Consider the following 57,671-nt stretch of genomic DNA (forward strand, 5'->3'; position numbering starts at 1 on the left):
TCAAAGGTACGCTTGATTTCATCAGGTACTTCGTCCCAAGAACGTTCAGTTTGCTCTGATGGTTTTACATAGTAAGTAATATCATCAAAGTTCAATTCTGATAAATCCCCACCCCACATAGGCATAGGGCGTTTATAGAAGTGTTTAAGTGCCTTAAGACGGAATTCGAGCATCCATTCAGGCTCTTCTTTCATCTTAGAGATTTCTCTGACAATCTCTTCTGTTAATCCTCTATCGGAACGGAAGATTGAGATGTCTTTATCGTGGAAACCATATTTGTAATCGCCAATATCCAATGCTTCTTTGACCATATATGATCACTCCTCAATTATTATTTATCGGATTCTTTAAACCCTTTTTCGAGTGCTTTCCAAGTGAGTGTTGCACATTTGATACGTGCAGGGAATTGATTGACACCTTGCAGTGCCTCAACGTCACCCATATCATCAGTGATGTTATAGTCCTCACCAAGCATCATATTAGAAAATTCATTTGCCATCTCGAGTGCGCGTTCAACAGATTCGTTCATGATCGCTTCTGTCATCATCGAGGCACTTGCCATAGAAATCGAACAGCCTTGCCCTTGGAACTTAACATCTTTTACGATTCCAGACTCAACATTTAATGTTAGCTGAATTTCGTCACCACAAGTCGGGTTATTCATTTCAACTGTCATTGAGCCATTTTCAACAACCCCTTTATTTCTTGGGTTCTTGTAATGGTCCATGATGACTGAACGATACAGTTGATTTAAGTTGTTAAAATTCATAAGAGAAAAACTCCTTCGTTTTTTCCAAGCTCTCGATAAACTGATCTATCTCTTCGATGGTGTTGTAAATGTAAAAGCTCGCTCTTGCTGTTGAGTGTGCTTGACACCATTTCATCAATGGCTGAGCACAGTGGTGACCTGCCCTAACTGCAATGCCCTCTGAGTCCAGTGCAGTAGCAAGGTCATGTGGGTGAACCCCTTTTAGATTAAAGGTAATCAGTCCCGCACGCTGACTTTTGGCCGGACCGTAAATCTCAATGCCTTCAATTTCAGACATCTTGTCATAGGCATATTCTACAAGCTCTTTCTCATAAGCATGGATGTTGTCGAGGCCTAAGTTGTTGAGATAGTCGATAGCAGCATTTAAACCAACTGCTTCGGCAATCATAGGTGTACCTGCTTCAAATTTCACAGGTAAGTCAGTCCATGTAGATTCTGTTTTATAAACATAATCTATCATATCTCCACCGTATTCAATTGGCTCCATTTTATCAAGTAAATCAGCTTTTCCATACAGAATGCCGATTCCTGTAGGACCTAGCATTTTGTGTCCGCTAAAGGCATAGAAATCTACATCTAGGTCCTGTACATCTACTGTCATATGCGGTACCGCTTGGGCTCCATCAACTGCAATGTAAGCACCGTGTTCATGGGCGATTTCAGCCATAGCTTTTATATCGTTAATTGTACCAAGTACGTTAGATACATGAGTGATTGCTACAATTTTTGTGTTTTCTGTTATAACACTTCTTAGACTGTCTAGAGTAATCGTCCCGTCAGCTTCAAGAGGAACGAAAACGAGTTTCGCATTTTTACGCTTAGCGAGTTCTTGCCATGGCACTAAATTGGCATGGTGTTCCATTTCAGTGACGATGATTTCATCACCTGCTTCAATCACTAGTTCACCAAAGCTTCTAGCAACTAGATTAATTGCGGCAGTTGTCCCGCGTGTATAAACAATCTCTTCAAAGCGTTTTGCATTGATGAAGCTACGTACTTTCATACGTGCTTTTTCATAAGCATCAGTCGCTTTAGTTCCGAGCGTGTGAACTCCACGGTGAACATTTGAATTATATGTTCTGTAGTAGTCATTCATTGCATCGATAACTTGTACTGGAGATTGGCTCGTTGCAGACGTGTCTAAATATATAAGGTCTTTTCCGTTTACCTGACATTCAAGTATCGGGAAATCCTGACGGATTTTATTTATATCCAAGTCAGTGTCCTCCCTTCTTAAGATAAGACTTTAAGTTCAATGACCTCTTTAAGTTGTTTCTTAACTTTTTCAATTGGTAGGGCTGAAACAACTGCATCTAGGAAACCGTGAATAACAAGGCGTTCTGCTTCCTTCTTATCAATTCCACGACTCATTAGATAGAAGAGCTGTAATTCGTCAACACGACCGACAGATGCTGCGTGTCCAGCAGTTACATCATCTTCGTCAATTAAAAGGATAGGGTTTGCGTCACCGCGTGCATCTCCACTTAACATAAGTACACGAGATTCTTGTTGTGCATCTGCTTTAGTTGCACCGTGTTTAATATATCCAATACCATTAAAGATACTGCTTCCCTTATCTTTCATTACACCGTGTTTTAAAATGTGACCATTAGATTCTTTACCATAATGAATAATTTGTGTTGTAAAGTTAGACGTTTGTTCACCACGTCCGACGTGAACAATTTTCAATTCTGACTCGGAACGTTCACCCATTAAGTATGTTGTATTATCATAGATGATATTTGAATCGTTCATTAGACCTAGTGCCCAATCAATGTTCGCATCATCAAATGCCACACCGCGACGGTTTACATAACCAGTCATTTCTTTAGGTAAGAAATCTACAGATCCGTAAGTGATCTTTGCGTTGTTGTTGGCAATAACTTCAGAGATAATATTAATTTTCTCTGTTGAAGACTCTAGGTTTGAGAAATAGTTTTCTACAAAAGTAACTTCTGAACCTTCATCTGCAACAACTAAAACGTGATTAAACAATGAAGCCGTCTCGTCATCGTGTAGGACAACAGATTGAATTGGTTCTTCAATGATGACATCTTTTGGTACATAGATGAACACACCGCCATTTAGCATAGCTGCATGGTAGGCAGCAAGTTTGTTTTCATCAACTTTTACACCTTCGGTCATGAAATATTTTTCAAGAAGTTCAGGGTGATTTTCACTTGCTTCAATTATATTTTCTACAATAACACCTTTATTTTTTAAGCCTTCATCTAACTGTAGGTAGGCAGGTGTATTGTTGTGTTGTACGTATATATTTTGTACATTTTCTAGATCGATTAAGTTTTTAACACCTTCTGGTAACTCTTCTAAAGTGTTGTATGTGCTACTTTCAACAACTGGAGAAGTGATGTTAAAGAAATCCCATTTATCTACTTTAGTCTTGTCAGGTTTAATCATGTCAAGACTATCAAATTTTTCTACAGCTTCTTTTCTTTTACTGATCAAAAACTCAGATTCACTTCTTGCTGTAGCATCAGCAATTATGTCTTCTTTGTTCAGTTCGAATGCGTTTAATTCAGTAGTCATAGTGATCCTCCTGTCTTATTTATCTTCAGCGGCGTTAGTTTCATCAATGCCAAGTTCTTCTTTAATCCAATCGTAACCATCAGTTTCAAGACGTTCAGCTAGTTCTTTACCGCCAGATTTTACCACTTTACCTTTCATCATTACGTGGACAACATCAGGAGTGATGTAGTTCAACAGGCGTTGGTAGTGAGTGATGATTAGTGAACCGAAATCTTGACCACGAAGTTTGTTAATACCGTCAGAAACTACACGTAGCGCGTCAATATCAAGACCTGAGTCGATTTCATCTAAGATACCGAATTTAGGTTCAAGCATCATTAACTGAAGGATTTCATTACGTTTTTTCTCACCGCCGGAGAAACCTTCGTTAAGATAACGTGTTGCCATGTCTGGATCCATTTCTAAATATTCCATGTTCTTATCTAATTTCTTAATGAATTCCATCAAGTTAATTTCGTCGCCCTCTTCACGGCTTGCATTGATTGCAGAACGTAGGAAATCAGAGTTTGTTACACCTGAGATTTCTGATGGATACTGCATTCCTAGGAATAAACCAGCTTTAGCACGCTCGTCTACATCTAATTCTAAAATGTTCTCTCCATCAACAAGTACTTCACCTTCAGTTACATCATAGCTTGGGTGACCCATAATTGCTTGAGCAAGTGTAGATTTACCTGTACCGTTAGGTCCCATTACAGCATGAATTTCACCTTGTTTAATAGTAAGGTTTACGCCCTTTAATATTTCTTTACCGTCGATTTCAACGTGTAGATTTTTTATTTCTAAAACAGATACCATGTCTAATCCTCCAATTGAAATTTAGTTTGTCTGATACTAGTATAGTTTATAATAATTCTAATCTATAGTCAAAGTACCAGTCTACTGTTACCATCTATATATTATATATCAGAATCCACGCGGTTTAAAGGTTTTGGCTCTAATTATGACCACTTTAATCAGATTTAAAGAAAACCTCACTAAATGACTTTAATATCATTTAGTGAGGTTTAATCAAATACTTATTTAAAGATATCGATTGTGAATGGTGGCTTGTATGACTCACCATTAATTGCTTTTACAATGCCGATAATCGCAAATACGTAGAATGCAATCGTGACTATTGGTCCGAGTACAAAACCGATTAAAATTGCAGTTGTTAACCAAGCGACAAACATGTAGATTGTGTAAGATAGACCAAAGTTCGCTACATCTCTAAGTGCGACAGCAGTTGTTGGTTCATCATCTTTTTTCAGTGCCCAAATTAGAAGTGGTCCAACAACAGCAGTGAATAGTGAAATAACATAAGACACCAAGACGAGCGTGCTGTCAAAACCAGTTTTTGGAGTATTATAGTCTTCATTCATTTTAATTGCCCCTTTTATTATAAGATAGGTGCTAATGTAATTTTACCATCTATAGGGTGTGTATACAATCGATAGGGTTAATGATTACTAAAAATTTCCTTATTTAATTGGTAAGTTATAAGTCGTTTCTGTTGGCATGCCATTCTCAAATTTTAAATAGTATCCTCCTGAACCCAATTCTGAATCCTTCGAGTAAACTAAATCAAATGTTGCTTCTTCGTCAACTGCTAATTCTTGGTTTAAATCTTCTTCAGAGAAATCAAAAATAAATTGGTCTCCACCACCTTCTCTGTCGGATTCAATAATATCAGGAAATACATATTCACCAATAACAATAGGCTCCTCAGAGATATTTTGAACTGTTAAATTGACCACCCCTAAGAAGACTGATTCTGGTGCGTTGATAATGACATCTCCAACAGGTTGACCATCGTATTCTTTGACCAGGTCTAGTGAATTGACGGTAACCTCATACTTAGCATCAAACTCATAACTCTCTACTTGTGTAGTGTCACCTATTTCATAAATTTCATCTGATTTACCTTCTTCAGAATTAGAACTTTCATCCTCTGTTTCTTCACTCACTTCACTTGTGTCAGTGGCTTCAGTGTCTTCTTCATTCCCACATGCTGTCAGTGCAAATAGTGTAAATACAAAAAATAATGATAACTTTTTCATCTTAGATGCTCCTTTAAGTTATGTTAATTAATACCTTAAAACAATTGTTATCTATGTTACCTTAAAATATTACTATTTACATTATTAATTTAAATATTTACAAAAAAACCAAGCAGCTTTTGCTGCCTGGCAAAGGGGTTTACTTTATAAAATCAATTGCACCAACTAAAATTGATTAGTTGAGACAATGATTTCACTCAATTGAATTATTACGAAATCCGTTCTATTTATATAACAGTTATTTACCCACCCCCTTTTCCTTGAAACATCTTTGTCACAAAAAAATGGAATAATTTTTCTGATGCTTTCTTATGACTGTTATAATATAGCTTAATCATTAAATTGCGAGGGACTACATTGGAAACAGAACAAGTTCATAAGCGTAAGTCTATTAACTTACAAACATTATTTATAAATATTAAATACCTACTTAAAGGGAAAGTACTTATCGCAAATGTCCTACCTGTATTCACAGCGTTTTGGCTTGCTTTACACTTTACCCACCAGTCATTTTACGATCATCTTGGCACTTTTTTCATGACCATGGTTTCCAGCACCTTAGTCATATCTGGTGCTCTCATGTTTAACAACTGGTTCGAGCATGACCTAGATACACAAATGGACCGTACAAAAAAGCGCCCTACCGTTACAGGTGACTTTTCTTTAAGAAATGTCTTAATTGCTGCAATCATTACAACAATCATCGGATTGATCATAATTTTTTTGGTGAATATTGAAGCAGGAATCTACTCATTTCTTGGCTGGTTTTTCTACGTCGTTCTCTACACCTTTTGGTCAAAACGACGCTATACCATCAATACGATAATCGGTAGTATTTCAGGCGCTTTTACACCATTAATTGGCTGGGCCGTTATTACACCAGCGAATCATTTAGTACCCCTAATGTTGTTTTACATTTTACTTATTTGGCAGGTACCTCATACAATTTCAATCGCTATTAAAAGACTCGATGATTACACTAGAGCATGCATACCAATGCTCCCAGTTGTCATTGGCACCAAGGCATCAATTCGCCAGAACTTATATTATGTGCTCGCTTTGTTGCCCGTACCAATTATGCTCTTTGAATCACTCGGTATCATCTTTTCAATTGTGTCAGCTTTATTGACCTTAGGATGGGTTGTGCTATCTGTTCGAGGTTATACTACACACAATAAACACCGATGGGCAGAAATGAATTTAAGATACTCCCTTATCTACTTGATTGTTTCATTTATGTTGATGATCGTGTTAACGATATGATGAAAAATGTATATACTATTAACATAGTTCATTAAAAACCTCACTCGACTTGAAAGTCGAGTGAGGTTTTTCTTACTTATTCTGATGGAATAATATTACCACTGTACTCTTCATCAATATATTGCTTGATTTCATCTGATTGTAGGACTTCGATTAATCTTTGTAGTTCTGGACGTTCTTCATCTCCAGATCTAACAGCAACTAGGTTGGCATAAGGTGATTCTCCGTCTTCAACTGCGATTGAATCTTCAACTGGATTCAATCCAGCATCAATTGCGAAGTTTGCATTAATAATAACAGCAGGTGCTTCATTATTTTCATACATATTAACTAAAAGCTCAGGTGCTGTATTGTTATCAAAGTTAAAGTCGTGAGGATTTTCAGTAATATCATCAAATGTTGCGTCTTGAATTTCAACGCCTTCTTCGATTTCTACTAAGCCAGCGTTAACGAAGAATGAAAGGAAACGTCCTTCTTCTGCAGGATTATTAGATACTAAGATAGTAGAGCCGTCTGGGATGTCTTCAAGTGAATCATAGTCATTTGAGAATACTGCCATAGGTTCGATATGGACATTACCGATGCTAGTTAGGTCATAGCCATGTGATTCAATTTCACCGTCTAAGTATGGTGTATGTTGAAAGAAGTTTGCATCGACTTCTTCATCTGCTAACAAACGGTTTGGTGTTGTATAATCATTGACGATTTCTACATTCACTGTGATATCCTCTTCTTCAAGAATTTCTGCTGCTTTTTCTAAAATTTCAGCGTGTGGTGCTGGCGATGCTGCAACAGTAATTTCAGCACCTTCTCCATCACTTGATTCACCTTCTGAAGCAGAATCAGATTCAGAATCATTTCCACAAGCCGCTAAAACTAAAATAACTGAAAACAATGTAACTAAACTCAAAAATTTCTTCATGCAAAATCCTCTTTTCTATATAGTTTTATATTATATAATCAGCGTTTATCCACTCTTTTAGAGAAAAAGTCTCCTAAAATTTGAATGACGAAAACGATGATTAGAATTACCACAGTTGCAACAAGTGTGACGTCCGGTTGGTTTCTTGTAAAGCCAACCATATAAGCTAAGTTACCTAACCCACCAGCACCGATAACCCCTGCAATCGCAGTTGAACCAACAAGCATAATGGATGTTACCGTTATACCTGAAATTAGAGCCGGTAATGATTCTGGTATCAACACCTTCCAAATAATTGTCCAAGTGTTCGCACCCATTGATTCAGCCGCTTCTATTACACCCTTATCAATTTCTTTAAGTCCAATTTCAACTAGACGTGCATAGAAAGGTGCGGCACCGATAATCAGTGCGGGTAAGGCACCATTGGAGCCCATTACTGTACCCATGATTGCTTTTGTAAATGGCATAAGTAAAATAATTAAAATGATAAATGGAATCGCTCTAAAGAGATTGACGATGAAGGATGTCGTTCCATAAAGCGGTTTTGAGGGAACATTTTCACTCTTATTAGATAAGAACAAGATAATACCGAAAATGAGTCCAATTATAAAGGCTGCAATTGTTGCAATCACAGTCATGTATATCGTTTCATAAGTCGCTTCTATTACCGCATCCCATTTCACATTTTCAAAGCTAAACATATTTTTAAATTCTTCTATTACACTGTTCATCCTGCTTCAACCTCCAATGTGACATCGTGCTTTTTAAACTCATTTGAGATTGATTCCAGGGTTTCATTATCGATATCTAATGCAATATATAAATGTCCAAATGATTCTTGATTCGTCTGTTTAATATTACCTGATAGAATATTTACATCTAGATCGTAATTTCTTATGACCTCAGATACAATTGGAGATTTTGCTCTTGTACCTACAAAGTTTAATTTTACAATTGTTGAAGTAGGGAATGATGCTTTAAGTTCTTCAATTGCAAGTTGGTGGTCATCATCTGAAATATCATCCTTAACAAAGCGTTTTGTTACACTCGATTGTGGATTTTGGAACAATTCAATTACTGAACCGACTTCAACAACCTTACCATTCTCCATCACTGCTGCGCGGTCACATATCTTTCTGATTACGTGCATTTCATGAGTGATTAAGACAATGGTTAGATTCATCTCTTTTGTAATATCAACAAGTAAATCTAATACTTCATCAGTCGTTTCTGGATCTAAAGCACTTGTTGCTTCATCACATAGTAACACTTCAGGCTTGTTCGATAAGGCTCTAGCAATACCGACACGTTGTTTTTGTCCGCCTGATAGCTCACTTGGGTAATTATGTGCTCTACCTTCTAGTCCAACAAGTTTAATTAATTCATCAACGCGTGCCTGGCGTTCTTTTTTTGGTACACCTGCAATTTCCATTGGAAAACTAATATTTTCTGCGACTGTTCTTGACCACAGTAAGTTGAAATGTTGGAAAATCATAGACACTTTCTGGCGTTTATTTCGAAGATCACCTTTGGACATTTTACTGATGTCATCTCCACTGACAATCACGTCACCTTCAGTTACATCTTCTAGTCCATTTAACAATCTGATTAAGGTGGATTTCCCTGCACCTGAGTAGCCGATTATCCCAAATATTTCACCGTGATTAATCGATAAGTCAACTTGGTCAACTGCTGTTATATTTTGTTTCTTAGTTTTAAATATCTTAGAAACACTTTTTATATTAATCATGATACATTACCCTTTCTCATCGATCGAAAATTAAAAGACCTACTCATAATATTATGAGTAGGCCTTTTAATTTCATTATGCCTCTCATCTTTAGGATTTGTTCCTGTGATTTAGCACCTTGTCATTAAGACGGTTGCCGTGGCTTCTTAGGGCACTTCCCTCCACCACTCTTGATAAGAGTTCTATTCGATTGAGATTTATAATATCAGACTATTCTCTACTAGTCAACCAGGAATTCATCTAATACTTCATTTAAATATGGTACTGAGTGAAAAGCATAGAGTGCATTCACAAGTTGACCATTTTTAAATAACAGCAAGGCTGGTGCTGAACGTATGTGATACTTATCTATTAAGTCTTTATGGTAGTTCAAGTTAATTCTCTCGTATGAGATATCCTTCATCTCAGTGACGACTTTCAACATGGATTCTGAAATTTCACATGTCTTACACATCGTGGCATAACCAAAGATAATATAACTGTCCTTATCCTGTGTATTCTTTAATAAATCTGCTGTTGAAATTATTTCCTTCACGATAAAACTTACCTTTCATTATTAACGCATTATCTACGTAAAAACCGTGTCTTAAGAGGAGGTTAGCTAGATAGTCATGCGGGCAACGACCGACTTCTCCAAATTTTGGATCAATATAAATATGCGTGCTTTCACTTAAATGTTTTTTAAACCATTGACGAATTTTTCTTCCTTCTTTATCCGCATCGGATAATATAAAAATTTGCGAATCACCTAGCTGTTCGATAATTTCATCTAATTTGGAAATACCCATTGTTCCGAAAGTGCAAATAATTTGAGCCGGTTCTACTAACACTTCTTCTAAGCGACGTTTATCAGTCTTGCCTTCAACAATGAGTACCTTATCAGAAAGATTCATTCGTATCACCCTTAGTTTAATTTTATACAAATTCACCAGAAGTAATAAATATTTGTTTTTAAAAAACTCCGGACAAATGTCCAGAGTTTAAAATTAACCCTCGATAACTGCTTGATAACTAGCAGCATCAAGAAGATTATCAAGTTCGCTTTCATCTGAAAGTTCAACTTTCAGCATCCAAGCGCCTTCATATGGATTTTCATTTACAAGTTCAGGACTATCTTCAAGCTCTTCGTTAATCGCAACGATTGAACCTGAAACTGGAGCGATTAATTCTGAAACAGTCTTAACTGATTCAACGCTACCGAATGATTCACCTGTTGATACGTCGTCGCCTTCCTCTGGAAGCTCAACAAACACAATATCACCAAGTTCAGATTGTGCAAAATCAGTAATACCGATAGTTACAGTATTCCCTTCAACCTTTACCCATTCATGGTCCTCACTGTATTTTAGATCTTGTGGTAATGACACGCTAAAACCTCCCTTTTAACTTATCATATATATTGTTACATATTCATCATACTACAGGCAAGAAGATTAATTCAATAAAGCTTGCTCATAATTTTCTTCTTTAAAACCTAAAAGAACTTGGTTATCTAATACAACCATTGGTCGCTTGATTAACATACCGTCACTTGCAAGCAATTCAAACTTTTCGTCATCTGAAAGTTCAGGCAAGCGTTCTTTTAAATCAAGTTCTTTAAATTTGCCCCCTCTTTTATTAAAGAAATCATCTACGTTATATGAAGAACGGTCTACAATACCTTTTAGCGTATCGATTGACGGTACGTTTTCGACCATATCTATGGCAGTGAATTCTAAGTTGTTATCCTCTAAAAATTTCTTCCCCTTACGGCAAGTTGTACATTTTGAATACTCATAAAAAGTTATCATTATATCCTCCTAAAATAGAAAGTCATCTTAGGTTAATTCTACCTTAGAAATAATATTTTATACACTTAAAACACAAAATAAACCCAAAACCTTTGGGGGAGGTTTTGGGCCAGGGTTTAGGATTTAAGAAGTGTATATTATCTTCTAACCTTACTCTAACATCTAAATATTATTAGAACGTAAACTCTGTGTAAAAATTATCATAAACTCGTTAACGCTTTCCTTAGTTCACTTATATGAATTTGTCCGGGCGCCGCATCTCGGCTGATGTAACCATAAGTAAATAATGGGGCATAGTCGCCTGTTAACACGCGTGTACGCTTACCTAGCTCACCCATAGATATTCCGATGACTTTATGCCCATATTGAGCTTTAGCTGTTTTTTGAACGTCTACAACTGTATCTACATCCTCACCGTTTGTAGGGTAGAGGGCAAACTTAAACACATCCCCTTCAACTTGATTCATCTGACTAAGTAAATCCATGAGTGCATCGTAATCAAGAGTTTCTTTAAAGTTATGATAGCTCAGTAGCGTTTTAATTTGATGTGTCTTTGCAGTCTCAATAATTTCCTGCAGTATTTTTTTACCCACTGACATTTCAATATCTATATAATCAATATCCATAGACTTACAAACCTCTAGTAAAAGCGCTTGATATTCAACCGTAGTTTTTGAGCCCTTGCCTCCTTCTCCAGAAGTTCGGTACGTGTAGATGATTTCTTTATCGAAAGCTTTAAACTTATCTATGATTCGTCTTACAATTGATGCGTGATCCTGTCGATTTAAAGCATCAAACACATCCCCTCGTATTTCCACTATATCAAAATCACTTAAGTGACTTTCTGCAGCTTCAATCTCTTCATTTATTGCATCAGAGTTATAACCTGAAAAAGTGACGACAATCTTAGTAGTATTCATTATTTTGCCCCTTGAATTTTATTCTATAAAAAGTTTTTAAATATCATGTTGTATTGTACTATAATTAGTATTGGTATGCAGTGATGATTTTAATACTTATATGAATACGATCAGGAGGATTTATTTAATTGAAGAAAACAATATTATACACGAGCTTAAGTGCTAGCCTTCTCTTAGCTGGCTGCAGTAGCGAAGTAGACTCAGAAACTATACAAATCGAAGAAGAATCCTCAATCGTAGATGATACAGAAGAAGATGTCGAAGAAAATACCGATAGTGCGCAACAAGAAAACGATGCTGATACAGACCTTTTAGCAATTGGTGAATCTGCAACGATTGATGACATCACACTCACCATTGATGATGCATATCTGACCGATGAGAGAAATGAAACTAACCTCATAGATGTGAGTGGTGTGCTTATTTTAGAAGTTACATATGAAAACAACTCAGAAGAAACCTTTCCGACAGGTCGAGATATCGTCGTTGAGTCTGAAGGAGAATTGATGCGAAGCTATGAGCTTGAAGACATACTATTAGAAGATTTGCCGCCAGGTGAAAGCATCAGCGGTCGTATGGCATACGGATTGGTCAACGAACCCGAAACACTTAATGCGACATTTCAGCCATTATTAAATGAGTCAGAAGAAGAAGCTGTCTTTGAAATCGACATTTCCGATGAGCATTAGGAAAGGTTTTATTGTTTCGGTGATATGTGAGCCTGTCTCGGACAACTTATCATCATTTTGACCTATTTCGGTGATAAGTAATCATATTTCGAGCAACTTATCACTGCCTCATAAATCAAAAATGCACTCTGTACAAGTACAGAGTGCATGCTTTTTGTATTCTATTCTACAACCTCAACTGATAAATCTACATCGATATTACCACGTGTTGCTTTAGAGTAAGGGCAGAAATCATGTGCTTGTTCTAAATATTTCTCAGCGTCTTCTTGAGACATATTTTTAACTTTTGCATTGATTGCAACGCTAAGTTTAACACCTTCACCGTCTTCTTCTAAACGTACTGTTAAATCGACTTCTGGCTCAGCGTCACGAACGCCACCTTTTTTAATCATTAAATCAAATGCACCGTTGAAGCATGATGCATAACCTGCAGCAAATAATTGTTCAGGGTTTACACCTTCTCCACCTTGATCTGGTGGGATAACCGGAGAATCTATTGCCTTGTCTGATGTTGTTACGTGACCTTTACGTCCACCTGTATTAACTGCACTAACTTCATATTTCACAGCCATTATATAGCCTCCTAAAAATATATTTACTTACAAAAATGAAGCCGTATTAACAACAGCTCCATTAATATATCCACTTATTTTTTGAACTTGTCTGATAGTTTGTCAATTGTATCGTTAGCTTTGTCACTAGCGTCTTCAACATATTCTTTCGCTTTACCAGCAAGCTTATCGTCTTTACCTTCTTTTTCTAATTCTTTGTCTCCAGTAGCGTTACCAACAGTTTCTTTAACGTTACCTTTAGCTTGTTCTAATTTGCTGTCTTTTTCCTCTGCCATGAAAAACACTCCTTAAATAATTAATTAGTATTATTCGTACAGTACTAAGTATTCCCGAATCATAATTTATTAAACATAATAATTAAAAAATTTTAATCCAAGATGCTGCCAATAAATATAATAAGTCATAATCATTAGTCCTACATATATCGGCATGAGTATCATACTTAATTTGAACAAATCTTTGCTAGTAAGATTATCATTTGCTCCCTCATAAAATATGAGGAGTGCTTTTGAACTAACAGGTAAAGTGACACAGAAATTTATACCAATTAAACTGATAAACACCATAGCAACGGGGTTAATATTAAATGTTTCTGCAATGATGAGTAAGACCGGTATCAGTACAGCTGCTCTCGTCGTATGGCTTGGTATTAACAGGTGAGATATTACACTAATCAATACCACAAATAAAAGGGCTATAAATACATTTATACTATCAAACTGATTGAAGCCTGCTAATAGCACCTCTTGAAAGTAAGTCGTCACTCCATATTCGACCAAAAGACTACCTAGGGTTGTCGCACCTGCAACGAAAAATATTAGGCTCCATGAAACTGAACTAAGTCCTTTTTTCCAGGTGATCAAGTTTAATTGAGGTAGCATCATAATTAAGCTCATTAAGATGGTAACATAAGCTATATCAAAACCATGTAGTGGCTCAGATAACCATAAAATTATAGTGACCACAACTAAACAAAAAGTAAGTTTCTCTTTTGTTTTAAACGGCATTTTCTCAACATCTTTTGTTTTTATCGTGTAATTAAAGTCTTTAAAATATAACCACTTAATAATGACATAAGTAATATATGAAATAATTAGTCCAAACGGTAAGGCATATACAAGAAATTCAATATAAGTAATTGACTCACCAGTCTGGCCTTGTAGGATACTGATGCCAACTAAATGGCTACCCGCACCAAGTAAAGTCGTATTTGCTGCCATAATAATCAGCACTGGAATCGCTAAACTGAAAAATTTCTTATGCTGATTAAAACGGTCCGTTAAGATTTCATAGAGTGGTAGCATCACTGATGCTCTCGCAGATGTTGACGGTACAATGACAGATAAAATCATTATCACAATAAAAGTAAAGAAAGTGACCCTTCCCTTTGTCGTGCAATTATTGATTACCCATTGGCTCAGTCGATCAATCAAGCCACTTTCAGACAGTACCCCCGCGATGATAAATGCGCCAATCATCAGCCATACCACATCATGAGTAAAAGCGTTAAACATAGTGTTCTCAGGTAAGCCCAGTAAAACACCAAGTACTAAGACGAGCCAGGCTGCGAGTCCTGATGGTAGTTTAGTAAATATAAATAAACCAAGGGCTAAAACAAATATAATGAGGCTGAGTTTTCCTAGGTAATCAAGCTCCGGTATGGCACTTACTAAGAGTGTAAAAGCGATAAATATTCCGATACCAATTTTAGACTTTAAGTTCATTGTTTTCACGCTCACTTTGAGCTAATTCCATACCGATGAAAATGCTGCGCATTGTATTGTCCACTGCTTTAGTCAGCCATTTAGAAGCATCTTCCATTGATTTTTCTAAAGTCGCTGGTTCTGGAATAATGCTCGTATATGTGTCGATACCACTATCATAATTTAAACTTGCTTTCTTGCCGATTGTTCCTGCAAAAGCGATCACTGGCTTATCAAACTGCTTGGCAATACGAGCAACTTCAGACGGGATCTTATCATTGGGGGTTTGGAAATCAATGCAACCTTCTGCAGTAATGACTAGGTCAGCTTCTTTAATTGCATCGGAAATTTCTATATAATTTTGGATAATTTCAAATCTCGGATGTAGGACCGCCCCTAAGAATCCAACAAGTCCTGCCCCTAAGCCGCCAGAAGCACCACCACCATTTATATTAGAAAGGTCATCCCCTATCACTGTCTTAATCAAACTAGCTAAATGATTGAAGTTCTTAGACAAGCGTTCAACTTCCTTTTTAGTCGCACCTTTTTGTGGGCCAAATACTTTTGCAACACCTTTTTCACCACAGAGCACGTTCTTCCAATTCACCGCAACATCAATATCCACTCTAGCAATACGTGGGTCAATAGATGACAGATCTATACTGTCTATTTTATGGATGTCTCCACCACCCTTAATTATTAACACTTCATTATCTTTCGATAAAAACCGCACACCAACTGCTTGTGCCATTCCGACGCCACCATCAGACGTCCCAGAATCACCACAACCAATCAAGATTCTTTCAGCTCCATTATCTAAAGCCTTGATGATCGTCTCACCCACCCCATACGTTGTCGTCCAAAGTGGGTTGCGTTGTTCATATGGCACATGTCTCAAGCCAGCAATTGCAGCCATTTCGATGACGGCTGTCGTCACACCATTATCTTTAAAGATGCCAAAATGTGAATTAATTTGTTCTCCTACAGGACCTGTCACTTTGGTTTTTATACATTTCCCTTTCTTTAATTTGATAATGGTCTCAACAAATCCTTCCCCACCATCGACCATTGGGATGACTGTAATATCATGGTCATTCCCTGACTTTTTAATCCCCTTCTTAATCGCTTTGCCGACTTCCTCTGAACTTAAGCTCTCCTTAAAACCTGAAGGTATAACAACCATTTTCATAATAATCTCCCCTTACGTTTTTGTTAGTCTCCAAACTACGCCTGGATACTTACGGTTTAATAAAGGGTTAATTAAAATATAATTAAATTACTCAAGTTAAAAAACCTGTGCTTGAATTTAATAATCCAAACACAGGTCTTAAAAGAGTTTAGCCTATCGTAGTAACTTTACCATTCGCCAAAGTTTTAATTGACCAAAGGTAGAATCTTCAACGATCCTAAAACCTAACTTTTCATATAATTTTTTAGCATTCGTATTATCCTTATCTACAGTAAGAGAGATTTTATCGAAACCGTTAAACCGTGCTTCGGTCTCAGCTTTTTTAATCAGCGCTGAAGCAATACCAATACCCTGATAGTCAGGCATAGTTGCCAGTAAACTGATGTGATACTCTCCTGATTTTGATTCTTTAAATGCCATCAGTGAGATTAGATCTTTAAAGTTATTAAAAACCAAGCCGAACACCTTAGACTTCTTCATCTTTACTAATTGCTTAACAGTTTCTAGAGTTGTCATCGTCATATCTTGATGAGACATACAAGTCACTAGACCGGCATGATGACCGTCTACAGTCGCTACAAAAGACTTATCATGACTAAAGCGATTCCCTTTATTCTCAAAGAGCAATTGCAACTCTTTAACCACCTTATCTTTAGAATCTGAACCTAACATTATATGACTCATTTTAGCCATTGCTAGGTAGTTCAGAATCCCACCGTTGGCATGATTACACGTCCCCTTTTCTATATTGAAATTACTCATTTTTTACACCTCATTATTCATTGTTACCTTTTAGAATAAGAAACAATACAACAAAAATATCATAAGTTTATGTAAATTAAGAATGATTACTCTGTATTAAGGGAATATATTTATGTAAAGGAGATATTATGATTAATAATTTATTTGGTAAATGGGACATTATTGCAACGACTTTAAGTATGTGGACAGATGGTAAAAGAGAACACCCTTCAATCACTTATACAAAGTTAAGTGATTCACCATTAACCGTCAACAATCAGGTTAAATTTCTAAAATATGGTAAAGAAAAAAAGTATTAAAGGCATAGAGAAATATAAGGATGGCCAGTTTATATGGAGAGGAAAAGGCCTACTTAAACTTTTCAAAAGCACTTGGCATTTCGTCTATTTAGATGCTGATGTTCTCATCATTAAGTTTGGTTCAACTCTAATGACAGACGCTGGTTTAGATATTTTGATTCAAGACAAAAACCGAATTCAAGAACTTAAGGAAAAGATACTTCACTCCTATACTGACTATAAGCAGACTAAAGAAGAACTAGAACAATTAGAATGGTTGGTATAGGAAAATACTTGGTCACGTATTGGTCACAGAAATTAAACAAACCCCGTAGCCACAAGGCTTACGGGGTTTAAAATATGGAGACGGCGGGAGTCGAACCCGCGTCCAGAGACTTCGCAACATCTCTTTCTACGTGTGTAGTTCATTTTTAAATTTCGCATGGGTGATGGTAATGAACCCACCTCAGCCCATGCTAGTCCGATTAATCTCTTCCATTAGTCTTCTGACTGCAGACTAAATGGCGTATCCTATTATAGTTGAATCATCGTCACGGGCCATAGGAAAGCTCATGGGATGATGCAGGCTGACTAGGCAGCTACTGCGAAATTGTTTTGTTTGCCAGTTATTATAAACTGAGTATCGTTGATGACGAAGCCGAAACCTCCGACACGCTTAAGATGCCCAAACAGCCCCTGTCGAATCCGGAACGTCCCCGGATTATAATCGGCTATCTTTTTACCGAGCGTCATCTATTATAACACGTTAAAAATATACTTACAAATTATTGATTGTACGCTTTGATAGCACGATCAATATCTCTCTTCATTTGTTTCTTCTTAAGATCTTCACGCTTATCATATTTTTTCTTACCACTCGCAATACCTAAAAGCATTTTACATACACCATTTTTAATGTATAACTTTAAGGGGATAAGTGCATTTCCTGGCTGTTCGATATGTCCTCTTAGTTTATTGATTTCTTTACGATGTAAGAGCAGTTTACGATGCCTGAGTGGATCATGGTTAAAACGATTCCCTTCTTCATAAGGGGCAATATGCATGTTATAAACATACATTTCCCCTCTATGAATACGAGCAAAGGAATCTTTTAAGTTCGCTGACCCTCGGCGAATGGATTTAATCTCCGTACCTTGTAATACCATACCAACTTCAATCGTATCTTCGATTGAGTAGTCATGACTGGCTTTTCTATTTTGTGCCAGTGGTTTAGTCTTATGCTTATCTTTACTCATCAGCCTCTACTTCTTTCCTTTACCTTTTTTAGGGGCACCTTTATAGAATGGCTTCTTGCCTGAAGCATTTCTTTTGCCTCCACCTTTCTTAAAGGTCCCTTTCTTTTCTCTAGATCTTGATTTCTCTTTCTTATTACCCTTGATTTCAACCGGACGGCTTCTCTTTTCTCTCGGCTTTCTATCCGGCATACCAACGACCTTAAAGTCAATTAAGCGTTCATCCAGATTCACACCTAACACTTCAATTTCAACCTTGTCACCTATACGGAACATGGTACCTGTCCGTTCACCAATCATCGCCATTGCTCTCTCGTTGAAGTTATAATGGTCATCTGTCATGTGAGACACATGGACGAGTCCTTCGATTGTATTCGGTAACTCAACAAACATACCGAAGTTCATCACACCAGCAATGACACCCTCGAATGTCTCGCCGACGTGTTTCATCATATATTCTGCTTTCTTCAGATCATCCGTGTCGCGTTCAGCATCTTGGGCGCGTCGTTCTCGTTCTGAAGTATGCTTAGCAATATCTGGCAAGATACTCTTATTATGACGAATGGTTTTAGCGTCTGTCTTCTTATTAATTAAATATTGACGGATCAGACGGTGCACAATTAAGTCTGGGTAACGGCGAATCGGTGAAGTAAAGTGAGTGTAAAACTCAGTCGATAAGCCGAAGTGTCCAAGAGATTCTTCTGAGTACTTCGCCTGTTGCATAGAATGTAACATAAGGGTACTAATGACCATTTCCTCAGGACGTCCTTTAACTTCTTCAATAATCTCTTGAAGCGCATGCGGATGAATTTGATTGCCTTTACCTTTAACCATCACTCCAAAACCTGTTAAGAAATCAAAGAACTTATTAAGTTTCTCTTCTTTTGGTTCTTCGTGAATACGGTATAGGAAGGGTACATCCATCCAGTGGAAGTGTTCAGCCACTGCTTCGTTTGCTGCGAGCATGAACTCTTCAATCATCTTCTCACCAGTACCACGGTTTCTTAGAACGATATCTTCAGGTGTGCCGTCGTCTCCAACAACTACAGCCGCTTCATCAAAGTCAAAATCAATTGCCCCACGTTGGTCTCTCTTACGGCGGAGCGCTTGTGCCAGCTCTTCAGCTTGTAGAAGGTATGGGTAGACTTCCTTAAACTCTTCAATAATTGCCGGGTCTTTTTCTTCTAACATTAAGTTTACATTACGATAGGTCATGCGGTAATTCGAATTGATGACACTTTCAAAAATTTCATGGTTCACTGCCTTACCGCCCGGTGTGAATTCGATGCGACAGCTCAAGGTTAGGCGGTCGACATTCGGGTTTAGTGAGCAAATACCGTTGGATAGGCGGTGTGGAATCATCGGAATGACTCGGTCGACCAAGTACACACTTGTCCCTCTATCGTACGCTTCTTTGTCAATCGGTGAATTCTCTGTTACATAATGACTAACATCTGCGATACTGACTGTTAATTCCAAATTACCATTTTCAAGTTTTTTAACACTGACAGCGTCATCTAGGTCTTTCGCATCTGCGCCGTCAATTGTAATAGTAAATTCATCTCTTAAATCAACACGATCTTTTGTTTCGTCTTGATCGATAACTTCAGGTACAGACTCCGCTTGTCTTAAGACCTCATCTGGGAAGTCAATGTCGATGCCATGTTGGAAAATAATTGATAAGATATCGACACCCGGGTCATTTTTATGACCGAGAATCTGTATGACATGTCCTTCAGGATTATCACCATCTCCCTCAGGGAATTTTGTGATTTCTACAAGTACCTTATGGCCATCAATCGCACCTAAATTATGATCTTTAGGTATAAAAATGTCGGTTTTAAAAGTTTTGGAATCAGGTACGACAAAACCGAAGTGCTTGCTCGCATTATATTCTCCGACGAGCTTGGTCACACCACGCTCGATAATTGAAATTACTTTTCCTTCAGCATTGTCACCCCGAGAATTTTCTTCCACTTCAATCAACACAGTATCACCATCAAGGGCACCGTTAACCGCAGTAGGCGGAATGAAGATATCTTCGACATCCTCTTCTTCAGGTCTTAAGAAGCCAAAACCTCTCTTATGCATCGATAAAGTCCCTTTAATTCTGTTGGAGTCGGGAACTTTCATATACTTATCTTTTTTTGTGCGATACAGTTTACCGGATTCTTCAAGAGAGACCAAAGCTTTCACCATATCTTTAAAATCATCCGACTCATCTGCCTCTAAAGTCATTTTAAAATCATCAGTTGTCATCGGTTTATATTCGTCACTGTTGACGAGTGATAATATTTCTTCTTTATAGTCTCTCATCGTAATCCTCCGTATCATTTATAGGTGAGCAAGTTTTCTCCCACCGTAAATTTATATATATCTTCAAATAATTCTTCCTTTGATTTGTCTATTGTTAATACGTGTCCACCATCCGGATACCATTTTATTTCCTTATCATCTGTTGAGATACTATCAAAAATAACATTGGCGCTCTCAGAATTAATCACTTCATCCTTTTCACCTTGAGCGACAAATGTAGGAATCATGACATCCTCTAAGTTCCCTTTTACCATCTGAATAAACGTTCTGATGTCTTCAAAAGTAGATGTCATCTCTAACTGTTCTAATTCTGACTCAATTTCCTCAGGCGATTTATTTTCAAACATTTTTAAATATTTTTCAGCATAGGCTTTAAATTGACTATACAAGGTCTCAGATTCCTTTAAATACATCGGGCTACAAATTGTCGATATCCCAACTAAGTCACGGTCACTAGAAAGATTCAGCGCCATTACACCACCGATTGATACACCTGCTGCAAAAATATCTTCATAACCTTCTGATTTTAGAAAATCATAAGCATCCACTACTTGTTTATACCAAACATACGGTGATGATTCGGTAATCTTCTTAGGATGTTCGGCATGGCCTTCGTAGTTTATTGAGTAGGATGTCATACCCTTTTTCTGAAGGTATCTGCCAAGCTGTCTAACATCAGATGTATTACCCGTAAAACCATGTAAAAGTAACACTGCTGATTTGCCACTATCTTCTTTAAAATAGAATGTTTCTGGTAATTTGAAATTCATGAGGTCACCTCTATATTCATCTTACTTACATTGTACGCTAAATTGAGTGGATTCTAAAGATTCATGCAGAAATAAAAAATCCCGTATCCGGCTAAAGTCGGATACGGGTGTCGTATTTATCCAATGTAAGTCAACAATAACATGATCATAAAGAACAAAATAGCTAAGATTACAGTAGCTCTGTGTAAAATGAGATCCATACCACGAGCTTTTTGTTTACCAAAAACTTGTTCAGCTCCACCACTAACTGCTCCAGAAAGTCCGGCACTCTTACCCGATTGTAGGAGAACAGTTGCGATTAAAGATATACATACTACGATTAAAAGAACGATGAGTAGAGTCTGCATGAAGTACCCCTCCGATTTATATTAACAGTATAAATAATACCAAAATTACACTCTATCCGCAATGTAAATTGATGTTTTGTAATCTACTTGTCACATTAAAAATTGTCGTGATTCTGGTGCAATTTTTAAATTTTTGTCATTTGGAGATAATTTACCTGCATTATATATTTGTGGTATGAGAAAACAACCTATTAAACTTCATCAGATGCAGGTTTTACGTCGTCGCTTTGAGCTAAGTGAAAATGAAGAGAAAGAATTTGAAAATTTACAAGCTGGCTTTTTAGGAGAATTATCTTTCGATAAACTTCTCGACGCTCACTTGAGTGGCTTAAATGTTTATCATGTGAAAGATTATCGTTTCAAGGTGGATGGTTCAGAAGTGCAGATTGATAACCTACTTATTTCTGGAGACCAGGCTTATACCTTTGAAGTAAAGAATTATAATTTCGACTTAGTTTACTGCAACAAAGCTTGGCACTTTGTAAATGGGGAGGAATTTAAAGATTTAAGTATGCAAGTGAACAGGCAACGGCTTTTATTACAACAACTACTTAAGAAAGGCAGTTTCTACAGCGCTTCAAATAATGTGATGTCTCATTTGGTATTCGTAAATCCTAAGCAAACGATTTATAATATGCCAAACTTAGAAAATTTAATCGTCCCATCCAATGTAGATAAGCGCCTATCTAAAATCTGTAAGTCCAATTATTATGATCAGTCAGCGCTCTATAAATTTTTAGAGAGTCAGCGTTTAGTTAAATCAATTTACAATATTCCAGTAGATATTAAATTTGAAACATTACGTCCCGGAACCTACTGTTATCAATGTAATTCCACTTCCACTCTCGATAAAATCCACAGAAATTTGTATAAATGCAAAAATTGCAAAATTGACTATAATATACTACAAATTTTGCAAAACCTACAAACTGAAATAACAGCCTTAAATGACAGTTGGAAGATTACGCCAGCAATACTATTTAAGTTAAGTGGAGGGATGGTGAGTAGGGCTGTGATAAATAAATATATAAGAGAAGGTAAGATCAAATTATGATTTGAGATGGTGATAAGTACCGTGATTCTTCATGACTTATCACCATTTCCACTGCTTTTGGTGATAAGTACCGCGATTTTTCATGACTTATCACCATTTCCACTGCTTTTGGTGATAAGTACCGCGATTTTTCATGATTTATCACCATTTCCACTGCTTTTGGTGATAAGTACCGTGATTCTTCATGACTTATCACCATTTCCACTGCTTTCGGTGATAAGTGCCGTGATTTTTCATGACTTATCACCGTTACTACTGCTTTTGGTGATAAGTACCGTGATTCTTCATGACTTATCACCATTTCCACTGCTTTTGGTGATAAGTGCCGTGATTTTTCATGACTTATCACTGGTTCCACTGCTTTTGGTGATAAGCGCCGCGTTTCTATCAGACTTATCACCGGTTCTACTGTTTTTGGTGATAAGTACCGCGTTTTTAACAGACTTATCACCACCCACTAGACTTCTCATAACCCCACATCACAAAAACCTCCCCTCGACAAAAGCGAGGGGAGGTCATAAATTTCATAGACTTAGATATTTAAGTTATAGAAAGAGTCTAGGCCTTTGTAGGTTGCTGTTTCAAAGAGTTCATCTTCGATACGTAATAGTTGGTTGTATTTCGCAACGCGGTCAGTACGGGATGGTGCACCTGTCTTAATTTGACCCGCATTTGTAGCAACAGCGATATCTGCAATCGTTGTGTCTTCTGTCTCGCCTGAGCGGTGTGAGATCACTGCAGTGTAGCCTGCGCGTTGGGCAGTTTCTATTGCTTCAAATGTCTCTGTCAAAGTACCAATTTGGTTGACTTTAACTAAGATTGAGTTTGCAACACCTTGCTCGATTCCTTCTACAAGTTTTTCAGTGTTTGTAACAAATAGGTCATCACCAACTAATTGAACTGTATCACCAATCTTATCAGTCAATAACTTAGTGCCTGCCCAGTCGTTTTCATCTAAGCCATCTTCGATTGAGATGATTGGATATTTGTCGACCATGGCACTGTACCATTCTACGAGCTCTTCTGAAGAATATGTTTTCCCTTCACCTTTGAGTTCATAGGCACCCGTTTCTTTATTGAAGAATTCACTTGAAGCGGCATCCATTGCTAAAACAATATCAACACCTAATTCGTAGCCTGCAGCTTTAACTGCTTCTCCGATCACTTCGAATGCTTCTTCATTTGATTTAAGGTTAGGTGCGAAACCACCTTCGTCACCTACAGTTGTGCTATATCCTTTACTAGATAAAACTTTCGCTAAGTGATGGAACACTTCTGTCCCCATGCGGAGGCCTTCTTTAAACGAAGACGCTCCAACTGGCATAATCATAAACTCTTGGATATCAATATTGTTATCCGCATGTTCCCCACCGTTGATAATATTCATCATCGGTACAGGCAGTTGTACTGCATTGAAACCACCTAAGTATTTATAGAGCGGCTGACCTAATAGATCTGCTGCAGCTTTACTAACGGCAATTGAGACACCTAAAATCGCATTGGCACCAAGTTTAGCTTTATTTTTAGTACCATCAAGCTGGATGAGCATTTTATCGATAGAGACTTGTTCTAAAACTGAAAAGTCGCCTTCGATTAACTCAGGCGCGATAATTCCATTAACATTCTCAACTGCTTCTTCTACACCTTTACCTAAGAAGCGTGATGAATCACCATCACGAAGTTCAACAGCTTCGTATTCTCCAGTAGACGCACCTGAAGGCACTAGTGCTCGGCCAAAGGCGCCACTCTCAGTCAGTACTTCAACTTCGATTGTTGGGTTTCCTCTAGAGTCTAAAACTTCACGTGCATAAACATCTGTAATTAATGGCATGTCATCCTACTCCTTTGTGTTTTTAGTTCGAGTTTATTATAACTTATTTTACGATAAAAGGCTCTCACCAGTCATATCTTTCGGTTGTTCGAGGTCTAACAAATCTAATAAGGTTGGTGCAAGATCAGCTAGACGTCCATCCTCACGTAGATTTTGCTTTGTGTCTGTAACAATAACAGGCACTGGGTTCGTAGTGTGTGCAGTCATCGGCTCACCTGACATTGTTAACACTTCGTCTGAGTTACCATGATCAGCTGTAATGATTGCACGTCCGCCGAGTTCTAAAATTTTGTCGACGACTTGACCGAGACACTTATCGACTGCTTCTAAGGCATCGATTGTTGGCTGCAACATGCCACTATGTCCGACCATATCAGGGTTTGCAAAGTTTAAAATCACTAGATTTAAGTCTTCTGTGTCTAAGGCTTGAATGAGTTGATCCGTGACTTCATAGGCACTCATTTCAGGCTGTAAATCATAAGTTGCAACCTTTGGTGAATCAACAAGAATACGAGATTCGCCTTCAAAGACAGCCTGACGTCCCCCATTCATAAAGTAGGTCACATGCGGATATTTTTCGGTTTCTGCAATTCTCAATTGCTTTAACCCATTATTTTGAATGACTTCACCAATCGTGTTTACTAGATCATCTTTTTCAAAAACGACATTGCTCACTACTGCTGGACTATATTCAGTAAAGGTTGAAACATTTAAGTTTTCAATATCTTTTAGACTGTCTATATGATTAAAACTAGGATTCGTCAAAGCTTCACTAAGTTGAACAGCTCTATCTGGTCTAAAGTTGATGAAGATCACAGCATCATTGTCGTCAATTTTGGCGCCATGACCTACCGTAAATGGTTGGACAAATTCATCAAAAATCTCAGCTTCATACGACGCCCTAACACCCGCTTCTGCTGTATCAAAATGCGGAGCATCGCCGTGAACAAGTGTGTCATAAACAAGTTTCATCCGGTCCCAGCGCTTATCTCTATCCATGGCATAATAACGGCCACTAATGCTTGCAAACTCACCGACGCCAACTTCAGCCATAACCTTTTCAGTTTCTGAAATATAGGTCAGTGCCGAACTTTTAGCAACGTCACGACCATCTAAAAATCCATGAACTACGACATCTTCTAAATTATGTGCCTTAGCCATTCTAAGTATTTCAAACATGTGGCTATAGTGTGAGTGAACACCGCCGTCACTTAATAAGCCCATGATGTGCAGCTTACTACCCTCATTTTTAGCGTGATTAAGTGCATCTAAAAGGACCTTGTTTTGATTGAATTCTCCTGTTTCAATCGCTTTGTTGATACGGGTTAAACTCTGATAGACGATACGCCCTGCACCAATGTTTAAATGTCCGACCTCAGAGTTACCCATCTGTCCATCAGGTAAACCCACATCTAAGCCACTCGCCTTTAAAAGCGAGTGGGGGTATTGATTTTTATAGCGGTCAAAGTTTGGCATGTGTGCTTGTTTTACTGCGTTTCCATATGATTCAGTACGTTCAGCAAAACCATCAAGTATAATTAATGCGGCAAGTTTAGTCATGACTTGATCCATTCAATAAGGCAACAAAATCATTTACTTTTAAAGATGCACCGCCCACTAATGCACCGTCTACATGCGTTTGACGCAACAAGTCTTCAATTGTTGCTGGTTTAACAGAGCCACCGTAAAGTATTCTCACTTTTTCTGCAGTTTTTGAATCATATAGGTTCTCTATAGTGTTTCTAATCACTTCGCACATTTGATTCGCATCATCACTTGACGCACTTTGACCCGTACCAATTGCCCATATTGGTTCGTAGGCGATGACAACCTGAGCAACTTGGTCACGACTAATACCTTCAAGTCCCTTAGACACTTGTTGCCTCACCTTGTCTTCCGCTTGACCCTCATTTCGTTCTTCTTGTGTTTCACCAACACAAGTAATCGGGAACATTCCTGCCTCTAAGACAGCATGATTCTTCTTATTCACATCTTCATCTGTTTCAAAGAATAATTGTCGACGTTCTGAGTGACCAGTAATCACGTAAGTCAATCCTAGATTACTTAACATGCTTGCTGAAATTTCACCCGTGTAGGCACCGTTTTCTTCGAAATAGACATTCTGTGCACCGACTTTAATGTCTGTATCCTGTGTTTTATTTACTAAAACCGTCAAATCGATAAAGGGCGCACACAGCGCCGCTTCTACACTTTTAGGTAGCGTTTCTTTAGTTAATTCATCCATAAAAGCTTCTGTTTCACGGACGTTCATATTCATCTTCCAATTACCAGCAATTAATGGCGTACGCATAAGCTAGTCCTCCTCAACATTGTCTATAGCTTTTAAGCCTGGTAGTTCCTTACCTTCTAAATATTCAAGTGATGCTCCGCCACCTGTGGAGATATGGCTGAATTTATCCTCAAAGCCGAGTTGTTGTGCAGCACTTGCAGAGTCGCCACCACCGATGATTGTAATGGCTTCATCTAAGTCTGCGATCGCTTGGCATACTCCACTTGTGCCTTTGGCAAAATTAGACATTTCAAAGACACCCATTGGGCCATTCCATACAACTGTCTTCGCTCCGTTTAAAGCATCTTCATACAGTTTGATTGTTTTTTCTCCTATGTCTAGTGCCATCATGTCATCAGGAATATTATCAACATCTACCGTTTTAAATTCAGTGTCATTAGAAAATTCCTTCGCAACAACAACATCCACCGGAAGAATTAACCGACCTTCTGCTTGCTCAAGTAAGTCTTCTGCAATCTTGATGTTATCTTCTTCTATTAATGAGGTACCGATTGAATGACCTGCAGCTTTAAGAAAAGTATTCGCCATTCCTCCTCCGATTAACACCTTGTCTGCTTTAGATAGAAGATTCTCAATAACGCTAATTTTGTCTGATACTTTCGCACCACCTAATATTGCTACAAATGGTGTTTTTGGTTCGTCGACAGCATTACCTATGAACTCAATTTCTTTTTTCATCAAGAACCCAGAAACGGTAGGTAAATGTTCACTAATGCCTACATTTGATGCATGTGAGCGGTGTGCAGTACCAAATGCATCATTTACAAATACATCTCCAAGTGATGCCCAGTACTTACCAAGCTCTGGATCGTTTTTACTTTCTTTGGAACCGTCTAAATCTTCATATCTTGTATTTTGAATCAGTAAAATTTCACCGTCAGGTAAACTGCTCACAGCTTCTTCTAAGTCATCACCACGCGTCTTATCGCTGAATAATACTTCCTTGTCCATCAGCTCACTTAAGCGCTTCGCAACAGGTGCGAGTGTGTAAGTTTCTTTATCTTCTTGAGATTTCACACGTCCGAGGTGGGATAGTAGAATGACCTTACCACCTTTTGCTAGAACATAAGAGATAGTTTTAATCGCAGCCTTGATGCGGTTGTCATCTGTAATCTCACCATCTTTTAAGGGCACATTAAAATCTGCTCTAATTAAAACTTTTTTACCTTTTAATTCTACATCGTCAAGAGTCTTTTTCATGAATACGCCTCCAAGTATATATTCAATTTTATTATACATATCTCACTTAGTGATTTAAACTACAAAAGTAATTTTACATTGATGTAAACACATCCATAAAAAAACGGACACCCTTTATAAGGATCTCCGTTAGTATCAAATATTTATTTATGTTCACGTATATAATCGTAAATTGTCACAAAATCAAGTACGCCTTCTTGAATGACCTCATCACCATTCGATAAGACAGGAATGCGTACCATGTATTCTTCTTGCAGTTCATTGTCTTCGTCGATGTTGACTTCAGTTAATTGAACAAGATCATTTCTTAGTTCAGATAAAGCCAGTCTGATTTGGAGTTTACCTTCATTACATAACGCACAATCGTTACGCATGTAATAAGTAAGATTAAGCATGGTCAAGCCTCTTTCTTCCACAAATTTTTTACTTCACGTTTAAGCGTCTGCATCAATGAATCAATCATTTCAGTGGAGATAATACCCATAGCAATCGCCATGGATACTAAGGCCACTTGGAAGCCGTAAGCTAGAGCCATATCGTATTGGGTCATGACCACACTACGCATGGCATTATATGCTGTACCACCAGGTACCAAAGGAATGATACCACAAGTTATAAAGATGATGACTGGCGCCCTAAGTTTGCGACTGCTTAAGATAGAAACCGCAGTCAATACAATAGCCCCTAAAAAGGACGCGATTGGCGCTTCTGCACCGATTTCTGTTGCTATATAGTAAACAATCCAACCTAAGGCACCACTAATACCACCTGCGACAATTGTTCTTCTCGGTGCGTTAAACAGGACACCAAAACCCGCTGATGCAAAGAAACTTAAAATCAATTGGAAAAAATAAGTCATGATTCTCCCTCCTACATCAACATGAATATGAGACCTACACCTGCACCGATAGCAATCGCAGTTAAGGAAGCCTCAGCACCCTTCATAGTGCCGGCTAGCATGTGGCCACGAATCATTTCTCGAATCGCATTTGTGATTAAGACACCAGGCACTAAGGGCATGACTGCAGCGATAATAATTGTTTCGACATTGACACCAGGACCATAGTTTACATAAAGAACAGAAAATAAAGCAATAAAGAACGAAGCAAAGAATTCATTGAAAAACTTAATTTTGGTATAACGCTGAATACTTTCTGTAATTAAGACTCCTAACATGCCACCAAATGCTGCAATAGGAATGTCCACAATAGTGCCATTAAAAAGAAGTAAAAACATTGCTGCTACAATACCACCTGCGATAATCACCAGCCATAGTGGAAACATCTTAGTTTCATGAATCGTTTCAATCGTCTCAATCGCCTCATCAATGGGTAATCCTTTAGTAATTTGTCTAGACAAATCATTAATATTAACGACTTTTTCTAAGTTGTTTGCACGCTCTTCGATACGAATCGTTTGAGAAAGTGCGTAATCATTCATTGATAGTATGATTACTGTTGTTGTCACGAACACTTGGACATTACCGATACCATAGTTGTTAGCCATACGTAGCATCGTATCTTCAATGCGGTAGGTCTCAGCGCCGCTCTCTAATAAGATCTTGCCACTATTTAAACAAACATAGAAGACTTTACGAACAAACTTATCATCTAAACTAACGTCAGGTTTATCGACTGTTTCAAGTGCTTCGACTGACAAATCACTCACCTCTTTTTAGCACCCCCGAGAAGAATTGAACTCCCATCTCAAGAACCGGAATCTTACGTGTTATCCATTACACCACGGGGGTAAAATATAAAAATAACAAAACTCATTATATCAAGAATGATAGGACTATTAAAGCCTTAAATATTGACTCTCTTGGGACGATAGTAATAAGATAAATGTCATATTGATTTAAAGGTTATTATCTTTGACCTTGTTTGACTAATGTGTTATAAATAAATAAGAGATTATGCTAGATCATTAATTTAGGAGGCAAAAAATATGAATTTAATACCTACAGTAATTGAACAAACTAACCGCGGTGAACGTGCATACGATATTTACTCAAGACTGTTGAAGGATAGAATCATCATGATTGGTAGTGCAATTGATGATAACGTTGCAAACTCTGTAGTCAGTCAGCTTCTATTCTTACAAGCTCAAGACTCTGAAAAAGATATCTATCTATATATTAACTCACCAGGTGGTAGTGTCACAGCTGGTATGGCAATCTATGATACGATTCAACACATCAAGCCTGATGTTCAAACAATTAGCTTAGGCCTTGCTGCTTCAATGGGATCATTCCTTTTAACAGCTGGTGCCAAAGGTAAACGCTATGCTTTACCAAATGCTGAGATAATGATTCACCAACCACTAGGTGGTGCTCAAGGTCAGGCGACTGAAATTGAGATCGCAGCTAAACATATCTTACAAACACGTGAAAAACTCAATAAAATCTTAGCTGAACGTACAGGTCAACCACTAGAGAAAATCGAGAAAGATACTGACCGTGATAACTTCATGACAGCTGAAGAAGCTAAAGAATATGGTCTAATCGACCACGTAATGGAACCAGAAAAATAATATATTATGAACGAAAAGCGTTTAGGTCACGTGACTTAAACGCTTTTTTTTATTATTATGAAATTAGAATAAACTCAGGAGGTTGTCTAGTGAATATACTTATTTCCGGTGGAACTGGTTTTATCGGCAGTCATCTTACTAATGTTTTAAAGAAAGATCGCCATCACGTCTATATTTTAAGTCGGCAGTCTAAATCAAGTGAACATCCCTACGTGCATTATATAAAGTACGATGAAGATAACTATAATGATCTATCTTGGACTAAAGAATTACCAGAAGAAATCGATTTAGTCTATAACTTCTCAGGCGCCTCGTTAAATAATAAATGGACAGATTATTATAAAGATTTAATATTATCGAGCCGTTTAAACATGACCAATATGCTCTATCAATGGCTTTTTGATTCTAAAATTAAACCGCTCGCCTTTGTTAATGCAAGTGCAATCGGTTACTATCCGACAAGTAAACTTGTTGAGTATGATGAGTACGACGTCTTGTCACCGAATGACTTCTTATCTACAGTGGTAAATAAGTGGGAAGGTGCTGCGAGACAAATTGAATCTTTAGGTATCCGAACTGTGTATACACGTTTCGGCTTAATCTTATCTCGTGAGGAAGGTGCCTTACCTATTCTCGAAAAATTATATAAGGCAAACTTAGGTGGAAATATTGCTTCTAGTCGTCAGTGGTACTCTTGGATTCACATTGACGATGTCATTAACGCCTTATATTTTGTTGGACTCAACCAAGATATAGATGGACCTGTAAATATTACAGCACCCGTCGCTGTGAGACAAAAGGAATTCTCTAAAGTACTCAGCGCCGTACTCGGCACACCAAATTTCTTTAAAACACCGAACTTCTTGTTAAACAGTTTGCTCGGTGAGCGCTCAATGTTAATTACTGAAGGTCAAAAAGTCCACCCAAGACGCTTGTTAAACAATGAGTTTAAATACTTGTACCCCACTCTAGACCAAGCTTTAGAACAAATTTATAGTAAATAAAAATTCCCCTGTTCGATAAGATTACATCGTACAGGGGTTTTAATTAAAATATTTTTTCTTCACCATTGCGGATTTTTTCAGCAATGTCGTCTAACTTTCTAAGTCGATGGTTCACACCTGATTTTGAAATCGGTCCAGTCGATACCGACTCACCGATTTCTTTTAAGGTCATGTCTTGATTATCCACTCGAATTCTAGCGACTTCTCTTAGGCGTTCTGGCAATTCATCTATGCCAATTTCCTCCTCTATAAATTTAATGTTTTCCACTTGTCTCATTGAAGCATTTATCGTCTTATTTAAATTTGCTGTTTCACAGTTTACTAGACGATTGACTGAATTTCTCATATCTCTGACAATACGAATATCTTCAAATTTAAGTAGCGCTTGGTAACCACCTATTAAACTGAGGTAGTCAGAAATCTTTTCTGCTTCTTTTAAGTAGACTAAATAGCCACGTTTTCTATCGATAAATTTCGCATTCAAACCATAGCCATTCATTAAGTCTGTCAGTTCAGCTGCATGATCCTCATAGAGGGTTGCAATTTCTAAATGGTAGGCTGAGGTTTCCGGATTATTTACTGAACCACCTGCTAAGAAGGCCCCTCTTAAGTAGCTTCTTCTGCAGCAATCATTGGCTAGAATTTCATCAGTCACACGGTTTGTTAATAGACCACCTTCAAAAATCTCTAGATCTTTTAATACTGCCATCGCTTCTTTTTTAATTCTACATATATAAACATTATTCTTTTTTAACTTCATTTTTTTACGCACAAGTAAGTCAATTTCTATTTTGTAGACATTTTTTATTAGTGAAAAAATTCGTCTCGCTATTGCCGCATTTTCTGTTTGGACATTGATTACCCACTCATTGTCAAAGTAACTGACTGCACCGTTCATCTTGATCAAGGCAGAAAGTTCACTTTTCATGCAGCATTCATCAACTTCAATTCGTGTTAATTCGTTTTTCATTTCGGAAGCAAATGACATGCAACCACTTTCCTTTCAAATTCTACCTAGTACTCTAGTGTTCTTGATTCATCGATAACGATATCGTAGATAATCTCTGCTAGCTTTTCATTGTTATGGCGGACAACGCCTTCATCATCAACAATGATCAACTCGTCATGCGTAATGACTTTTACACCGTTTGCTTCGATTTTATTGCGTTCACTTTCAATAATATGAACGCCTCTTTCTTTGTACGTTGAAGCCATCTGACTATAGACATCTCTTTCATTTAAAATGACATAATCAATGACCTTTCTCTTAATATGTTTTTCAATAGCATAAAGATGGTCATAGGCTGACATGCCCATTGTCTCCCCTGGCTGCTCTAATAAATTTGCGACATATACTTTGATGCCTGTTGAATCCGTAAGTGCCTCTTTAATACCATTAGGTAAGAGATTAGGAATAATGCTTGTATATAGTGAGCCTGGCCCTAAAACGACTATATCAGCTTCCATAATGGCTTCGACTGCAGCAGGTGTTGCATCAATATTCGTTGGAATAAGATAAATTTCTTGAATCTCTTTCTTAATCTTTGGAATATAGCTTTCCCCGATAATCAATGAGTCATCTACCATTCTTGCTGCTAATTTTGGACTAACATTAGTCGATGGAATGACTGTACCTTTAACGTTTAAAATTTTGGATAGTTCGCTTACTGCTGTCGCAAAGTCTCCACTTAAGTCATACATTGCTGCTAACATAAGGTTTCCTAGAGAGTGACCTGATATTTCATCCTTTTTAAAACGATAAGTAAACAGACCTTCAAGCATGGGTTCTACTTCACTTAAGGCGGACATTACGTTTCGAATATCGCCTGGAGCTGGCATATCTATCTGATCACGGATAATTCCTGTTGAGCCACCGTCATCTGCAACAGATACAATTGCAGAAATTTCTACAGGATATTTTTTCAATCCACGTGAGAGTACAGATAGTCCAGTTCCACCACCGATTATCGCGATTTTTATTTTAGCTTTCGCCATGAGTGGAACCTTCTATATTTGCATCACGGTGGCTAGTATTAATTTGAAAACTAAAATCATGAGTTAAATCTTCCCCTAGACGTTTAGCTAAGGCAACTGAGCGATGTTGGCCACCTGTACAGCCAATTGCAATCGTCAATTGTGACTTACCTTCTTTAACGTACTGCGGGATTAGATAGTAGATTAAATCAGAAAGTTTTTCATAGAAAGTATCTGTGTCCTGCCATTTCATCACATAATCATAAACCAAAGCATTTAAGCCAGTTAGTGGACGCAAGTCTTCAATGTAGTATGGATTCGGTAAAAATCTTACGTCAAACATCAAATCTGCATCAATCGGCACACCATGCTTAAAACCGAAGCTTACGACGTTGACTGTATAGAACTCTTCACGTCCTCCACTGTACATACTAAACATCTTATCCTTGAGTTCCTTTGGTGACAGTAAAGTCGTATCTACTATTACTGTCGCACGACTTTTTAAATCATCCAAGATTTGACGCTCTTTCTTAATGGCATCTAAGAGCGCGACACCCTCGTTTAACGGGTGAGCACGACGTGTTTCCTTATAACGGCTAACTAGTCGCTCATCATCTGTATCTAAGAAGATAATTCTAAGCATCAATTCTTTACTGTTCGAAACGAGATTCAGTTGTTGTATTAAATCATCAAAAAATTCTTTTCCTCTTAAGTCTACCCCTATTGCCACTTTCGACATTTTACCATCAACTGAATCCATCAGTTCTACAACCTTGGGTATCAAAATAGGTGGTAGATTATCAATACAAAAATATCCCATATCTTCAATTGCTTCTAATGCTACTGATTTCCCAGAACCACTCATACCTGTCATTATGATTAAACTTTTCATTCGACACACCCTTAAAAGAGATTTAGTCTTAGCCTTTGTTTTATACTCATTTTACTATGAAAAATCCCCCATATGGGGGAAATTTCAACTTATTCTCCGTCTTCTAACTTTTCTAAGTAGTGCTGAGCATTTTGAGCTGCTAAACTACCATCGCCAGTGGCAGTAACGATTTGTCTAAGTGATTTCTCTCTCACATCTCCTGCTGCAAAAATTCCAGGAATTTTCGTTTCCATCTCTTCATTGGTTTCAATGTAACCATTGTCATTTAGAATTCCAAGGTCTTTGAATGGTTCTGTAAGAGGCAACATACCAATGTAGATAAACACACCATCGGCCTTGTGTTCATATACTTCACCAGTATTTTTATTTTTAAGTGTGACAGATTGGACTTTACCTTCACCATTAATTGATTGCAGTTCAGTATCCCAAATGAAGTTCATCTTTTCATTTTTAAAGGCTCTATCCTGCAAGATTTTTTGCGCACGTAATTCGTCACGACGGTGAACAACTGTAACTTTACTTGCGTATTTGGTTAGGAAAACACCTTCTTCTACTGCAGAGTCTCCCCCACCAATCACAACGAGTTCACGCTCTTTAAAAAATGCACCGTCACATACTGCACAATAACTTACCCCGCGTCCGCGTAGTAAGTCTTCGCCTGGTACACCAATTGTTTTATATTCTGCACCAGTTGCAATAACGACTGATTTTGTATAAATATCTTCAGATGAAGTTTTTAGGATCTTAATGTCTCCATCTAATTCAACACTTTTAATATCTCCAAATTTGTACTCTGCACCAAATTGCTGCGCATGTTCAAACATTTTTGATGATAATTCGGGTCCAGTAATCATAGTAAATCCTGGGAAGTTTTCTACTTCCTCAGTATTTGCCATCTGTCCACCTGGTACGCCACGTTCTAAAAGCACTGTTTTTAATTCTGCACGAGATGCGTAAACGGCTGCTGTCATTCCTGCAGGACCAGCACCGATGATTACAACATCATAGATCGTCTTTTCGTCCATAGTTTATCTCCTTTAAAAAATTGCTATATACTATTATAGTCACTTAAGGTCATTTATTCATTAAATTTGCTTGAGGTGTTCAATTGCCTTGTTTAAACGATAGTTTGTCGTATTAAAGGTTTCTACCAAATACTTTTTGGTTAACTTTTTCTGTGAATGATAACTATATAGGACCGCGGCAACATAACTTTCAACATCGTCAAATTCCTTATGCACCTCATATAAGTCATGGAAGATATCAATCCACATTAACAAAGTATCCTCTTCAGTAAAACCTTTATCGTATAGTAATTCTAAACCAATGTGCATACGACCCAATCTCACAAGTTTTAGTCCCTGAAACAAAAACGAAACGTATAATTTTTCATAATCATCAAGTTCTTCTATACGATTCCAGATTGATAAACCGATTATCGCTTCCTTCGGTTCAATTTTAGAAATTAAATATAAGGCAAGCAGTCTTTTATGTTGATCATCATCATTTAAATACTTTTCCTCAAGACTGAGAATTTGGTTAGCCGCTTCTGATTTTTTCCATGGACTAAATTTCTCGTCTAACTGATGGAAGTTTTGCATTTTTGTCCAGTATGATTTAGATTCTTCTGTCTTGCCTAGATGAAATGATGAAAAACTCAGGGCATGTAAGAGCTGGAAGTTCATAACCCTCTGCTTTTTATAGAGCGGGAATAACAAGCGGTAAGCATGTTCATATTTCTGTAGGAAATTTAGCACAAGACCGACTTTAAATCTCGCATCATCATCTAATGGTTCTACGACTTCGAGTTTTTTTAAATATGACTCGTACTTTTCTATCTCATTGGTATGATAGTGAAGTAGCGTCATATGACTCAGCGCATGCATGTCAGTCTGATCATCTTCTAATAATTGTTCAAGTAAAGCCCTTGCTTCATCAAACTTATTTAAGAATAGGTAAGCCATGGCCTTTAAGTTTCTAAATTCATTTTCCGTTTGAATGTCGCTTGGTAGTGTTGTTAAATAATCTAGGGCCTCATCGACCTTGGCATTCATAAATAAGTGTTGGAAAATTTGCTGGCCGATAATTCGTTCTGCTTCCTTCTCTAACTCCGCTTCATTATCAATTTCAACTTCAAACATCTCTTCTAGTTGCTGACGATAACTATTATCTTCTGAATACGCAGCATAAGATACTCCATATAAGAATGCCTTATTTGCATCTTGACGAATAATGTTGAGCTCACTCAAAGCTTGAAAATATGAGGCATCATAATCATCTTTTACAAATGCATCGATTAGTAAATGTTCCGCTTCATTTCCGAGTCCATTTTCTGCCATAACATAGGCATACTCTGAGAGATAGTCAGGGTTATCCGGGTTTTTATCGTAGGCTTTTTTTAATAATTGCAAGGCTTCTTTTTTGTTATTTTGCTGCCTTTTCTTAATACCTTGCCTGTAGTAACTCTCTCCGTTTTGATTGAGAGAGATGATGTTGTCTTTATTCATTTTTTACCTCTCCCTTATAATCATCGGATTGCCATAGACGAGTGCATTATCCGGTACATCTTTTGACACGACTGCACCTGCACCTATCTTCACTCCACTACCAATTTTAACCCCTGGTAGAATCGTAACATTTGCACCAATCATCGTATTTTCACCAATGATGACCTTACCAATTCGATATTCATCTACTAAATATTCATGGGTTAATATTGTAGCATTATAGCCTATAATTGAATTTTTACCAATGGTAATTAATTCTGGGAACATGAGGTCTGGCATTGCCTTATAGGCAAAGGATACGTGCTCACCTAATTTTATATTTAATCCCTTTTTATAGAATGCGTGTTTGAGCTGAGTAGATGGCAAAAAACGCCCGATTTCAATGACAATAAAGTTTTTTACGACTTTACCAAAGCGAACCGTACGATATAAATGCCATAATGGATTAATTGTAAAACCACGATATCGCTTTAATTGTCTCATACTACTTCTTCCTTTTTTTCTTCTTATTCACTACTGTTGATTTATTTGAATGTGTCGGCTTATCGCCTTTACTTAAATAATTACCATATACTTCATTGTACTGTGGCAAGTTATACTGACGGTGTCGATAAATCATCGCACCAATAGCGACCACAATAATTACAATTGAAATTACTTGTGCCGTTCTTAGTAAATCAAAAATCATTAAACTATCTGTACGCATGCCTTCTATAAAGAATCGGCCGATTGAATAGTATACCAGATAAACGAGAATTGTATCACCTATTTTTAATTTTGGACGAATTAACAATAGTATAACTACACCAATAATACTCCAGACTGACTCATATAAGAATGTCGGGTGATAGTATGTACCGTCTATATTCATATGGTTAATTATAAATTCTGGAATCATTAAATTCTCTAAGAAATCTCTAGATACAGGTCCACCGTGTGCTTCTTGGTTAATAAAGTTCCCCCAACGACCAATAGCTTGGCCTAACAAAATACTCGGAGCGGCGATATCGGCAATTTGAAAGAAACTGTACCCTTTTTTCTTAGTATAAATTAAGCCCGCTAAAAATCCACCGATGAGTCCGCCATGTATCGCCATGCCACCCTCATAAACTTTTATAATATCAATAGGATTAAAGAGATAATAATCAAGGTTAAATAAGACATAATATAATCTCGCACCAATTAGAGAGAAGATAATGATGTACATCATTAAGTCCATAAATAAATCATCAGGTAGGCCTCTTTTGATTGTCTCTCTTTTTGCTAAAAAGTACCCTAGAATCATTCCTGTGAGTATGATAATTCCGTACCAGTGGATGGACAAAGGGCCTAGTGAAATCGCAACCGGATCTATGGCAGCATTTAAAATCATTTCGTGTTGCCTCCATTATCTTTTATCTTTTGATTCAATCTTTCATTAAATTCAACTGCTGCATTATGTCCCATCTGGTTCAATCTGTGATTCATTGCAGCCACTTCAATTATACCAGCAAGACTACGCCCCGGACGAATTGGGATGACTTTTCTGGTCACTTCAGAATTTAAGATTTTAATCTTCTTATCCTCCAAACCAAGTCGGTCATAAGTATTCTTGTCTTCCCAGTTTTCTAAATGAACATTTAGCATGACTCGTTTTTCAGTTAGTATACATCCTGCACCAAAGAGTGTCATTATATTGATAATTCCCAACCCACGAATTTCTAACAGATGCTGAATCAATTCTGGCGCAGATCCCATCAGTACATTCTTTGTTACTTCCTTGATTTCAACATTATCATCTGCAACGAGTCGATGCCCATTTTTAATTAACTCCAAAGCTGTCTCACTCTTACCAATACCTGAGTCACCTGTAATGAGCACTCCAATTCCATACACATCAACTAAAACACCATGCATATTTGTTTCTGGTGCGAGTTCTTTTTCTAAATATGTTGTAATACGACTAGTGAAATTTGTCGTATTATCTTCTGTCGTTAATAAAGCAGTGTTCGTTATGTTACATGCTTCTATTAATTCTAGAGGCGGCTGTAAACTTCTCGTCACTATGATGCATGGTGTTTCTTTACGACATAATCGTTTCGCACGATCTTCGCGTTCATCATCTGAAAGCACACGTTCAAAAAATGATATTTCTGTCATACCTAATATCTGTACTCGCTCTGATGAATAGTGAGAAAAGTAACCAGCGACCTCGAGACCAGGGCGAGACAAATCAAAGCTTGGAATCTCGTTTTCTAAGCCACCGTTACCTCCCCAAATTTTCAAATTAAAATGTTCCACTAAATCGTTCACTGTTAGCATAAAACACCGCCTCTAACTAATATTCTTTATGGGCAAATAGATTTAATAATATTATAACAAAAAATGGGCTGGCAAAAGCCAACCCATTATCTTTAATAGTTCTTAACTGCGATGTAAGGTCACGCTACCTACTTTAGTTCCCACTTCTAAGAATAATCCTTCCTCGTCACTATCGTTGACAAGCATGAGTTCTTTAAAGCCGATATCTTGATGTTTCATGAATCGAGCATCGACTTCTGGTGGGTAATTGATTTGACCAAGTACAGTAGATAAACGCCCTTCTAATGGTTTACCTTGTGGCACACTAATATTAATGCTACCCATATTTGAATTAATTGTCGCTTCTTCTGTACTGTTCTTAAGTGCTAAATTAACAGAACCATTTGAAGAAATTTCAATCGCTTTAGCATTTAGATTGTCTGTCATAATTGTGCCGAGCATTGAAATGACCTCGATGTTTTGATAATCACCTTCTCGGACCTTCACATTTCCTCTTGAAGTTCTTAAAAATGCACTCTTAGCTTCTACGTTAGAAAGATCAATATCACCATTTAGTATATCAATTGTTGCGTCCTGGAATTCCTTATCTTGGATCGATACACTACCATTTGATGCGGCAAGAATAATACGTTTTAAAACATCTTGTGTCACTTCAACTACGACGTTTACACGTGCTGATTTAACATCTGAAACGATGACCAGTTCACCATTTCTAACATCACAGATGATATCCTGGAAGTAGTTTTTCTTCGTATCTAATTTTCTATAGAATGGTGTCACTTCAAATTTAACGACATTCGTATTTTCAGCTGGTTTTAACTCAATATTACCATTAGCAATATCGAGTGATATACTAGAAAATTCTTCATCAATCGTTTCGATAAGACGATTTTTAGGACCTTTTGAAAACAGTGTATCAAATGATGAACCCACTGAATCAAATGCTTTTTCAAGGCCATCAAATACTTGTTTTGTTTGTCTTTGGTTGCCAAATTTATTTTTTACATTTGAGTAGGTGTCTGTCACTTTGTCTTTATTTACATACTTGTTAAACTCGTCGACAAATTGATTAATATAATCGTTAAATACGCCTTTATCTGAGTCTGACTGTTCTTCTGAAGTCTCTTGTTGTTGTTGCTTGGATTTCTCCTTCTTATCATTTAAAGCAGACATGAGTTCTATTGCTTCCGATGAAGAAATTTTGCCTTCTTCTAGCATTTTTAAGATACGTTCCTTACTTTCCACTTATATCCCTCCTAATGATTTCTGTTCAACCATTTCTTCAAGTATTGACCTGTATAACTCTTATCTTCCTTCATTACATTCTCTACTGTACCACTTACGACGATGTTTCCGCCACCCTCGCCACCTTCAGGGCCAAGATCAGTGATGTGGTCAGCAACTTTTATAACATCGAGGTTATGCTCAATGATGATGACTGTATCACCTTGCTCAACAAGACGTTGGATCACTTCAAGTAGGTTCTTAATATCTTCAGAGTGGAGTCCTGTCGTCGGTTCATCCATTATATAAAGCGTCTTACCGTTTGAACGACGATGTAACTCGCTCGCAAGTTTCACCCTTTGAGCTTCACCACCAGATAATGTTGTTGCAGGTTGTCCAAGTCTCACATATCCAAGGCCAACATCTAACAAGGTTTTAATCTTTCTCTTAATTTTAGGGAGGTTTTCAAAGAAATAATATGCTTCTTCAACAGTCATCTTTAAGACATCCGCTATACTCTTATCTTTGTATTTCACTTCTAAAGTTTCTCTATTATATCTTTTACCATGACACACTTCACAAGGTACAAAAACATCTGGTAAAAAGTGCATCTCAATACGTAAGATACCATCACCTTTACACGCTTCACAGCGTCCTCCTTTGACGTTGAAACTAAAGCGTCCTTTAGAATAGCCTCTTACTTTTGCTTCGTTCGTTTGTGCAAAAACATCTCTGATGTCATCGAAGACGCCTGTATAAGTTGCGGGGTTACTTCTTGGTGTACGTCCAATTGGGGATTGATCGATGTCGATAATTTTATCAATATGTTCAATGCCGTCTACACTTGTATGTTCTCCTGGTAATTCCTTAGTATTATAAAGTTTTTGATGTAAACTCTTATAAAGAATTTCGTTGATCAATGTACTTTTACCTGAGCCAGAAACACCAGTCACAACATTAAGCACACCTAAAGGAATATTCACATTGATGTTTTTCAAATTATTCTCTTTGGCACCCTTAATTTTAAAGACGCGTTTTTTATCTGGTTTTCTATAGTGTTCTGGCAGTGGAATCGATCTTCTTCCACTTAAGTATTGACCAGTGAGTGATGCATCGTTGTCCATCACTTCCTTAGGTGTACCTTCTGCTACAACCGTTCCACCGTGTTCACCAGCACCAGGCCCAATATCAATCAGATGGTCACTTGCGAGCATCGTGTCTTCATCATGTTCAACAACAATAAGCGTATTTCCGAGTTCAGTCATCTCTTTTAATGTACTGATTAAGCGGTCATTGTCTCTTTGATGTAGGCCAATAGATGGCTCATCTAAGATATATAAGACCCCGCTCAACTGTGAACCAATTTGTGTTGCCAGTCTTATTCTCTGTGCTTCTCCACCAGATAAAGTACCGCTCTTACGGCTCAATGTTAAGTAATCTAAACCAACATTTCTTAAGAACGATAAGCGACTGTTGATCTCTTTAAGTATCGGTTGAGCAATTTCTTCATTTTGAGCTGATAGGGATATATCTTTAAAGAATTCTAAGGAGTCTATGACAGACTGTTCAGATGTTTGACCGATATGCTGACCATCCACCTTAACAGCGAGTGCTTCTTCATTCAGTCTATAACCATCACATGTTTTACATTGAATTTCTCTCATGTATTGACTCATGACATTTCTTGTATATTCAGAAGGGCTCTCATTGTAACGACGTTCTATATTACTTAAGACACCTTCAAAAGGCATTTCTCTCGTTCTTTCCACACCATTATCTTGCTTGAATGAAAACTTAACTAGCTCATCTGAGCCTTTGAAAATTATTTCTTTATCTTTTTTACTTAAGTCTTTAAACGGTACTTTCATATCGATTTTGAAATGTGCTGCTGCCTGACTAAGCAATTGCATATAGTAAGTCGATGATATCGGTTGCCAAGTGACAATTGCCCCTTCTTCTAACGTTAAATTTGGGTCAGGCACAACGAGCGCTTCATCTACTGACATTTTCATTCCCAAGCCATCACAAGTTGGGCAAGCACCATAAGGTGCGTTAAATGAAAAGAGTCTAGGTTCTAATTCAGAAATTGTAAAGCCACATTCTGGACAGGAGAAGTGCTCTGAAAAATGCAAGTCTTCGCCATCGATAACGTTAATTGTCACATTGCCACCGGACTTGTCTAAAGCGACTTGTAGCGAGTCACTCAAGCGTGTTTCAATGCCATCCCTAACTGCTAGACGATCAATAACAACATCGATATCATGCTTCTTGTTTTTTTCTAATTCAGGTACTGATTCAATGTCATACATCTCACCGTCCACCACGACTCTAGCGTATCCTTCTTTACTTAAGGATGTTATTAATTGTTTGTGCTGTCCTTTTTTTCCTCTAGCCAATGGTGCAAATATTTGAATACGAGTACGTTCTTCTAACTGCATAATCGTATCTGTCATCTCTTCAATTGTCTGAGAAGAAATTTCGATATTATGAATCGGACAATATGGTGTGCCTGCTCTTGCGTAAAGCAATCTTAAATAATCATAGATTTCAGTAATCGTTGCAACAGTAGAGCGTGGGTTATTGCTCGTTGTCTTTTGGTCGATAGAAATTGCTGGTGACAATCCTTCAATCGTATCAACATCGGGTTTAGACATTTGTCCTAAAAATTGTCGTGCATATGAACTTAAAGATTCTACATATCTTCTTTGTCCTTCAGCATAGATCGTGTCGAAGGCTAAAGATGATTTCCCAGAGCCAGATAAACCCGTCATAACGACGAGCTTATCTCTAGGTATTTCAAGATTTACATCTTTTAAATTATTTTCTCTCGCACCTTTGATGCTTATAAATGGATTTTTCATGTCATTCACCCTTCTGCTTGAATCTCAAATATCGCGTCTCTTAATTCTGATGCAGTTTCAAAGTCTAGATTGCGTGCAGCTTCTTTCATTTCCTTATCTAACTTATCAAGAAGCTTTTGTCTCTCTGATTTGGTCATTTTCTTAGTCGGCGAAGTTTTCTTAGTCACTTTAGTGTTGTCTTCTTTAATGTCAACGTGGGCACTGATGACATCTCTAATTTCTTTTTGAATCGTTGTTGGTGTAATATTGTGTGCCTCGTTAAAGGCGATTTGTTTCTCACGGCGTCTTTCGGTTTCATCTAGTGCGTAACGCATAGAATCAGTTATCTTATCGGCATACATAATAACATGACCGTTACTATTACGTGCAGCACGTCCGATTGTTTGAATCAATGAACGTTCAGATCTTAGGAAACCTTCTTTATCTGCATCTAATATTGTCACAAGTGAAACTTCTGGTATATCTAAACCTTCTCTTAATAGGTTAATACCAACTAAAACATCGTAAGTACCCATGCGTAGCTCTCTAATAATTTCAATGCGCTCTAATGTTTTTATTTCAGAGTGAAGGTATTGAACTTTAATGCCGGCTTCTTTTAGATAAGTCGTTAAATCCTCTGACATTTTTTTAGTGAGTGTCGTGACTAGGACACGTTCATTTTTCTCCATACGGTCATGGATTTCAGCGAGTAAGTCGTCGATTTGGTGTTCTGATGGTCTGACATCAATTGTCGGATCAAGTAAGCCTGTTGGTCGTATGATCTGTTGAACCATTTTTTTAGTATGCTCAATTTCATAAGGTCCAGGTGTCGCAGAGACATAAAGTAATTGATCGGCCTTCTCTTCAAACTCAGAAAATTTTAATGGTCTATTGTCCAAGGCACTTGGTAATCTAAATCCATGATCAACTAGCACTTGTTTTCTCGCCTTATCCCCGTTATACATACCCCTAATTTGTGGTACTGTCACATGAGATTCATCAATCATAATTAAAAAATCTTTGAAGTAGTCGAGTAATGTATAAGGTGTTGAGCCTAAATCTCTAAGTGTAGTATGAACAGAATAGTTTTCAATTCCAGAACAAAAGCCCATCTCTCTCATCATCTCAAGGTCATAATTTGTTCTTTGTTCTAGTCTTTGGGCTTCAAGTAGCTTGTCTTCCGCTCTAAGGTTTTTTAATTGTTCATCTAATTCTTTTTCAATTCTCTCAATTGCAACTTTCATTTTTTCCTCACGGGTAACGAAGTGGGATGCAGGGAAGATTGCAAAATGCTCAAGTTCAGAGAATATCTCACCAGTTAAGTAGTCAATTTCACGTATTCGGTCGATTTCATCTCCGAAGAATTCAACACGAATACATTTTTCATCTCTTGATGCTGGGAATACTTCAACTATGTCTCCACGGACTCTAAAAGTTCCGCGTTTAAAATCAATATCGTTTCTCGCATATTGAATATCGACGAGTTTTCTTAAAAATTGATTACGATCGAGTTCCATACCGGTTCTAATACTGACAACTAAGTCTCTATATTCATCTGGATTACCTAAACCATAAATACAAGATACGGATGAAATAATGATAACGTCATCACCTTCAAATAAGGCACTAGTTGCAGAGTGCCTTAACTTATCAATTTCATCATTAATCGATGCATCTTTTTCTATAAAAGTATCCGTACTTGGGACATAGGCTTCTGGTTGGAAATAATCATAGTAGGATACAAAATACTCAACTCTGTTGTTTGGGAAGAACTCTTTAAATTCACTGTACAGTTGCCCAGCCAGCGTTTTGTTATGTGCGATGATCAGGGTCGGCTTACCAACCTTTTGAATCACTTGGCTCATTGTATACGTCTTACCTGTTCCAGTAGCACCTAATAAAGTCTGGTGTCTTTGGCCAGAGTTTATTTGTTCTACAAGCTCATCTATTGCCTGAGGCTGATCTCCAGCCGGCTCAAATTTAGAAACTAACTCAAAATTAGCCATTGTTTCGCCTCCACATATTTATCTATACTAGTCTAACAAAAAAAGAGTAAAAATGACAAACATTTGTTCGGTATTTTTTCACTCTTCTTCATCATTATTAAATTGATCTAACGTAAAAATCTCTACTATAATGTAACCAACAAAAATCGAAGCTGAATCAATGTAAATTACCCAATCACTCGGGTAAAACCCTCTGTAAATAGAAGCACCGAACAATACGAATGTTAGTAAAACAGCGACATACTTATTTCTTGTGAGTCTTGTAAAAACAACCACAGTGACTGCGGGTACCACCATGGCCATCATGTACCAATAAAGGTCCATAATTCTTACTCCCTATTTAAAATCGCATTGGTGATTTCAAAAAGTTCATCTTTTGGAATAAATCTTTCTTTGAGCATTTCTGTTAGAATGTTATCTAAGAAATCTTGAACCGACACCAAATGATCAAAGCGCTTAATGGTTGCTAACGATTCCTCGTATATTTCAAAGAATAAAGGCTCGGGATTTCTCTTTTGGATTTCTCCGAAAGACTCATATAAAAGATCGATTTTATCCGCCACTGAGAGTATTTGACCTTCAAGTGTGCTATCTTTTCCTTCTTTTAAACGTTCCTTATATATCACTTGATATTCTGGGGGAAATTCTGTTTCTATAAATTTAGTTGTCATCGTTTCTTCAACTTCTAAAAATAATGAATTTAGTTCTAGAGACGCATATTTTACAGGCGTTTTTATATCACCAGTGAAAATCTCCGGATAGTCATGGTTGAGTGCTTTTTCATACAGCGCACGCCAATCTACGGTACTCCCGTGATATTCTTCTACTGTACCTAAATACTGTGCAATTTTTGTCACTTTGAATGAGTGAGCCGCAACGTTATGCTCTTGGTATTTAAACTTACCAGGACAGCGTATGAGTTTTTCTAAGTCACTCAGACTTTTAAAGTATTGGTGTACTCCCATTATTTAACGCTCCTTTACATAGTTAACATAGTCTGTGATTAGGTCGGGACTAATCTCACCTATGTAGGCTCTAATTACTTCACCTTCTGAATCTAAAAAGAATGTTGTTGGCATTAAGCTGATTTTGAATTCATCCGTTACTGCTGCTTCGTTCGTTAATTCATAAACAGGATATGATACCTCAAACTGATCAAGGAATTCATCACGATTGGCAGTACTATCATCGATATTTATACCGACAACTTGAACATCTGAGTCAGCTGTTTGACTGGCATATTCATTTAACTCTGGGGTCTCACGTTTACATGGATCACACCATGATGCAAAGAAATTAACAACAGTCACCTTATTATCTGCTACCAGTGACTCAAGTGACTGATCACTATTTATTACTACTTCAGATTCCATATTTAGAGCATTTAAACCAACAGCATGGTGATTATCTCTACCTTCAGAATCTTGTAGTGTTTTTAAACTCTGTTCTCTTAGTTCCTCATCAGAGACATTGATGACAGCACCAATACTGACCCCCACAACTAAGAAGAACACGATAAAAACAACACCAATAATTATTTTCCTTAAAGACATACTGAAAGTCCTCTCGCATTCATTTTATTCATTTTACCATAAAGTTAATTCTACGAAAGTTAAGAATGTATGAACTGTCAACGAATGTCTTTTATTTGCTTAGACACGATGTCGATTCTTTTCTTGATCCTTCTTCCATTGTTTCATTTGTTTATCCACATATTCATCTACTTTATTAATCTTTTTAAAAGTGAGCACATTAATCGTACTCATAATTAATAAAGAAGAGAGCGGTACAGAAGTCCCACTGGATTTTGGTGTAATATTACTCACAATGTTCACCCTCCTATATGTCAAATAACCGTTTTGTTATGAAAGTATTCAAGAATAGAGTTTTTTTATCAATTATCACGACCTAGTTCGTGTCTTTTTGGATTTTGTGGGCTTTTCGCGAACTAGATTTTGTTCTGAATAATAAAAAAGTACACTTACATCTCATATGAGTGCAAGTGTACTTCAAATATTTAATCTCTATCAAGTATTTATTAGTAGATAAAGTTATGGTTAGCTGCTTGAGAAGCACTTAAAGTTCTTGTGCTTTTACTACCAAGGCCGCCACCGAATTGCATTTCTGATACTAAGATTGAACCGTCGCCATTAACACGTTCTACAAATGCAACGTGACCTTGACCGTATGATCCGTTAGTATATGCCGGTGCTTGCATGATTGCACCCACAGCTGGTTTATTACCTACTGAGTATCCATCAGACGAAGCTGCAGATGCCCAGTTAGAAGCATCTCCCCAGCCATTGCCAGTGCTTAAGCCCATTGATGAACGCTTTTCAAATACGTACCATGCACAGCTACCCCACTGATAGTAGTTTGTACCGTTAGATACACTAGAAGCTGGTGTTGCTGCTGCAGGTTCTGCTGCTGCCGCTTGTTCTTCAGCTGCTCTTTCTGCTTCTGCTTTTTCAGCTGCCGCTTGTTCTTCGGCTACTCTTTCTGCTTCTGCTCTTTCAGCTGCTGCTTGTTCTTCAGCTGCTCTTTCTGCTTCTGCTTTTTCAGCTGCCGCTTGTTCTTCGGCTACTCTTTCTGCTTCTGCTCTTTCAGCTGCTCTTTCTGCTTCTGCTTTTTCAGCTGCCGCTTGTTCTTCGGCTACTCTTTCTGCTTCTGCTCTTTCAGCTGCTGCTTGTTCTTCAGCTACTCTCTCTGCTTCTGCCTCTTCAGCTGCCGCTTGTTCTGCAGCTACACGCTCTGCTTCTGCTTTTTCAGCTGCCGCTTGTTCTTCGGCTGCTCTTTCTGCTTCTGCTTTTTCAGCTGCAGCTTGTTCTTCAGCAACTCTTTCTGCTTCTGCTTTTTCAGCTGCCGCTTGTTCTGCAGCTACACGCTCTGCCTCAGCTTTTTCAGCTGCCGCTTGTTCTGCAGCAACTCTTTCTGCTTCTGCTTTTTCTGCTGCCGCTTGTTCTGCAGCTACACGCTCTGCCTCAGCTTTTTCAGCTGCCGCTTGTTCTGCAGCAACTCTTTCTGCTTCTGCTTCAGCCGCTGCTTGCTCTTCGGCTGCAACACGCTCAGCTTCTTCATCTACTGAAACTTCTTCAGTTTCTTGAACAGGTTCTACTTCTTCTACCTCTTCAACTTCTACTTCTTCAGCCGCTGCCGCTTCTTCGGCTGCGATTCTCTCTGCTTCAGCAGCTTCTACTGCTGCTTGTTCAGCTGCTACACGCTCTGCTTCTGCTTTTTCAGCTGCCGCTTGTTCTTCGGCTGCAATACGTTCTGCTTCTGCTTTTTCTGCTGCAGCTTGTTCTTCAGCTGCTTGTTGAGCTTCTGCATCTTCATTTGCTGAAATATTTACTTCTACTTCCTCAGTTTCTTGAACAGGTTCTACTTCTTCCACTGCTTCAATTTCTACAGTTTCTGAAGCAACTTCTTCACCTGAGATTGTTAATTCTTGTCCAACAAAAATTAAATCACTAGATAAGTTATTTAACTTCATGATTTCTTTGTAATCTAGAGAGAACTGTTCACCGATTTGTGAAAGTGTATCTCCTGCTTGTACAGTATATGTATTCGGAGTTTCAACAGGTGCTGGTGCCTCTTCTTCCGCTTCGTTTACTGTTAATACGTCACCTGGGAAGATAAGGTCGCTTGTTAATTCGTTATCCGCTTTAAGATCAGCTACTGATGTTCCAACTTCATTAGCTATTCCCCATAATGTATCTCCACTAGCTATTTTGTATTCGTCTGCTGAAACCGTCGTTGCTGCGACACCTGTAATTGCTGTTAATGTTGCTACAGATACTACTGTCTTTTTCATAAAGTGAATGTCCTCCTACTAATAATCATTTTATTTTTTATTTTTTTATGTTTGGCTGTTGATTGATATGTAACTCTTCCGTTATTACGACACGTAATAAACTATATCATAAGAGTTATTACAATAAAGCCTTGTAATATATTTGTAATATAAAAGAAATTTATTAGAAATCTGGACGTGTTTTCTTTACAAATGATTTATTTAACTATGCATTGTTATAGTAATTTACTCGGATAAAATAATTTACTATATTAGCTTAAGTTAACAAAAAACCGCTAAGTTTTTTAATAAAACTTAACGGTCTTTCTCTGATTGTTTTATTGTTTTTCTGAAAGCCATTCTGCTAGTTTACTCAGTTGTTCTTGATCTTCTACTAATCCACCTGGCATTGGTCCTTTTCCTTCTTCGATAACAGTTTTGATTTCGTCTACTGATAATCTACTACCGACTTCTTGAAGGTTTGGTCCTGATGCGCCTTCTAATTCTCTACCATGACAACTAAAGCAAGATGAAGCTTCGTAAATTGCCTGACCATCATCTACCGATGCATTGTCTGAAGTCGCACTTTCTTCTTCACCTGAACCACATGCACTCAGCACGAGTACTACACCAAAGCTAAGAGACATCATTATCTTTTTCATTTTACAGCCTCCATCTACTTTTACATTACCATTCTTAGATATGCATGTATGAACGGTGATAAGTCACCATCCATTACTTTGTCAGTATTACCTGTTTCATAGTTTGTGCGATGGTCTTTAACCATTGAATACGGGTGAAAGACATAGCTTCGGATTTGACTTCCCCAGCCAATTTCTTTTTGTTCACCTTTAATATCTTCGATTTCTGCTCTCTGTTCTTCGATTTTCTTTTGATAGAGCTTAGCTCTCAACATATTCATCGCTTGTTCACGGTTCTTAATCTGTGAACGTTCATTTTGACATGTCACGACAATCCCTGTGGGTAAATGCGTGATTCTGACAGCTGAATCAGTCGTATTTACGTGCTGACCACCTGCACCACTTGAACGGTAAGTATCTATTTTAATATCATCATTGTTAATTTCTATTTCAACATCCGTATTTTTAAACTGCGGAATTACTTCGCAGGATACGAAGGATGTATGTCGTCGCCCTGAAGAATCAAATGGAGAAATTCTTACAAGACGGTGGACACCCTTCTCAGCCTTTAATAACCCATAAGCATTGGCACCTTTAATGGATAACGTCACACTCTTAACTCCAGCTTCGTCCCCAGCTTGATAGTCGACTGTTTCAACTTTAAAGCCTTCACTTTCACTGTAACGTTGATACATTCTTAGTAACATCTCAGCCCAGTCTTGTGATTCTGTACCACCTGCACCAGGATGTAGTTCCAAGGTTGCATCCAAAGCATCGTGTTCGCCTGAGAGTAATAGGTTCAATTCATATGCTTCAATATTTTCTTCTGTTTCTTTGATTGAGTCCGATAAAATGGCCTCAAGCTCACTGTCATGCTCTTCCCGTAATAATTCATATGACGTTTCAATATCATCAACTGACGCCTCAAGATTATTAAAACCATCTACAATTTTCTTCAAATGATTATTCGATGCAATGACGTCATTAGCAGCATCACTATCATTCCAAAAATTAGGATCCAGCATCTGTTCTTCATTTTCTTTAATTTGAGTCTCTTTTTCTTCTAAGTCAAAGAGACCCCCTAAAGTCTTCTAGCTTATCTCTTGAACTTTGTATGAAAGATTTTACTTCACTTAATTCCATATATTATCTCCTTATGCTTGTCCGTGACAGTTTTTATACTTCTTACCTGATCCACATGGGCAAGGGTCATTTCTACCCACTTTTACTTGCTTTTTAATGGGTTGCTTTTTAACTTTCTGTTTACCGTCACCAGCATGCATTTGTTTTTTATCCAAGACTTGCTCACGTTTCATTTCTTCATCTGTGTGAACCACTGTCTTCAGTACAAACTTAGCTGTGTCATCTTCGATATTCACAAGCAAGTTTTCAAACATTTGAATCCCTTCATTTTGATACTCTCTTAACGGATTAATTTGTCCATATGAGCGCAAGTGGATTCCAGTTCTAAGCTGATCCATACTATCGATATGCTCCACCCATTTTTGGTCCATTGTACGAAGCATCATCATACGTTCAAACAAACGCATTTTTTCTTCACCTAAAGTTTCTTCTTTTTCTTTAAGTTGGTCTTTTACCTTAGCCATAATGAACGCGTATATTGATTCCGGGTCCTTACCTTTGATGTCTTCTACAGAGATTTCTTCTTCTGGTAAGTAGAGATCAACGAGTGTGTTCTTATACTGCTCGTAGTCAACGTCTTCTTCATTATCTAAATCGTAAAACTCTACAGTACGTTCTACTGAACGATCAATCATGTCATACAAAAGATCTGAAACGTCGTCTTTATCTATAATTTCATCACGCTCATTATAAATAATTTCACGTTGCTTACGTAAAACCTCATCGTATTCCAGTAACTTTTTACGTGCGTCAAAGTTGTTTCCTTCCACACGTTTTTGTGAGGACTCTACGCCTCTAGAAATCATCTTACTTGTTAGTTCTTCTTCACTCATACCCATGCGTTCCATCATGCCCTGAATTCTTTCAGAACCAAAGCGTCTCATTAGATCATCTTCCAGTGATAGGTAGAAGGTACTTTCACCGACGTCACCCTGACGTCCAGAACGCCCTCTTAACTGATCATCAATCCGACGTGACTCATGACGTTCTGTACCAATTACAGCTAGACCACCGAGTTCTTTAACACCGTCACCGAGCTTGATATCTGTCCCACGACCAGCCATGTTTGTTGCTATTGTTACAGCACCTTTTTTACCTGCTTCTTTAATGATCTCTGCTTCACGGCCATGGTTTTTCGCATTTAAGACATTGTGACGGATGCCGTGTTTTTTCAGTAGATTTGAAATCAATTCACTGGTTTCAACTGCAACAGTACCGATAAGGATCGGTTGCCCTTTTTTATGACGCTCAATGACATCATTAACGACAGCTTTTAGCTTGATTTCTTCTGCCGCATAAATTCTATCTGTATTATCGATACGTTGGACAGGTTTATTTGTCGGAATTTGAGTCACTCGCATATTGTAGATATTCATGAACTCTTCTTCTTCCGTTTTCGCAGTACCTGTCATACCAGACAATTTATTGAAAAGTCTAAAGAAGTTCTGGAAGGTAATGGATGCCATCGTCCGAGATTCATTTTGTATATCCATGCCTTCTTTTGCTTCAATAGCCTGGTGAAGACCGTCTGAAAAGCGACGCCCTTTCATCGTACGTCCTGTAAACTGATCTACGATTAAAATACCTTCTTGATCGACAACATAGTCTACATCTCTTTCCATAGAGAAATTGGCTTTTAAGGCTTGGTTGATATGATGGAGTAAATTTACATGCTTAACATCGTATAGGTTATCAAGCTTAAACCATTTCTCTGCTTTCTCCATACCAGACTCATTAAGCTGAATGTTTCTTGTCTTAATGTCGTATGTGTAATCCTCTTCTTCTTTTAACATTTTTACAAACTGGTTTGCTTGGACATAATACGTTTCACGGTCTTTGGCCTTACCAGATATGATGAGTGGTGTTCTTGCTTCATCAATTAAAATCGAGTCAACCTCATCAATAACTGCAAAGTTTAAGCCACGTAAGACACGGTCCTGTTTATATGTCACCATGTTGTCTCTTAAATAGTCAAAACCCAGTTCGTTGTTTGTTGTATAAGTAATATCTGCTCTGAAAGCTTCTCTTTTCTCATTACTATTTTTTTGATTTAAGTTCAAACCAACGGACATGCCAAGGAAGTTATATAGGGATGATAATTCTTCCATCTGACTTTCTGAAAGGTACTCGTTGACTGTAATAACATGAACACCACGACCTGCGAGTGCGTTTAAGTACACTGGCATCGTTGCAGTTAATGTTTTACCTTCACCGGTTTTCATCTCTGCAATATCACCTTTATGAAGGGCGATCCCCCCCATAATTTGGACTTCGAATGGTTCCATTCCTAAAGCACGTTTCGCCGCTTCTCTAACAACAGCAAATGCTTCTGTTAATATATCATCTAATATCTTATTCTCTTTTTTTATATCTCCATCTGCAGCTGCTAATTGATTTTTAAAGCTTGCAGTTTTTTCTTTAAGTGCGTCATCGCTTAATTTTTCCATTTCAGGTGCTAATGCCAACACCTTTTGAGCTTCTTTACGTAATGTTTTGAGCTCTTTCTTGTTGCCGTCAAACATCTTATTTAAAACACCCATGGATTTACTCTCTCCCTCAAAAAAATTCCTATATACAACGTTACATTTTACCACTATTATATATAAAAATAAAATATGAACCATCAAAAAGCCCCTGGGCTATAACAGCTCACAGGGGCAAATTATTATATTCGTTTAATTTGTTTCTATTAGTCCGTATTTACCATCTTTTCTACGATAAACGATACTAGTACCATCTGTTTCTCTATCATTAAAGACAAAGAAATCATGGCCGAGCATGTTCATCTGTAAAACTGCTTCTTCAGAATCCATTGGTTTCAATGTAAATTCTTTAGAACGATAGATCGCAATCTCGTCGTCATTGTCATTATTTCCTTCTTGTTCTTGTCCATTCTCAAATGCCGCAGCATTAAAGAATTCTAATTCTGGGTTCTTCTCTCTGAACTTACGGTTGATTTTTGTTTTGTGCTTGCGGATCTGTCTTTCCAGCTTATCGATTACTAAATCTACCGCTGCATAGAGATCATCGTGTACTTCTTCTGCACGCAACGTTAAATCTTTCATAGGAATCGTAATTTCAACCTTACCACGCTTATTATTACGAACCTTGATATTTACGTGAGCATGAGTGTTTGGTACATCGTTGAAGTAACGTTCAAGTTTTGCAACTTTGTCTTCCACATGTTCGCGGATTGCATCTGTTACTTCAATGTTCTCTCCTCTAATTTCAACTCTTATCATGATGAGCCCTCCTTATATGTTACCTTTCTTCTTAATCTCATTATACCAAATGTGTTGCGCTTTTGAAAACGTTAACACATCTATTTTCTGAAAATTAAGATTTGAGATGATATCTGCCGCCTGATGTACTGTAACCCCTGTTGTATAAATATCATCTACTATGAGAACACTCATACCCGAAAAGTCATAGTCTTTAACATTTTCATTTAAGAAAAATGGATTTTCTTTATTTAAACGCGCCGCTCGACTGAGATCTGATTGACGATTTTTCTTAGAGGTTTCTAGTATAAGTTGATAATCAACCTTCATTACGTTAAGCATTTCTGTCACCTGATTATAAGTTCGCTCCTTTAAACGTGCTGATGAAATGGGTATCGGAACGACCAGATCATAATTCTTAAAATTAAAATCACTTAAATACTTCATTATCATTGCCATCGCCTGGTCTTTTAAAAACTTGTAACGATGTAACAACATCTTCACAGCGTCGTTGTAATCCGTTATTACAGTAATTTGATTTACGTGTGGATACCTATTTATAAGAAGCTGACAGTCCTCACATATATCAATTTCCACTTGTACTACCTGATGACATCGGCCACACCTCGGTCCAAAAAACTTTTCCTCTAGTGAATCCCGACAACTTTGACAGAGTGGCTCTGACTTTACGAATAAGGAAATCACAGTAGGTTCATTAGTTATTCTTTGATGACAGTATAGGCAGATCATAACTTAGCACGACCTTGATTGAAGGCTTTAATTTTCTTGATTGTTTGATGAATGCTTCTCGTATTACTTTCCGATAAAAACAAGATATTTCCCAAGGGATCTTTTGGCTTTCTTCCAACTCTCCCACAAATTTGAATGAGTGCAGCACTATCAAAACGGTGCGCATTGACTACAATCACATCTAAATTAGGAAAGGTGACGCCACGTTCTAATATAGTGGTTGTTAAAAGTACTTTTACTTTATTGTCACGCATGAGCTGGACTTTCTCATAGCGGTAACGATCCCCACTATGTACTGCTTGTAAGTCGGGAAACTTATCTTTCATTAACTGACCAAGCTGCTCTAACATTTTGATTTCTGGTAAAAAAATAAGTACTTTACGATCTTGTTCTATAATTTTACCAACCAATTGATCCAACACTGGTGACGTTTTATTTTTCTTAATATAAGTGTCTACCGCATGGTAGTACACCTTCGGAATGGCGAGGTCATGACCGTGATATCTTCTAGCTATCGTTACGACATTATCCTTTCCAGTTAACCTAATCATCTCTCGGGTTGGTGTCGCAGTCATTAATATCAATGATCCGTTAGCTGATAAGGCTCTTAAAATTATCGACATTAAAAGTGGTTCATCAGCCAAGGGAAAAGCATCTACTTCATCGACAATAATCACATCATAGTGTTGAATGTAGTTCATAAGTTGGTGAACTGTGCACACTGTAAAGGCATGACTCAACACATTTTTTACCTCGCTATACATCAAATCAATACGTGTGTGTTTAAATGCATCTGTAAGCCTCAAATATACCTCTTTAACAACATCAATCCTCGGAGACACAAAGGCAACGTTCAAACCTTTACGCCTTGCTATTTTAATACCTTCGAAGGTAATTTCTGTTTTACCTGCTCCTGTGACTGCATACAAAAGTAAATTGCTATGATTATGAATGGCTGAAACGATACGATCACTCGCTTGAATTTGAATGTCATTCAACTGAAAATCTAAATGATAATCAATTTCTTCCTTAAAACGTTTAGTCTCCATACCATATAAAGGTGTCACTGAATCTGAACGACCTAGAATAATGCAGTGCATACAGTAAGTCACACTACACTGATCGTAATGTGAATAATAGGTATAGAATAAGGACTTATTTTGATTACCACAACGACAACACGTATGATTCTTAACACCTGCTTCAAACAATATTTTTTCTCCGCCATGCTTTAGTATCATTTTGCCTCCAATAAAAAAAAGCAGCTTAAATAAGCTGCTTTAATAATAGATTTAATTAAAAGTCAGAAACATCGATATCGTATACAGTATAGCCTATTCCAATGGCACCTTCGCCTAAATGCGTACCAATTACAGGGCCAAATTCTTGTAGAATAAATGTAACATCTTCAAACTTTTCCCGAAGTTCTTCTATATAAGATTCAGCCAAGCTTGGTGCATTGGCATGGATTAAACATGCTGTGATTTTTTTACCTTTGTGTACTTGAAAATCTTCTGCTAACTTAGCCTCAATTTTAGACATCGCCTTTTTCTGCGTTCTAATTTTTTCAACGGCCACAATCTTACCATCAATAAATTCAAGGATTGGCTTAATTTTTAATAAACCACCAATCATTGCCTGAGCATTTGATAGTCGACCACCCTTTTGTAGATTTGTTAAATTATCTACAAGGAAGTAAGCATTTAAATTTTCTTTTTGCCTCATATCTTCTAAATCATCAAGCAAGGCTTCAAGGGGTTTCACATTCTTATTTTGAGCAGCATATAAAGCCAAGAACCCTAAGGGTGCGCATGATAGTTGAGAGTCCACAACATGAACGTTAATGCCTTCAACACTAGTTGATGCGGAAATCGCACTTTGGTAGGTTCCAGATATCTCTTTAGAAAGGTGGAAACTCAGCACATCTGTATAGCCATCTCTATATAAAGATTCAAGTAGCAAAATATAATCTCCAATAGATGGCTGACTAGTGGTTGGCAATTCATCACTCCCAGCCATTTGCTCGTAATACCAGCTATTATCTATTTCATTTTCTTTATATACTTCATCATTGATAATCACATTCAAAGGAATGGTGTATATATCATACTTTTCTAAAATATTGGTGGGTAAATAACTAGTCGAATCAACAACTACAGCCACTTTCATATGCGTCTCCTCCAATTCATCTCGATACTTATTCTACTACATATGCATGCTATGATAAACTATTTTTAAGAGGTGTTTTTCATTGGAACAAAAATACATGAATCACAAGAATTTATCAACAGAAGAAATCATAAAAAAATCACGTTTTATTAGTCATATCAAGAGAACTGAAACTGAGGATGAAGCGAAAGCTTTCATAAACGAAGTTAAACAAGAACATAAATCAGCTACACATAATTGCAGTGCCTATATCATTGGCAAAAGTGCTTTAATCCAAAGAGCTGATGATGATGGTGAGCCACAGGGTACGGCAGGTGTGCCAATGTTAGAAGTTTTGAAAAATGAAGAATTATACAACGTTACTGTCGTTGTCACACGTTATTTTGGAGGTATTAAACT

At 37.5% G+C, this 57,671-nt stretch carries 63 protein-coding genes, 1 tRNA gene, 1 other RNA gene and 1 riboswitch (2 of these 66 only partly in view); of the genes, 8 read left to right on the forward strand and 57 right to left on the reverse strand.

Annotated elements, in window-relative coordinates; translation table 11 throughout:
• From sufB to EYB29_RS10760, 7 genes are all read right to left on the reverse strand, one after another.
• Positions 1 to 311 carry the 5' portion of a Fe-S cluster assembly protein SufB gene (gene sufB, locus EYB29_RS10730; protein WP_166627229.1) on the reverse strand. It extends 1,087 nt beyond the left edge of the window, so 311 of the gene's 1,398 nt are visible here — the first part of the coding sequence; the start codon lies at positions 309 to 311; its stop codon lies beyond the left edge, outside the window.
• Positions 312 to 331: 20 nt separating this feature from the next.
• Complete coding sequence (gene sufU / locus EYB29_RS10735; RefSeq protein WP_166627230.1) at positions 332 to 769, reverse strand: Fe-S cluster assembly sulfur transfer protein SufU; 438 nt, start codon at positions 767 to 769, stop codon at positions 332 to 334.
• A complete protein-coding gene (locus EYB29_RS10740) occupies positions 759 to 1,985 on the reverse strand; it encodes a cysteine desulfurase (protein ID WP_035857144.1) in 1,227 nt (408 codons plus the stop codon). The genes sufU and EYB29_RS10740 overlap by 11 nt, the downstream gene beginning before the upstream one ends.
• A gap of 17 nt (positions 1,986 to 2,002) precedes the next feature.
• On the reverse strand, positions 2,003 to 3,316 hold the full coding sequence (gene sufD / locus EYB29_RS10745) for a Fe-S cluster assembly protein SufD (RefSeq protein WP_166627231.1): 1,314 nt from the start codon (positions 3,314 to 3,316) through the stop codon (positions 2,003 to 2,005).
• Between the two features lie 15 nt (positions 3,317 to 3,331).
• The gene (gene sufC / locus EYB29_RS10750; protein ID WP_026867347.1) at positions 3,332 to 4,114 is read right to left on the reverse strand and encodes a Fe-S cluster assembly ATPase SufC; all 783 of its coding nucleotides are present in this window, start codon (positions 4,112 to 4,114) and stop codon (positions 3,332 to 3,334) included.
• A gap of 221 nt (positions 4,115 to 4,335) precedes the next feature.
• Complete coding sequence (locus EYB29_RS10755) at positions 4,336 to 4,680, reverse strand: DUF4870 domain-containing protein (protein ID WP_035857135.1); 345 nt, start codon at positions 4,678 to 4,680, stop codon at positions 4,336 to 4,338.
• Positions 4,681 to 4,779: 99 nt separating this feature from the next.
• Positions 4,780 to 5,358, reverse strand: a complete 579-nt coding sequence (locus EYB29_RS10760) for a DUF4352 domain-containing protein (protein ID WP_166627232.1) — start codon at positions 5,356 to 5,358, stop codon at positions 4,780 to 4,782.
• Positions 5,359 to 5,715: 357 nt separating this feature from the next.
• Between EYB29_RS10760 and cyoE the strand changes: the two genes are divergently transcribed.
• Positions 5,716 to 6,621: a heme o synthase gene (gene cyoE / locus EYB29_RS10765; protein ID WP_026867344.1), complete on the forward strand. Its 906-nt coding sequence runs from the start codon at positions 5,716 to 5,718 to the stop codon at positions 6,619 to 6,621.
• Positions 6,622 to 6,697: 76 nt separating this feature from the next.
• On the opposite strand, the gene EYB29_RS10770 is transcribed toward cyoE, so the two are convergent.
• The 8 genes from EYB29_RS10770 to aroD all read right to left on the reverse strand — a co-directional run bounded on the left by EYB29_RS10770 (position 6,698) and on the right by aroD (position 12,003).
• The gene (locus tag EYB29_RS10770) at positions 6,698 to 7,543 is read right to left on the reverse strand and encodes a MetQ/NlpA family ABC transporter substrate-binding protein (protein ID WP_166627233.1); all 846 of its coding nucleotides are present in this window, start codon (positions 7,541 to 7,543) and stop codon (positions 6,698 to 6,700) included.
• Between the two features lie 38 nt (positions 7,544 to 7,581).
• Positions 7,582 to 8,274 (reverse strand): methionine ABC transporter permease, encoded by a 693-nt coding sequence (locus EYB29_RS10775; protein WP_166627234.1) that lies wholly within the window; start codon positions 8,272 to 8,274, stop codon positions 7,582 to 7,584.
• Positions 8,271 to 9,293: a methionine ABC transporter ATP-binding protein gene (locus EYB29_RS10780; protein ID WP_166627235.1), complete on the reverse strand. Its 1,023-nt coding sequence runs from the start codon at positions 9,291 to 9,293 to the stop codon at positions 8,271 to 8,273. Before EYB29_RS10780 ends, EYB29_RS10775 begins: the two co-directional genes overlap by 4 nt.
• Before the next feature lie 81 nt (positions 9,294 to 9,374).
• A riboswitch (SAM riboswitch) is annotated at positions 9,375 to 9,473 on the reverse strand.
• Positions 9,474 to 9,513: 40 nt separating this feature from the next.
• Positions 9,514 to 9,828 carry a thioredoxin family protein gene (locus EYB29_RS10785; RefSeq protein WP_051220558.1) on the reverse strand — a complete coding sequence of 105 codons (315 nt, stop codon included), beginning with the start codon at positions 9,826 to 9,828 and terminating at the stop codon, positions 9,514 to 9,516.
• Positions 9,779 to 10,186 (reverse strand): toprim domain-containing protein, encoded by a 408-nt coding sequence (locus EYB29_RS10790; RefSeq protein ID WP_026867339.1) that lies wholly within the window; start codon positions 10,184 to 10,186, stop codon positions 9,779 to 9,781. The genes EYB29_RS10785 and EYB29_RS10790 overlap by 50 nt, the downstream gene beginning before the upstream one ends.
• Before the next feature lie 93 nt (positions 10,187 to 10,279).
• Entirely contained in the window at positions 10,280 to 10,660 is a 381-nt protein-coding gene (gcvH, locus tag EYB29_RS10795; RefSeq protein WP_026867338.1) for a glycine cleavage system protein GcvH, read from the reverse strand.
• A gap of 66 nt (positions 10,661 to 10,726) precedes the next feature.
• Positions 10,727 to 11,083, reverse strand: a complete 357-nt coding sequence (locus EYB29_RS10800) for a Spx/MgsR family RNA polymerase-binding regulatory protein (RefSeq protein WP_166627236.1) — start codon at positions 11,081 to 11,083, stop codon at positions 10,727 to 10,729.
• Positions 11,084 to 11,283: 200 nt separating this feature from the next.
• Positions 11,284 to 12,003 (reverse strand): type I 3-dehydroquinate dehydratase, encoded by a 720-nt coding sequence (gene aroD / locus EYB29_RS10805; RefSeq protein WP_166627237.1) that lies wholly within the window; start codon positions 12,001 to 12,003, stop codon positions 11,284 to 11,286.
• Positions 12,004 to 12,131: 128 nt separating this feature from the next.
• On the opposite strand from aroD, the gene EYB29_RS10810 reads away from it, so the two are divergent.
• Positions 12,132 to 12,692, forward strand: coding sequence for a hypothetical protein (locus tag EYB29_RS10810; protein WP_166627238.1), 561 nt, complete (start codon positions 12,132 to 12,134; stop codon positions 12,690 to 12,692).
• A 161-nt stretch (positions 12,693 to 12,853) separates the two neighbouring features.
• On the opposite strand, the gene EYB29_RS10815 is transcribed toward EYB29_RS10810, so the two are convergent.
• The 5 genes from EYB29_RS10815 to EYB29_RS10835 form a co-directional block, all read right to left on the reverse strand.
• Positions 12,854 to 13,264 (reverse strand): Ohr family peroxiredoxin, encoded by a 411-nt coding sequence (locus EYB29_RS10815; protein WP_166627239.1) that lies wholly within the window; start codon positions 13,262 to 13,264, stop codon positions 12,854 to 12,856.
• Between the two features lie 74 nt (positions 13,265 to 13,338).
• Positions 13,339 to 13,539: a CsbD family protein gene (locus tag EYB29_RS10820; RefSeq protein ID WP_166627240.1), complete on the reverse strand. Its 201-nt coding sequence runs from the start codon at positions 13,537 to 13,539 to the stop codon at positions 13,339 to 13,341.
• A gap of 69 nt (positions 13,540 to 13,608) precedes the next feature.
• Positions 13,609 to 14,988, reverse strand: a complete 1,380-nt coding sequence (locus tag EYB29_RS10825) for an SLC13 family permease (RefSeq protein WP_166627241.1) — start codon at positions 14,986 to 14,988, stop codon at positions 13,609 to 13,611.
• Positions 14,972 to 16,156 carry a glycerate kinase family protein gene (locus tag EYB29_RS10830; RefSeq protein ID WP_166627242.1) on the reverse strand — a complete coding sequence of 395 codons (1,185 nt, stop codon included), beginning with the start codon at positions 16,154 to 16,156 and terminating at the stop codon, positions 14,972 to 14,974. The genes EYB29_RS10825 and EYB29_RS10830 overlap by 17 nt, the downstream gene beginning before the upstream one ends.
• A gap of 153 nt (positions 16,157 to 16,309) precedes the next feature.
• On the reverse strand, positions 16,310 to 16,918 hold the full coding sequence (locus EYB29_RS10835) for a GNAT family N-acetyltransferase (protein ID WP_166627243.1): 609 nt from the start codon (positions 16,916 to 16,918) through the stop codon (positions 16,310 to 16,312).
• Between the two features lie 128 nt (positions 16,919 to 17,046).
• Here EYB29_RS10835 and EYB29_RS10840 point away from each other — a divergent pair, with 128 nt between their 5' ends.
• Both EYB29_RS10840 and EYB29_RS10845 read left to right on the forward strand, forming a co-directional pair.
• Entirely contained in the window at positions 17,047 to 17,217 is a 171-nt protein-coding gene (locus EYB29_RS10840) for a hypothetical protein (protein WP_166627244.1), read from the forward strand.
• Positions 17,195 to 17,482: a hypothetical protein gene (locus tag EYB29_RS10845; protein ID WP_166627245.1), complete on the forward strand. Its 288-nt coding sequence runs from the start codon at positions 17,195 to 17,197 to the stop codon at positions 17,480 to 17,482. Before EYB29_RS10840 ends, EYB29_RS10845 begins: the two co-directional genes overlap by 23 nt.
• 72 nt (positions 17,483 to 17,554) lie before the next feature.
• Here EYB29_RS10845 and ssrA read toward each other — a convergent pair.
• The 5 genes from ssrA to secG form a co-directional block, all read right to left on the reverse strand.
• Positions 17,555 to 17,914: a transfer-messenger RNA gene (gene ssrA / locus EYB29_RS10850) on the reverse strand.
• Positions 17,915 to 17,981: 67 nt separating this feature from the next.
• On the reverse strand, positions 17,982 to 18,452 hold the full coding sequence (gene smpB / locus EYB29_RS10855; RefSeq protein WP_026867328.1) for an SsrA-binding protein SmpB: 471 nt from the start codon (positions 18,450 to 18,452) through the stop codon (positions 17,982 to 17,984).
• Between the two features lie 6 nt (positions 18,453 to 18,458).
• Entirely contained in the window at positions 18,459 to 20,765 is a 2,307-nt protein-coding gene (gene rnr, locus EYB29_RS10860) for a ribonuclease R (protein ID WP_026867327.1), read from the reverse strand.
• Positions 20,766 to 20,779: 14 nt separating this feature from the next.
• Complete coding sequence (locus EYB29_RS10865) at positions 20,780 to 21,535, reverse strand: alpha/beta hydrolase (RefSeq protein WP_026867326.1); 756 nt, start codon at positions 21,533 to 21,535, stop codon at positions 20,780 to 20,782.
• Positions 21,536 to 21,651: 116 nt separating this feature from the next.
• Entirely contained in the window at positions 21,652 to 21,882 is a 231-nt protein-coding gene (secG, locus tag EYB29_RS10870; RefSeq protein ID WP_166627246.1) for a preprotein translocase subunit SecG, read from the reverse strand.
• 133 nt (positions 21,883 to 22,015) lie between these two features.
• Here secG and EYB29_RS10875 point away from each other — a divergent pair, with 133 nt between their 5' ends.
• Entirely contained in the window at positions 22,016 to 22,936 is a 921-nt protein-coding gene (locus tag EYB29_RS10875) for a nuclease-related domain-containing protein (protein WP_166627247.1), read from the forward strand.
• Here the strand turns inward: EYB29_RS10875 and EYB29_RS10880 are convergent.
• The 9 genes from EYB29_RS10880 to EYB29_RS10920 form a co-directional block, all read right to left on the reverse strand.
• Complete coding sequence (locus EYB29_RS10880) at positions 22,926 to 23,294, reverse strand: hypothetical protein (RefSeq protein ID WP_166627248.1); 369 nt, start codon at positions 23,292 to 23,294, stop codon at positions 22,926 to 22,928. The genes EYB29_RS10875 and EYB29_RS10880 overlap by 11 nt on opposite strands.
• A gap of 174 nt (positions 23,295 to 23,468) precedes the next feature.
• The gene (gene eno, locus EYB29_RS10885) at positions 23,469 to 24,767 is read right to left on the reverse strand and encodes a phosphopyruvate hydratase (protein ID WP_166627249.1); all 1,299 of its coding nucleotides are present in this window, start codon (positions 24,765 to 24,767) and stop codon (positions 23,469 to 23,471) included.
• Between the two features lie 48 nt (positions 24,768 to 24,815).
• A complete protein-coding gene (gpmI, locus tag EYB29_RS10890; RefSeq protein WP_026867322.1) occupies positions 24,816 to 26,327 on the reverse strand; it encodes a 2,3-bisphosphoglycerate-independent phosphoglycerate mutase in 1,512 nt (503 codons plus the stop codon).
• Positions 26,320 to 27,078 carry a triose-phosphate isomerase gene (gene tpiA, locus EYB29_RS10895; protein WP_026867321.1) on the reverse strand — a complete coding sequence of 253 codons (759 nt, stop codon included), beginning with the start codon at positions 27,076 to 27,078 and terminating at the stop codon, positions 26,320 to 26,322. The genes gpmI and tpiA overlap by 8 nt, the downstream gene beginning before the upstream one ends.
• Positions 27,079 to 27,081: 3 nt before the next feature.
• Positions 27,082 to 28,278, reverse strand: coding sequence for a phosphoglycerate kinase (locus EYB29_RS10900; RefSeq protein WP_166627250.1), 1,197 nt, complete (start codon positions 28,276 to 28,278; stop codon positions 27,082 to 27,084).
• Between the two features lie 143 nt (positions 28,279 to 28,421).
• Positions 28,422 to 28,673: a glutaredoxin family protein gene (locus EYB29_RS10905; RefSeq protein WP_166627251.1), complete on the reverse strand. Its 252-nt coding sequence runs from the start codon at positions 28,671 to 28,673 to the stop codon at positions 28,422 to 28,424.
• A gap of 2 nt (positions 28,674 to 28,675) precedes the next feature.
• Entirely contained in the window at positions 28,676 to 29,137 is a 462-nt protein-coding gene (locus tag EYB29_RS10910) for a threonine/serine exporter family protein (protein ID WP_166627252.1), read from the reverse strand.
• 11 nt (positions 29,138 to 29,148) lie between these two features.
• Positions 29,149 to 29,946 (reverse strand): threonine/serine exporter family protein, encoded by a 798-nt coding sequence (locus tag EYB29_RS10915; RefSeq protein ID WP_166627253.1) that lies wholly within the window; start codon positions 29,944 to 29,946, stop codon positions 29,149 to 29,151.
• A 10-nt stretch (positions 29,947 to 29,956) separates the two neighbouring features.
• Positions 29,957 to 30,028, reverse strand: a tRNA-Arg gene (locus tag EYB29_RS10920).
• A gap of 197 nt (positions 30,029 to 30,225) precedes the next feature.
• On the opposite strand from EYB29_RS10920, the gene clpP reads away from it, so the two are divergent.
• Together clpP and EYB29_RS10930 are read left to right on the forward strand one after the other, a co-directional pair.
• Positions 30,226 to 30,810 (forward strand): ATP-dependent Clp endopeptidase proteolytic subunit ClpP, encoded by a 585-nt coding sequence (gene clpP / locus EYB29_RS10925; RefSeq protein ID WP_026867317.1) that lies wholly within the window; start codon positions 30,226 to 30,228, stop codon positions 30,808 to 30,810.
• 89 nt (positions 30,811 to 30,899) lie between these two features.
• The gene (locus tag EYB29_RS10930) at positions 30,900 to 31,814 is read left to right on the forward strand and encodes a TIGR01777 family oxidoreductase (RefSeq protein ID WP_166627254.1); all 915 of its coding nucleotides are present in this window, start codon (positions 30,900 to 30,902) and stop codon (positions 31,812 to 31,814) included.
• A gap of 43 nt (positions 31,815 to 31,857) precedes the next feature.
• On the opposite strand, the gene whiA is transcribed toward EYB29_RS10930, so the two are convergent.
• From whiA to EYB29_RS11045, 23 genes are all read right to left on the reverse strand, one after another.
• Positions 31,858 to 32,802 carry a DNA-binding protein WhiA gene (gene whiA, locus EYB29_RS10935; RefSeq protein WP_026867315.1) on the reverse strand — a complete coding sequence of 315 codons (945 nt, stop codon included), beginning with the start codon at positions 32,800 to 32,802 and terminating at the stop codon, positions 31,858 to 31,860.
• Positions 32,803 to 32,828: 26 nt separating this feature from the next.
• Positions 32,829 to 33,809: a gluconeogenesis factor YvcK family protein gene (locus EYB29_RS10940; protein WP_166627255.1), complete on the reverse strand. Its 981-nt coding sequence runs from the start codon at positions 33,807 to 33,809 to the stop codon at positions 32,829 to 32,831.
• A complete protein-coding gene (gene rapZ / locus EYB29_RS10945; RefSeq protein WP_166627256.1) occupies positions 33,796 to 34,680 on the reverse strand; it encodes an RNase adapter RapZ in 885 nt (294 codons plus the stop codon). The genes EYB29_RS10940 and rapZ overlap by 14 nt, the downstream gene beginning before the upstream one ends.
• 89 nt (positions 34,681 to 34,769) lie before the next feature.
• Positions 34,770 to 35,705 (reverse strand): thioredoxin-disulfide reductase, encoded by a 936-nt coding sequence (gene trxB, locus EYB29_RS10950; RefSeq protein WP_166627257.1) that lies wholly within the window; start codon positions 35,703 to 35,705, stop codon positions 34,770 to 34,772.
• A gap of 60 nt (positions 35,706 to 35,765) precedes the next feature.
• Entirely contained in the window at positions 35,766 to 37,187 is a 1,422-nt protein-coding gene (locus tag EYB29_RS10955) for a tetratricopeptide repeat protein (protein WP_166627258.1), read from the reverse strand.
• A gap of 3 nt (positions 37,188 to 37,190) precedes the next feature.
• The gene (locus EYB29_RS10960; protein WP_026867310.1) at positions 37,191 to 37,670 is read right to left on the reverse strand and encodes an acyltransferase; all 480 of its coding nucleotides are present in this window, start codon (positions 37,668 to 37,670) and stop codon (positions 37,191 to 37,193) included.
• Between the two features lies 1 nt (position 37,671).
• Positions 37,672 to 38,559: a prolipoprotein diacylglyceryl transferase gene (gene lgt / locus EYB29_RS10965; RefSeq protein WP_166627259.1), complete on the reverse strand. Its 888-nt coding sequence runs from the start codon at positions 38,557 to 38,559 to the stop codon at positions 37,672 to 37,674.
• Positions 38,556 to 39,488: an HPr(Ser) kinase/phosphatase gene (gene hprK / locus EYB29_RS10970; RefSeq protein ID WP_026867308.1), complete on the reverse strand. Its 933-nt coding sequence runs from the start codon at positions 39,486 to 39,488 to the stop codon at positions 38,556 to 38,558. The genes lgt and hprK overlap by 4 nt, the downstream gene beginning before the upstream one ends.
• 102 nt (positions 39,489 to 39,590) lie before the next feature.
• Positions 39,591 to 40,733 (reverse strand): DUF4097 family beta strand repeat-containing protein, encoded by a 1,143-nt coding sequence (locus tag EYB29_RS10975; RefSeq protein ID WP_166627260.1) that lies wholly within the window; start codon positions 40,731 to 40,733, stop codon positions 39,591 to 39,593.
• 11 nt (positions 40,734 to 40,744) lie between these two features.
• A complete protein-coding gene (uvrA, locus tag EYB29_RS10980; RefSeq protein ID WP_166627261.1) occupies positions 40,745 to 43,573 on the reverse strand; it encodes an excinuclease ABC subunit UvrA in 2,829 nt (942 codons plus the stop codon).
• A 5-nt stretch (positions 43,574 to 43,578) separates the two neighbouring features.
• Positions 43,579 to 45,558, reverse strand: a complete 1,980-nt coding sequence (gene uvrB / locus EYB29_RS10985) for an excinuclease ABC subunit UvrB (RefSeq protein ID WP_166627262.1) — start codon at positions 45,556 to 45,558, stop codon at positions 43,579 to 43,581.
• 78 nt (positions 45,559 to 45,636) lie between these two features.
• On the reverse strand, positions 45,637 to 45,882 hold the full coding sequence (locus EYB29_RS10990; protein ID WP_026867304.1) for a DUF2198 family protein: 246 nt from the start codon (positions 45,880 to 45,882) through the stop codon (positions 45,637 to 45,639).
• Between the two features lie 5 nt (positions 45,883 to 45,887).
• Entirely contained in the window at positions 45,888 to 46,523 is a 636-nt protein-coding gene (locus tag EYB29_RS10995) for a YfbR-like 5'-deoxynucleotidase (RefSeq protein ID WP_166627263.1), read from the reverse strand.
• Between the two features lie 3 nt (positions 46,524 to 46,526).
• On the reverse strand, positions 46,527 to 47,111 hold the full coding sequence (locus tag EYB29_RS11000; protein ID WP_166627264.1) for a TlpA disulfide reductase family protein: 585 nt from the start codon (positions 47,109 to 47,111) through the stop codon (positions 46,527 to 46,529).
• Between the two features lie 99 nt (positions 47,112 to 47,210).
• Positions 47,211 to 47,384, reverse strand: coding sequence for a hypothetical protein (locus EYB29_RS11005; protein ID WP_156889181.1), 174 nt, complete (start codon positions 47,382 to 47,384; stop codon positions 47,211 to 47,213).
• 212 nt (positions 47,385 to 47,596) lie between these two features.
• Positions 47,597 to 49,369 carry a LysM peptidoglycan-binding domain-containing protein gene (locus tag EYB29_RS11010; RefSeq protein WP_166627265.1) on the reverse strand — a complete coding sequence of 591 codons (1,773 nt, stop codon included), beginning with the start codon at positions 49,367 to 49,369 and terminating at the stop codon, positions 47,597 to 47,599.
• Between the two features lie 317 nt (positions 49,370 to 49,686).
• Entirely contained in the window at positions 49,687 to 50,010 is a 324-nt protein-coding gene (locus tag EYB29_RS11015) for a c-type cytochrome (RefSeq protein ID WP_026867671.1), read from the reverse strand.
• A 20-nt stretch (positions 50,011 to 50,030) separates the two neighbouring features.
• A protein-coding gene (gene prfB, locus EYB29_RS11020; protein ID WP_156889196.1) for a peptide chain release factor 2 occupies positions 50,031 to 51,132 on the reverse strand; the annotation gives its coding sequence in 2 pieces (ribosomal slippage) (positions 50,031 to 51,068 and positions 51,070 to 51,132; 1,101 coding nt in all).
• A gap of 11 nt (positions 51,133 to 51,143) precedes the next feature.
• The gene (secA, locus tag EYB29_RS11025) at positions 51,144 to 53,672 is read right to left on the reverse strand and encodes a preprotein translocase subunit SecA (protein WP_166627266.1); all 2,529 of its coding nucleotides are present in this window, start codon (positions 53,670 to 53,672) and stop codon (positions 51,144 to 51,146) included.
• A gap of 135 nt (positions 53,673 to 53,807) precedes the next feature.
• Positions 53,808 to 54,374 carry a ribosome hibernation-promoting factor, HPF/YfiA family gene (gene hpf / locus EYB29_RS11030; protein WP_026867674.1) on the reverse strand — a complete coding sequence of 189 codons (567 nt, stop codon included), beginning with the start codon at positions 54,372 to 54,374 and terminating at the stop codon, positions 53,808 to 53,810.
• Between the two features lie 12 nt (positions 54,375 to 54,386).
• A complete protein-coding gene (locus EYB29_RS11035; RefSeq protein ID WP_166627267.1) occupies positions 54,387 to 54,851 on the reverse strand; it encodes a ComF family protein in 465 nt (154 codons plus the stop codon).
• 248 nt (positions 54,852 to 55,099) lie between these two features.
• Positions 55,100 to 56,344 (reverse strand): DEAD/DEAH box helicase family protein, encoded by a 1,245-nt coding sequence (locus EYB29_RS11040; RefSeq protein ID WP_166627268.1) that lies wholly within the window; start codon positions 56,342 to 56,344, stop codon positions 55,100 to 55,102.
• Between the two features lie 55 nt (positions 56,345 to 56,399).
• Entirely contained in the window at positions 56,400 to 57,272 is an 873-nt protein-coding gene (locus EYB29_RS11045) for a DegV family protein (RefSeq protein WP_166627269.1), read from the reverse strand.
• A 97-nt stretch (positions 57,273 to 57,369) separates the two neighbouring features.
• Between EYB29_RS11045 and EYB29_RS11050 the strand changes: the two genes are divergently transcribed.
• A protein-coding gene (locus EYB29_RS11050; RefSeq protein ID WP_051220597.1) for a YigZ family protein crosses the window boundary here: on the forward strand, positions 57,370 to 57,671 show its start. 313 nt of this gene lie beyond the right edge of the window; 302 of the gene's 615 nt are visible here — the first part of the coding sequence; its start codon is at positions 57,370 to 57,372; its stop codon lies beyond the right edge, outside the window.

Source organism: Jeotgalicoccus sp. S0W5 (genome assembly GCF_011634875.1).
Taxonomy (GTDB): Bacteria; Bacillota; Bacilli; order Staphylococcales; family Salinicoccaceae; genus Jeotgalicoccus; species Jeotgalicoccus marinus.

Coding starts and splice junctions, on each gene's coding strand:
- sufU (WP_166627230.1), bottom strand. CDS start 769: ATGAATTTTAACAACTTAAATCAACTGTATCGTTCAGTCATCATGGAC.
- sufD (WP_166627231.1), bottom strand. CDS start 3,316: ATGACTACTGAATTAAACGCATTCGAACTGAACAAAGAAGACATAATT.
- sufC (WP_026867347.1), bottom strand. CDS start 4,114: ATGGTATCTGTTTTAGAAATAAAAAATCTACACGTTGAAATCGACGGT.
- EYB29_RS10755 (WP_035857135.1), bottom strand. CDS start 4,680: ATGAATGAAGACTATAATACTCCAAAAACTGGTTTTGACAGCACGCTC.
- EYB29_RS10760 (WP_166627232.1), bottom strand. CDS start 5,358: ATGAAAAAGTTATCATTATTTTTTGTATTTACACTATTTGCACTGACA.
- EYB29_RS10770 (WP_166627233.1), bottom strand. CDS start 7,543: ATGAAGAAATTTTTGAGTTTAGTTACATTGTTTTCAGTTATTTTAGTT.
- EYB29_RS10775 (WP_166627234.1), bottom strand. CDS start 8,274: ATGAACAGTGTAATAGAAGAATTTAAAAATATGTTTAGCTTTGAAAAT.
- EYB29_RS10780 (WP_166627235.1), bottom strand. CDS start 9,293: ATGATTAATATAAAAAGTGTTTCTAAGATATTTAAAACTAAGAAACAA.
- EYB29_RS10790 (WP_026867339.1), bottom strand. CDS start 10,186: ATGAATCTTTCTGATAAGGTACTCATTGTTGAAGGCAAGACTGATAAA.
- EYB29_RS10800 (WP_166627236.1), bottom strand. CDS start 11,083: ATGATAACTTTTTATGAGTATTCAAAATGTACAACTTGCCGTAAGGGG.
- aroD (WP_166627237.1), bottom strand. CDS start 12,003: ATGAATACTACTAAGATTGTCGTCACTTTTTCAGGTTATAACTCTGAT.
- EYB29_RS10815 (WP_166627239.1), bottom strand. CDS start 13,264: ATGGCTGTGAAATATGAAGTTAGTGCAGTTAATACAGGTGGACGTAAA.
- EYB29_RS10820 (WP_166627240.1), bottom strand. CDS start 13,539: ATGGCAGAGGAAAAAGACAGCAAATTAGAACAAGCTAAAGGTAACGTT.
- EYB29_RS10825 (WP_166627241.1), bottom strand. CDS start 14,988: ATGAACTTAAAGTCTAAAATTGGTATCGGAATATTTATCGCTTTTACA.
- EYB29_RS10830 (WP_166627242.1), bottom strand. CDS start 16,156: ATGAAAATGGTTGTTATACCTTCAGGTTTTAAGGAGAGCTTAAGTTCA.
- EYB29_RS10835 (WP_166627243.1), bottom strand. CDS start 16,918: ATGAGTAATTTCAATATAGAAAAGGGGACGTGTAATCATGCCAACGGT.
- EYB29_RS10840 (WP_166627244.1), top strand. CDS start 17,047: ATGATTAATAATTTATTTGGTAAATGGGACATTATTGCAACGACTTTA.
- EYB29_RS10845 (WP_166627245.1), top strand. CDS start 17,195: ATGGTAAAGAAAAAAAGTATTAAAGGCATAGAGAAATATAAGGATGGC.
- smpB (WP_026867328.1), bottom strand. CDS start 18,452: ATGAGTAAAGATAAGCATAAGACTAAACCACTGGCACAAAATAGAAAA.
- rnr (WP_026867327.1), bottom strand. CDS start 20,765: ATGAGAGACTATAAAGAAGAAATATTATCACTCGTCAACAGTGACGAA.
- EYB29_RS10865 (WP_026867326.1), bottom strand. CDS start 21,535: ATGAATTTCAAATTACCAGAAACATTCTATTTTAAAGAAGATAGTGGC.
- secG (WP_166627246.1), bottom strand. CDS start 21,882: ATGCAGACTCTACTCATCGTTCTTTTAATCGTAGTATGTATATCTTTA.
- eno (WP_166627249.1), bottom strand. CDS start 24,767: ATGCCATTAATTACAGATGTTTATGCACGTGAAGTTTTAGACTCTAGA.
- gpmI (WP_026867322.1), bottom strand. CDS start 26,327: ATGACTAAACTTGCCGCATTAATTATACTTGATGGTTTTGCTGAACGT.
- tpiA (WP_026867321.1), bottom strand. CDS start 27,078: ATGCGTACGCCATTAATTGCTGGTAATTGGAAGATGAATATGAACGTC.
- EYB29_RS10900 (WP_166627250.1), bottom strand. CDS start 28,278: ATGAAAAAGACTCTTGACGATGTAGAATTAAAAGGTAAAAAAGTTTTA.
- EYB29_RS10905 (WP_166627251.1), bottom strand. CDS start 28,673: ATGCTTAATCTTACTTATTACATGCGTAACGATTGTGCGTTATGTAAT.
- EYB29_RS10910 (WP_166627252.1), bottom strand. CDS start 29,137: ATGACTTATTTTTTCCAATTGATTTTAAGTTTCTTTGCATCAGCGGGT.
- clpP (WP_026867317.1), top strand. CDS start 30,226: ATGAATTTAATACCTACAGTAATTGAACAAACTAACCGCGGTGAACGT.
- whiA (WP_026867315.1), bottom strand. CDS start 32,802: ATGTCATTTGCTTCCGAAATGAAAAACGAATTAACACGAATTGAAGTT.
- EYB29_RS10940 (WP_166627255.1), bottom strand. CDS start 33,809: ATGGCGAAAGCTAAAATAAAAATCGCGATAATCGGTGGTGGAACTGGA.
- rapZ (WP_166627256.1), bottom strand. CDS start 34,680: ATGAAAAGTTTAATCATAATGACAGGTATGAGTGGTTCTGGGAAATCA.
- trxB (WP_166627257.1), bottom strand. CDS start 35,705: ATGGACGAAAAGACGATCTATGATGTTGTAATCATCGGTGCTGGTCCT.
- EYB29_RS10955 (WP_166627258.1), bottom strand. CDS start 37,187: ATGAATAAAGACAACATCATCTCTCTCAATCAAAACGGAGAGAGTTAC.
- EYB29_RS10960 (WP_026867310.1), bottom strand. CDS start 37,670: ATGAGACAATTAAAGCGATATCGTGGTTTTACAATTAATCCATTATGG.
- lgt (WP_166627259.1), bottom strand. CDS start 38,559: ATGATTTTAAATGCTGCCATAGATCCGGTTGCGATTTCACTAGGCCCT.
- hprK (WP_026867308.1), bottom strand. CDS start 39,488: ATGCTAACAGTGAACGATTTAGTGGAACATTTTAATTTGAAAATTTGG.
- uvrA (WP_166627261.1), bottom strand. CDS start 43,573: ATGAAAAATCCATTTATAAGCATCAAAGGTGCGAGAGAAAATAATTTA.
- uvrB (WP_166627262.1), bottom strand. CDS start 45,558: ATGGCTAATTTTGAGTTAGTTTCTAAATTTGAGCCGGCTGGAGATCAG.
- EYB29_RS10990 (WP_026867304.1), bottom strand. CDS start 45,882: ATGGACCTTTATTGGTACATGATGGCCATGGTGGTACCCGCAGTCACT.
- EYB29_RS10995 (WP_166627263.1), bottom strand. CDS start 46,523: ATGGGAGTACACCAATACTTTAAAAGTCTGAGTGACTTAGAAAAACTC.
- EYB29_RS11000 (WP_166627264.1), bottom strand. CDS start 47,111: ATGTCTTTAAGGAAAATAATTATTGGTGTTGTTTTTATCGTGTTCTTC.
- EYB29_RS11010 (WP_166627265.1), bottom strand. CDS start 49,369: ATGAAAAAGACAGTAGTATCTGTAGCAACATTAACAGCAATTACAGGT.
- EYB29_RS11015 (WP_026867671.1), bottom strand. CDS start 50,010: ATGAAAAAGATAATGATGTCTCTTAGCTTTGGTGTAGTACTCGTGCTG.
- secA (WP_166627266.1), bottom strand. CDS start 53,672: ATGGGTGTTTTAAATAAGATGTTTGACGGCAACAAGAAAGAGCTCAAA.
- hpf (WP_026867674.1), bottom strand. CDS start 54,374: ATGATAAGAGTTGAAATTAGAGGAGAGAACATTGAAGTAACAGATGCA.
- EYB29_RS11035 (WP_166627267.1), bottom strand. CDS start 54,851: ATGTTGTTACATCGTTACAAGTTTTTAAAAGACCAGGCGATGGCAATG.
- EYB29_RS11040 (WP_166627268.1), bottom strand. CDS start 56,344: ATGATACTAAAGCATGGCGGAGAAAAAATATTGTTTGAAGCAGGTGTT.
- EYB29_RS11045 (WP_166627269.1), bottom strand. CDS start 57,272: ATGAAAGTGGCTGTAGTTGTTGATTCGACTAGTTATTTACCCACCAAT.